This is a genomic window from Acidobacteriota bacterium (assembly GCA_016195325.1).
In the GTDB taxonomy this organism is placed as follows: domain Bacteria; phylum Acidobacteriota; class Polarisedimenticolia; order JACPZX01; family JACPZX01; genus JACPZX01.
Genome location: JACPZX010000092.1, coordinates 1 through 53,813, shown reverse-complemented (window position 1 = coordinate 53,813; position 53,813 = coordinate 1). Strand labels below are relative to the sequence as shown.

At 70.7% G+C, this 53,813-nt stretch carries 22 protein-coding genes, 1 tRNA gene and 5 pseudogenes; 15 read left to right on the top strand and 13 right to left on the bottom strand.

The window, feature by feature from the left end; genetic code table 11:
• Nucleotides 1-119 precede the first annotated feature (119 nt).
• The 6 genes from HY049_16550 to rph all read right to left on the bottom strand — a co-directional run bounded on the left by HY049_16550 (nt 120) and on the right by rph (nt 4,326).
• A complete protein-coding gene (locus HY049_16550; GenBank protein ID MBI3450507.1) occupies nt 120-1,361 on the bottom strand; it encodes a hypothetical protein in 1,242 nt (413 codons plus the stop codon).
• Nucleotides 1,362-1,399: 38 nt separating this feature from the next.
• A complete protein-coding gene (locus HY049_16545) occupies nt 1,400-1,741 on the bottom strand; it encodes a hypothetical protein (GenBank protein ID MBI3450506.1) in 342 nt (113 codons plus the stop codon).
• A gap of 445 nt (nt 1,742-2,186) precedes the next feature.
• Nucleotides 2,187-2,261, bottom strand: a tRNA-Asn gene (locus tag HY049_16540).
• An 83-nt stretch (nt 2,262-2,344) separates the two neighbouring features.
• Nucleotides 2,345-2,827, bottom strand: a complete 483-nt coding sequence (locus HY049_16535) for a DUF1579 family protein (protein MBI3450505.1) — start codon at nt 2,825-2,827, stop codon at nt 2,345-2,347.
• Between the two features lie 102 nt (nt 2,828-2,929).
• Entirely contained in the window at nt 2,930-3,544 is a 615-nt protein-coding gene (gene rdgB / locus HY049_16530; GenBank protein ID MBI3450504.1) for an RdgB/HAM1 family non-canonical purine NTP pyrophosphatase, read from the bottom strand.
• An 11-nt stretch (nt 3,545-3,555) separates the two neighbouring features.
• Nucleotides 3,556-4,326 carry a ribonuclease PH gene (gene rph, locus HY049_16525; GenBank protein MBI3450503.1) on the bottom strand — a complete coding sequence of 257 codons (771 nt, stop codon included), beginning with the start codon at nt 4,324-4,326 and terminating at the stop codon, nt 3,556-3,558.
• 132 nt (nt 4,327-4,458) lie between these two features.
• Here rph and HY049_16520 point away from each other — a divergent pair, with 132 nt between their 5' ends.
• Nucleotides 4,459-5,379, top strand: coding sequence for a pirin family protein (locus HY049_16520; protein ID MBI3450502.1), 921 nt, complete (start codon nt 4,459-4,461; stop codon nt 5,377-5,379).
• Between the two features lie 4 nt (nt 5,380-5,383).
• Here the strand turns inward: HY049_16520 and HY049_16515 are convergent, their stop codons facing one another.
• The 4 genes from HY049_16515 to HY049_16500 are packed head-to-tail and all read right to left on the bottom strand — an operon-like array spanning nt 5,384 to nt 10,581.
• Nucleotides 5,384-6,193 (bottom strand): GerMN domain-containing protein, encoded by an 810-nt coding sequence (locus tag HY049_16515; GenBank protein MBI3450501.1) that lies wholly within the window; start codon nt 6,191-6,193, stop codon nt 5,384-5,386.
• Entirely contained in the window at nt 6,190-7,047 is an 858-nt protein-coding gene (locus HY049_16510) for an N-acetylmuramoyl-L-alanine amidase (protein MBI3450500.1), read from the bottom strand. Before HY049_16510 ends, HY049_16515 begins: the two co-directional genes overlap by 4 nt.
• 19 nt (nt 7,048-7,066) lie before the next feature.
• Nucleotides 7,067-9,526, bottom strand: coding sequence for a protein kinase (locus HY049_16505; protein ID MBI3450499.1), 2,460 nt, complete (start codon nt 9,524-9,526; stop codon nt 7,067-7,069).
• The gene (locus HY049_16500; protein MBI3450498.1) at nt 9,523-10,581 is read right to left on the bottom strand and encodes a hypothetical protein; all 1,059 of its coding nucleotides are present in this window, start codon (nt 10,579-10,581) and stop codon (nt 9,523-9,525) included. The genes HY049_16505 and HY049_16500 overlap by 4 nt, the downstream gene beginning before the upstream one ends.
• 113 nt (nt 10,582-10,694) lie before the next feature.
• Between HY049_16500 and HY049_16495 the strand changes: the two genes are divergently transcribed.
• Nucleotides 10,695-11,816 (top strand): hypothetical protein, encoded by a 1,122-nt coding sequence (locus tag HY049_16495; protein MBI3450497.1) that lies wholly within the window; start codon nt 10,695-10,697, stop codon nt 11,814-11,816.
• Nucleotides 11,817-11,826: 10 nt separating this feature from the next.
• Nucleotides 11,827-12,315, top strand: a complete 489-nt coding sequence (locus HY049_16490; protein MBI3450496.1) for a hypothetical protein — start codon at nt 11,827-11,829, stop codon at nt 12,313-12,315.
• On the opposite strand, the gene HY049_16485 is transcribed toward HY049_16490, so the two are convergent.
• From HY049_16485 to metH, 3 genes are all read right to left on the bottom strand, one after another.
• Nucleotides 12,290-15,886 carry a hypothetical protein gene (locus HY049_16485; GenBank protein ID MBI3450495.1) on the bottom strand — a complete coding sequence of 1,199 codons (3,597 nt, stop codon included), beginning with the start codon at nt 15,884-15,886 and terminating at the stop codon, nt 12,290-12,292. The genes HY049_16490 and HY049_16485 overlap by 26 nt on opposite strands.
• A gap of 4 nt (nt 15,887-15,890) precedes the next feature.
• Nucleotides 15,891-16,781 carry an ABC transporter ATP-binding protein gene (locus HY049_16480; GenBank protein MBI3450494.1) on the bottom strand — a complete coding sequence of 297 codons (891 nt, stop codon included), beginning with the start codon at nt 16,779-16,781 and terminating at the stop codon, nt 15,891-15,893.
• 73 nt (nt 16,782-16,854) lie between these two features.
• The gene (gene metH, locus HY049_16475; protein MBI3450493.1) at nt 16,855-20,547 is read right to left on the bottom strand and encodes a methionine synthase; all 3,693 of its coding nucleotides are present in this window, start codon (nt 20,545-20,547) and stop codon (nt 16,855-16,857) included.
• A 327-nt stretch (nt 20,548-20,874) separates the two neighbouring features.
• Here metH and HY049_16470 point away from each other — a divergent pair.
• The 12 genes and pseudogenes from HY049_16470 to HY049_16415 form a co-directional block, all read left to right on the top strand.
• A pseudogene (locus HY049_16470) lies at nt 20,875-22,224 on the top strand (fatty acyl-AMP ligase).
• A 600-nt stretch (nt 22,225-22,824) separates the two neighbouring features.
• A pseudogene (locus HY049_16465) lies at nt 22,825-24,210 on the top strand (non-ribosomal peptide synthetase).
• A 72-nt stretch (nt 24,211-24,282) separates the two neighbouring features.
• Nucleotides 24,283-25,722 (top strand): annotated as a pseudogene (locus HY049_16460) (amino acid adenylation domain-containing protein).
• 228 nt (nt 25,723-25,950) lie between these two features.
• Nucleotides 25,951-26,928: pseudogene (locus tag HY049_16455) on the top strand (hypothetical protein).
• A gap of 1,476 nt (nt 26,929-28,404) precedes the next feature.
• Nucleotides 28,405-28,893: pseudogene (locus HY049_16450) on the top strand (AMP-binding protein).
• A complete protein-coding gene (locus HY049_16445; GenBank protein ID MBI3450492.1) occupies nt 28,874-30,361 on the top strand; it encodes a non-ribosomal peptide synthetase in 1,488 nt (495 codons plus the stop codon). Before HY049_16450 ends, HY049_16445 begins: the two are co-directional and overlap by 20 nt.
• Nucleotides 30,358-43,737: an amino acid adenylation domain-containing protein gene (locus HY049_16440; protein MBI3450491.1), complete on the top strand. Its 13,380-nt coding sequence runs from the start codon at nt 30,358-30,360 to the stop codon at nt 43,735-43,737. Before HY049_16445 ends, HY049_16440 begins: the two co-directional genes overlap by 4 nt.
• Nucleotides 43,738-43,750: 13 nt before the next feature.
• On the top strand, nt 43,751-48,262 hold the full coding sequence (locus HY049_16435; GenBank protein MBI3450490.1) for an SDR family NAD(P)-dependent oxidoreductase: 4,512 nt from the start codon (nt 43,751-43,753) through the stop codon (nt 48,260-48,262).
• Nucleotides 48,259-49,485 (top strand): LLM class flavin-dependent oxidoreductase, encoded by a 1,227-nt coding sequence (locus HY049_16430; protein MBI3450489.1) that lies wholly within the window; start codon nt 48,259-48,261, stop codon nt 49,483-49,485. Before HY049_16435 ends, HY049_16430 begins: the two co-directional genes overlap by 4 nt.
• 51 nt (nt 49,486-49,536) lie before the next feature.
• On the top strand, nt 49,537-50,226 hold the full coding sequence (locus HY049_16425) for an iron-containing redox enzyme family protein (protein ID MBI3450488.1): 690 nt from the start codon (nt 49,537-49,539) through the stop codon (nt 50,224-50,226).
• A gap of 2,124 nt (nt 50,227-52,350) precedes the next feature.
• Complete coding sequence (locus HY049_16420; GenBank protein MBI3450487.1) at nt 52,351-53,586, top strand: non-ribosomal peptide synthetase; 1,236 nt, start codon at nt 52,351-52,353, stop codon at nt 53,584-53,586.
• Nucleotides 53,583-53,813, top strand: a 231-nt coding sequence (locus HY049_16415; protein MBI3450486.1) for a condensation protein, incomplete at its 3' end; no start/stop codon positions are given. The genes HY049_16420 and HY049_16415, both read left to right, overlap by 4 nt.

Below are 53,813 nucleotides of genomic sequence, written 5' to 3'. Positions count from 1 at the left end.
GCCCTCAAGGGGCCGTCGCGCAGGAAGGAGGCCGACTCCAAGACCTGAATCGGGACCAGCGTCGCTTCGCTCCGATCACGATGCCGATCCCGGTGATCACGATGGACCGATCTCAGTGATCACGATGACCGAAATGCGCACAGGGGATCATCCTGGGCTGAAAGACGATCGAGCGCCTCCCGGAGCTTCTCGTAGTCTAAACCTGTGAGCGAGCAGAGACTCGCCTGGTCTCCCTTCCGGCGTTCGCTCCAGCGCCCCGCCAGAAGAGCGCGTCGAACAACTTGATCAACTGGAGGGCGGGCCCATGCGGGCGTGTGCAGCTCCTGCTTGTTCGCCAAAGTCCGGCGAAGCGGGATCAGGCTTGTCCTGGCGAGTCGGCCCGCTTCGTCAGCCGCCCTCTCCTCCATCCCGGCGGCGCGCAAGACTACCGCCGCCTCAGTGGAGTCGATGGGTGGAAGCTCGATGTCCTCTGAGGGTCCACCAATCACCGACGTTACGATGTGGTGCGGAGACCCAGAGGGGATTTCGCGAGCCATCTCCTCGCGGAGGGGCACCAGCACCAGGGGGTGCGGCTGCGTGATCAGCGTTCTCCAGGCGGCGAGGTCTTCAACAATCGCGACACGTGGGAGAACAAATGACGAACCGGAGGTCGGATCTCCGTGAACAGCGGCAGCGATGAAGGCGAGAACCTCCTCCCGACTTCCCCCTTGGATGGTCGTAACCTGGGGAGCCCCTCCGAGGCGGGATCGAAGCTTCGCCACGGCGTCCGCACGACCAGCCAGAATGAGCTCTGGGCTGAGGGCCGGAGTCGTGGACCTAGACCACGTTTCCCACCAGTACTCGGCAGATTGCATTCCGTGCGGGTGCAGGCCGAGATGCTCAGAAATCCAAGCGTGCGTGACTGGCGCCTGCTCAAGCCAAGCCTCGATGTCATCGACACCGAAGGCTCGCACCGCCTTCCATCGGCTCTCGCCGGCTCGCCTGGCGGCCCACTCCGCCCGCTTTGTCCAGGGCCGAAGCGAGACAGCAACGTAGGTACACTTGCTCGTCGCCGTTCCGTCCGGAGTGTGGATTCGCTTCTCATAGTCCCCATCGGCCTTCGACCCAGGTTCTCTGTCGACGGACACTTCCCACAGGGACAGCCCTTCAGGGAGGAACGGAGTTGCCTGGGTGGCCCGAACTGTCCCATCCCAGCCGCCTGTCCGGATGCCTTCGCCAGCAGGAAAGCCAATCTCCACAACCCCTGCACCGGTCTCAAGAATGAGGCGCCTAATCAGACGCGGAAGTTCGGCGCTGGCCCCGACGGTGTCAGCCCACCTCAGCAGTTGTTCCCGATCGGCGAAGCCCGGTCGAATCATCATCCCCCCCAGCTGCTAGACACCAATGCGTGCGCACTCTCTCAGAGCGCCGCGAAGACTGCGCTGACCTCCCGAAGGGGTGTTGAGTTCGAGAATGCGTGAACGAGGCTGCCCTGCGTGCTGCCCCGACGCATGTCGATAGCTCGGGTCTCATGATTGTACGAGAATGCGTACCTCTCGGCGCCGATTCTGGCCCAGAGCACGTTCTTCATCTCACCCTCCCGCTCAAAAACTTTGAGCGGTTCGTCGTCCATGCGCCAGAGGACTGCCCCGGCCAGCGCGAGCACGACATGACTCACATCGTCCGCGTGATCGGCGGCTCGCTTCATGACGCCTTGGATGTAGTTCCGCAGCACATCGACATCGGAGACCGTCTTGGGCATCGTGACCTCCTTGCGTGATTCCCGGGCCCATTGTTCGAGTCACTCGATCCTCGCGCCATGAGCTGGGCAATGCAACTCCTTACAGGTAGAGAGAGCCACCGGCCCAGTTCGTGTTCAGCGAAGTCCCTGCGAGATGGATCGCTGGCGGCCCCGCGGCTTCGGCGCCATGTTCCGGAAGCTCAGGATGTTAACAGCATGCCGCCAGGGCTGTTAACCCAAGCAGCCTCTTGGTCAACAGGAAGAGAGAGGCCGAGAGAGGATTCGGGGAATTCCCGGGCAGATGTACGACCTCGATCGGAGTTCTAGTTAACACCGAGAGAGTCGCCCCCGCGATCCCCGCGCCCCGCCAAACTCCCCGCCCCCCGCAAAGAAAAAAGCCCCGACCGCCTCTCGGCGATCGGGGCTTCTTCTATCTTCACCCCCATCAACTCGGGGGAACGATGACTGGCTCCTCAGGTAGGATTCGAACCTACAACCCTTCGGTTAACAGCCGAATGCTCTACCATTGAGCTACTGAGGAACGGATGGCGATGGACCGCCGGGAGCAGCGATTATGGGCACCCCGGGGCGACCCGTCAACCACGTCAACCGCGACGATCCCGACTAGGCCTTCACGTACGTGATCGACATCCCCTGCACCCACTTCCCGCCCTGATCCATGTGGATCGTGAAGGTGTACTCCTTCGGCGAAACCGGGTGCGTGACCATCTTCATCTTCATCTTGCCCTGGGGGGTCTCCGCCTCGGTCAGGTAGACCAGATCGCCGGCCTCGACGTGGCCGTGGCTCACCATCCCCGACGGCTTCATGCTGTCGAACCAGGTGTGGACGAACGTCTTCGAGTTGGCGTCGTACGTCTCGACCCCGTGACCCTCGAAGGAGCCCATCGCCCCCTTCGAGTGGTAGTCGTGGATGAGGGCGAGCTTGCCGAGCCCCCACTTAATCGACGACGTCCCCTCGCCGGTCCCGCCGGCCGGGTTCCAGGGAGACGGAGCGTGAGTTTCGCGGGTCTTCCATTCGCCGACCATGAAGTTGAGCTTGTCGTGCTCGGGGGTGCGCTGCGGCATCATGTCCTTCATATCGCTCATCGATCCTCCTCTCCCGGCAGGGCCGGGATGGCGCGAAGCGGGAAACAAGGTTCTGGGGTGCCGTCATTCTAGGATGTATTACGCGTGGCGGCGCTATCGTTTTCAGACGGCCAGAAGATTCGGGCGCACGCCGAGGAACTCCCGGAGCTTAGAGAGCGCCTGGCCGCGGTGGCTGACGGCTGACTTGGCGGCGGTCGGCATCTCGGCGAAGGTCTTCCCCGCGGGATCGTAATAAAAGACAGGATCGTACCCGAACCCGTTCGAGCCGCGCGGGGCGGGGAGGATGCGGCCGCGGACGAGCCCGTCGAAAGTGGCGACCACGCGCCCGCGATCCGCGAGGGCGAGGGCGCACTCGAACTGCGCGCCGCGGCGGGCCTCGGGAAGCCCCTCGAGCTCGACCAGCAGCCGCCGGCAGCGGCCGGCGTCGTCGAGCTTCGGGCCACCGTAGCGGGCCGAGCGCACCCCGGGTCCGCCGCCGAGGGCGTCCACGCACAGCCCCGAGTCGTCGGCGAGGGCGAGCCCCTGGAAGACGCGGCTCGACTCGACCGCCTTGAGGACGGCGTTGCCGCGGAAGGTGGACTCGTCCTCGGGGAGATCGGGAACCGAGGGAACGTCGCGAAGGGAGAGGAGCGTGAGGCCCGGAACATCGGCAAGCGCCAGGGAGACCTCGCGGAGCTTGGCGGCGTTCGTCGTCGCGACGAGGAGTGGCCTTCCCATCGTGGGGGAGATCAGCGGGTGTTGGGGGGGGCGGGCGGCGCGGCCCGCAGGAGGGGCGTCAGCGCGTCGCCGAGCGCCTCGCGCTGGACCGAGAAGAGGTGATCCGTTCCGGCGTCGGCGAAGGCGAGGAGGCGCGTGAGGTCGTCGCGGCTGAAGGGGGTCTTCTCGGCGGTCCCCTGCACCTCGACGTAGCGGCCGGAGTTCGTGCGGATGACGTTCATGTCGACGTCGGCCTTGCTGTCCTCGTCGTAGTTCAGGTCGAGGAGCGGCTCGCCGTTGAGGAGGCCGACGGAGACGGCGGCGACCATGCCGGTGAGTGGGGGGCGCGTGACGACGTATTTGTGGCGCACCCAGGCGAGGGCCTGCGCGAGGGCGACGTAGGCGCCGGTGATCGAGGCGCAGCGCGTGCCGCCGTCGGCCTGGATGACGTCGCAGTCGATCCATATCGTGCGCTCGCCGAAGGAGGTCATGTCCACGACGGCGCGGAGCGCGCGGCCGACGAGGCGCTGGATCTCGAGGGTGCGCCCCGACTGCTTGCCGCGCGTTGCCTCGCGCTGCGTGCGCTCGCGGGTGGCGCGCGGGATCATCGCGTACTCGGCGGTGACCCAACCCTGGCCCTTGTCCTTGAGGAACGGCGGGACCTTGTCCTCGACGCTCGCGGTGCAGATGACGTGCGTCTCCCCCGCGCGGATGAGGGCCGATCCTTCGGCGCTCTTGATGACGCCGGTGGTGATCGTCGCGGGGCGGAGCTGGTCGGGGGATCGTCCGTCGGGTCGGGGCATGCGGAGGAGACTACCACAGGGTGGGCTTGCCAAATCCCCTCCCCTTGCCAAATCGATGGCGCGCTCGCAGGGTTCGCGGCCTAGAATTCGGCCCACGGAAGCCAACCTTCAGGAGGCCCGACCATGAGCCCGATGCCCCCGACGAGCCCGAAGACGCGTGAAGCCGTCCAGATCGTGACCGCCCACCACCAGAGAGAGGGGGCCGGCTTCATCGTCCGTCGCCCCTTCCCGACTCTCGAGCTCGACCAGGCCGACCCGTTCCTTCTCATCGACGAGATGGGGCCGGCCGACTACAAGCCGGGCGAGGCGGTCGGGGCCCCCGATCACCCGCACCGCGGCTTCGAGACGGTGACGTACATGCTCGCCGGCGAGTTCGAGCACGAGGACTCGGCGGGGCATCACGGCTTCATCCGCCCGGGTGACGTGCAGTGGATGACGGCCGGCGGCGGCATCGTCCACTCCGAGATGCCTTCGAAGGAGATCCGCGAGAAGGGGGGGCGCGTCCACGGCTTCCAGGTCTGGGTGAACCTCCCGGCGAAGCTGAAGATGTCGCGGCCTCGCTACCAGGAGATCGCCGCGGCGGGGATCCCGACCGCGAAGTCGCCCGACGGCCTCGCGCGCGTGCGCGTCGTCGCCGGGGAGGCGCTCGGCGCGAAGGCGGTCATCGACACGCACATCCCCATCGTCTACCAGGACTGGTCTTTCGACGCGGGGGCCGACGTGACGGTGCCCCTTCCCAGGGAACTGCGCGCGATGGCGTACGTCTTCGGCGGATCGGTGCGGGTGGGCGATTCGGGGGCCGAGATCGGCGACGGTCAGCTCGCGGTCTTCGGCGAGGGAGAGAGTGTCAGGTTCCGCGGACAAGTCGGCGCCAACGGCGCCGACGCCAACAAGCCGGCGCGGATGCTCCTCCTCGCGGGGAGGCCGATCGGTGAGCCGGTGGCCCGCTACGGCCCCTTCGTCATGAACACGGAAGGAGAGATCCGGCAGGCGATCCGCGACTACCAGAGCGGGAAGATGGGCGAGATCACGAGGACGGCGGAGCTGCGCTGACGGCTCAGCTCCGGGTCCCGCCTCCTATCGGCGGGCCGTCGGTCTTCGGGGGCGGCTTGTCGTCGGGGGGCGGGGCCGGCGTCTCCGTCTCGGGGGCAGGGACGGCCCGGGCCGGTCGCGGCGCGTGCGTCGTGCCGGTGCCGACGAGGCTCATCTCGGGAAGGAGCGGGTGCGAGAGGTCGAGGTGCCCGCCGAGGTCGTCCACCTCGTCCCCTTCCACCAGCAGCTTCACCTTCTGGATCTCGCCGAAGTTCGACGAGAGGGTGTTGACGATCGCGTAGACCGCCTCGACAGCGTCCGAGGATCCGTGATCGAGGCCGTCTTTGAACTCGGCGCTGAGATCGACGTACGCGACGCCGTCGTTCGACAGGAAGAGCTCCCGCGTCTGCGTCCCCGGCGGGACTGAGGGAAGGAGTCCCGCCTCCGACCCTTCGAAGAGGGCCTGAAGGGTCTGCCGCGCGCGATCGTTCACGGTGGCGGTGCGGAAGATGCGGCGCTTCTCGGGGGCGAGCGCCTCGCCGTCGGCACGGAGGAAGTACAGCGTCACGTCCATCTGGTTCGCCCCGCCGGTGAAGACGGGGGTCTCGATCGAGGCGGGGCCGGCGGCGGCGGGGCCGCCCGAGGCGGCTGAGTTCGCGTCCCCTGGGAGGGGCGCGGCGGCCGAAGCGGCGCCTCCGGCCGGCATCGGGGTGACCGCCGATTCGGTCCCCGCGGCGGGCGGCGCCGTCTCCCCTCCCCCCGAACAGGCCGCACAAGCAAGGACCGAAACGCCGGCGAGAAGCGACGCCGCGGCGAGGGCTGCGATCCCCCTCAAGGGTTGGGACCGCCTTCCGTGGGGACGGCGCTCAGCGCCCTCTCGGTCTCGTCCTTGAAGCGGACGATCGCCGACTGGAGCGCGTCGGCGACCTTGTCCTTGAACTCGCTCGTGACGAGGAGCTTCTCCTCGGTGTCGTTCGACAGGAACGCGACCTCGACGAGGACGGCGGGCATCGTCGCCCCCATCAGCACGGTGAAGGGCGCCTGCTTCACGCCGCGGCTGTCCACCTTGAGCAGCCGGTTCATCTCGTCCTGCACCACGTCGGCGAGGCGGCTCGAGCTGACGATGTGCTCCGACTGCGCCATCCCCCAGAGGACGAGGTCGAGATCGTTCTGCGAAGCCTCCGCCGCGGCCGCCTCCGGGGCGTTGGGATCGGCCGGCTGGTTCGGGTTGCCGTCGGTTCCGGGGGGAACGGCCGGCGGCGCGTTCTCCGCGTGCGCGAGCGTCATCGCCTCCTCGTCGCTGGCCGTCAGGGCCAGGAAGTACGCCTCGGTGCCGTGCGCGGAGAGGCGCCGCGACGAGTTCATGTGGATGCTCACGAAGAGATCCGCCTTCGCGTGGTTGGCGATCGCGGTGCGCTCGCGGAGGGGGACGACGCGGTCGTCCTCGCGGGTGAGGAGGACGGTCGTGTTCGGCAGGCGCGCGAGGCGATCTCGAAGCCGCTGCGCGATGTCGAGGCAGAGATCCTTCTCGAGGACGCCGCTGCGACCGACGGCGCCGACCTCCTCCCCGCCGTGGCCGGGGTCGATGACGATCGTCCGGATGGTGCCGGGCTCGCGGGGCGCCGGCGAGGCGGCGACGGCGGCGAGGCCGAGCGCCAGCGTGCAGGCGAGGCGTGTCATCGGTTTCACGGCGCGGAGTATAGAACGGTCAAGGGTTCTCTTCGACGAAGGCTCGGAAGGCGTCACTCTTTCGCTTCGCGTCTTCTCGCAGCGCCGCGTACCCGGGCTGGGCGCGCAGCCCCCTCATGCGGATGTCGTTTTCGTACGCCGGATAACAGAAGAAGCCTCCGTCGATCGCCTTCTTCATCAGCTCGAGGGCACGCCCGTAGTCCCCGATCCAGGCGAAGTGTCCGGACTCGTTGAAGACCACCTCCGCGTCCGGGGAGAGCTGATTGAGGCGGGCCTCGTAGATCTTTCGCGCGGACGCGGTCTCTCCGTCGAGGACGAAAAGCGCCGCCCGGCTGTAGTCCGAGAGGGTCCCGTTCGGATCGGCGGCGATGACCTTCCTCGCGTACCCCCGCGCCTCGTCGGCGCGTCCCCGCGCGACATCTCTCTCCATCCGGTTGTAGTCGGCCCACGAGCTGTCGTCGAGGGCGAGAAAGGGGTCCATCCGATCGAACGCACCGGCATAGAGGAAGATCCGCGCACCGCTCCGGAACTGCTTGTTCTGCGGGTCGATGGCGATCGCTCTCTCGGCCTCCCGCATGGCCTCGGGGAGGAGCGCCGTGTAACGGAAGAGATACGACAACAGGAAGTGGGTCCAGGCGTCCGAGGGCTTGACGCTCAGCCGGCGCTTGAACGTCCGGTACGCCTCCTCATGCTGCCCGCTCTCGACGAGCTGGATCCCGGTCGAGTAGAGCGCTTCGGTCAGATCGGGGTTCAGCTCGAGCGCCTTCCGCCGGGTCTCCTGCGCCCTCGCGTAGTCGGCGGGGCTCCCTCCCGAGTAGAGCGCCAGGTCGTACTGCCGCAGCGAGAGCGCATTCCATGCCGGGGCGAAGAGGGAGTCCTTCTTGAGCGATTGCTCGAGAAAGTCGATGGCCCTCCTGTCCCCGTCGGCGGTCCCCGGCTCCCCGCCCGCGCGCAGGAAGAGATCGAACGCCTCCCGATCCTTCGGGACGTCGGCCCTGAGGTGCGACGCCTCGGCGGGCGACAGCGTGACCTTCATCCCGTCCACGAGGCGAGAGACGATCTCGTCCTGCACGCCGAGAAGGTTGTCGAGCTTCGCGTCGAAGAGGTCCTGCCACTGCACCCGCTCGCCGGCGAGGTCCACGAGCTGCACCGAGATGCGCAGCGTGCTCCCGTCGGCGATCATCGTCCCCATCAGGAGATGGTCCACGCCGAGATCGCTCCCCGCCTGCTTCGGGTCGGGGGCGGCGTCGCGGTACTTCTGGACGTACGCCGAGGGGCGCACGGTGACGGCGTCGAGGTACGTGAGCTTGGAGATCACCGCGTCGGCGAGGGCGAAGCCGAGGAAATCGATGCGCGCGTCCTTCCGCACGTTCTGGAGCGGGAGGACGGCGATCTTCATCTGCGGCGCCGCCGCCGCGGGCGATCCGGGAATGGCTTGACCTGCCGGCGACGGGCCGGGGGGCGGGAGATTCGGCGCGTCCTGGCGCTTCAGCCAGGAATTGACGGCGGCGGAGGCGACGAGAAGGCCCACCGCGATCGCGGCCTTCGGGAGCAATGCGCGTCCCCTTCCGGGTGATTCCTCCCGGGGCCGCGACGCGCCCTGCCCCTGCCCCGACGTCGACTGCCGCACCTTCCTCAGATCTGCGAGAACCTCCTTCGCGGTCTGGTAGCGCTCCTCGCGATCCTTCGCGAGCATCTTCGAGATCACCCACTCCATCGCCGAGGGGGCCGCGGGGACGAGCGTGCCGATCGGCTGCGGCTCCCGGTTGAGGAGCGAGTCGATCGTCTCGACGCTGGTCCGGCCGGCGAAGGGGTGCCTCCCCGCCACCATCTCGTAGAGCGTGACGCCGAACGAGAAGATGTCGCTCCGCGCGTCGACGTCGGCGCCGCGCGCCTGCTCGGGGGACATGTACGCCGTCGTCCCCATCACCGCGCCCGGGGCCGTCACGTTCTGATCGGCGGTGTTCATCTCGGTGAAGGGGGTGAGGGCGCCGCCGGCCTCGAGGGCGCGCGCGAGGCCGAAGTCGAGGAGGCGCGCGTGGCCGCCCGTGTCGAGCATCACGTTGTCGGGCTTGATGTCGCGGTGGACGATGCCGAGGCCGTGCGCGGCAGCGAGGGCGTCTGCCACCTCCATCGCGACGCCGAGCGCGCGATCGAACGGCATCGCCCCCATGCGGAGCGCCTCGCGGACGTTCGTGCCGTCCACGTGCTGCATGACGAGGTAGATCCCGCGCTCCGGGTCCTCCTCGACCTCGTAGATGTGGACGATGTTCGGGTGATCGACCGCGGCGGCGGCGCGCGCCTCCCTCAGGAAGCGCTTCCTGCGCTCGCCGTCCTTCAGGAGGTGGGGCGGGAGGATCTTGATCGCGACGCGGCGCTTCAACCGCGTGTCCTCCGCGAGATAGACCTCCCCCATCCCTCCGGCGCCGAGCTGCGAGAGGATCCTGTAGGGGCCGATCGCCTGGCCGGCCTCGATCACCGGCCCACGTGGATGAGGCGCGCGCGCGCCGCCGCTTCGAGCCCCGCGACCTTGAGCTTCCATCCCGGCGGGGCGCCGGAGCCCGCGGCGAGCGGCTCGAAGGAGACGTCGAGAGGGGTCAAGCCCAGCATGAGCGTGGCCTTCCCCGAAAGATCGGCCGCGGCGGCAGCGGCTCCCGACTCCGCGGCCGTGAGGTGCACCTCCCCCTCGAGGGCGTCGGCCGACTTCAGCGTTCCCCAGAGTGTGAGGCCCGCGCCCCCTTTCACGATTGGCCTGAGCGTGTCCGCGACCCCCGGAAGGAGGATGGCGATCGTGTCGAGCGCGGCGCCCGCGTATCCGGGCTTCGCCGTGAGGAAGATCGACGCGCTCTCGGGGCGGAGCGCGGCGAGAGCCTTCGCGCCCGCGCCGTCCGCGGCGGCCATGGAGTCGACGCCGCTTCGGACCGCGTCGCCGTCCCTCGCGAGGAGGGCGTTGGTGCCGACGAAGCTGACCCAGACCGGCACCTCCTCGCCGCGCGACTCCGCGTTGACCCGGAAGATGTCCTGGTCCCCGTGCAATTCCTTCTCGATCTTCTTCCCGCGCCAGGCGATGAAGCTGAACATGGCGTGCAGGATGCGAAGGGAGTTCCCCGCGGGCGAGAGGCTCAGGCCGAGCATCGGCGGGGCCGCCTCGCCCCCCGGGCCTTCCTGGCGCCGCATCACGAGGACCGCCGGGAGGAGCTTGTCGATCTCCGCGTCGGTCGCCTCGCGCCTCGGGATGTTTCCGAGGATCATCGTCATGGGCACCGGGACCTTCGCGCTCTCGGGGATCTGCGAGCTCCTCGCGGCGTTCAGGAAGACGCGGACGAACTCGCGCGCGCCGGGATCCTCGGATCGCAGGTGCACCTCGGCGTAGACCGCGGTGGCAGTGTCGTAGAGGCGGGGCCCCGCGAGCGGCACGCCGGGGGTCTTGACCCAGTGGACGAAGAGGGAGAAGGCCACGACCACGAGGACGACGAGGGCGCCGGAGCACCCCAGGCATCCGAAGAGGAACTTCTGGCCGCGCGAGTAGGACATTCCGACCTCCGGCCGCGAATCTTACCACCGGGGATCCCCTTGACAACCCTCGCCGTTTCGGCGTATTAGTCCCCCCGTATCCGACCCTCACGAAACGCGACACGGAGGCGCGCATGCGGCCGCATCGAGCTTGGATCACGGCGGCGGGGCTCGCGCTCGCCCTCGGGCTCCTGTCGCGCGCCCCGGGGGTCGCGGCGGCGCCGGCGACAACGTCGGCCGCCGATCCCGCGGTGAAGCCCGCGGTGGAGAAGGAAGCGAAGTTCCTCTCCAAGACCTACGTCGTCGATCGCAAGTACAAATCGATGCTCGGCCCCCAGAGCACGCAGGTCATCCACCTCGAGGATTCGCCCGCCACGGAGCTGCTCTGGGTCACGGGGTTCAAGGCGGTGATGGTCGGTCCCGACGGCGAGACCCCCGCGTCGCAGGAGTTCATGTGCCACAGCAACCTCGATCTGAACATGACCCAGCACCGGAGGATCTTCGACATCACCCGTGAGTCGCCCAACCGGATGTTCACCCTCTCGCAGGGGCAGCAGGAGATCCGGTTCCCCGACGGGTTCGGCGTGCCCATCCTCTCGAGCGAGCCGTTCATGCTCACGACGCAGGTCCTCAACCACAACGTCGAGGGGCAGACCTTCGAGATCCGGCACAAGGTGACGGTCGATTTCGTGAGGGACAGAGATCTCAAAGCGCCGATGAAACCGCTCTTCCAGGTGTCGGCGAACGGCCTCGTCCTGATCGAGGGGAAGGACGGCCATTTCAACCTCCCGCCGGGCGACGACAAGGCGCACGGACCCGGGTGCCTTCCTGGGACGGGGGCGAACGACAAGAGCCGCGTCTTCACCGACGATTTCGGCCGGAAGTTCGCCGGCCACTGGCTCGTGAAGCCGGGGCGCGAGGTGAACCACACCAACACGACGAAGTTCATGAGGCTGCCGTACGACACGACCCTCCACTACATCGCGGTCCACATGCACCCGTTCGCCGAGAGTTTGGAGCTGCGCGACCTCACCACCGATAAGAGCCTCTACTTCAGCAAGGTCGAGCCGACCCACGGGAAGATCGGCATCGACCACGTCGATCACTTCTCGAGCGCCGAGGGGATCCCGCTCTACAAGGATCACGAGTACGAGCTGGTGAGCGTTTACAACAACACGACGAACGCCGACCAGGACTCGATGGCCGTCATGTACATGTACGTCCTCGACAAGGAGTTCAGGCCGCCCCACCTGTGAGAGGCTCAAAATGAATGGCACTCGCGGCGCCGCCCTGGCGGCGATCTTTTTCCTCCAGCTCCTCCACGGCGCCTCGCCCGCTTTCGCCGAGGGGGCACCCGACTTCTGCGCGTCTCTCAAGGAGATGGTCGCCGCCGGTGCGAACGGCTTCGACTCGGTCAAGGGGGAGGCCTCGGCGAAGGGGGACAGGTGGAAGGTCGCTCCCGGGCTTCCCGGCGCGAGCGAGTGCGTCCTCACGAGGCCCAAGGACGGCGCGAAGCTCGCGTGCACGATGGCGTGGGATTCCGATCGCGCGGTCGTCGACCCGCGCTACGCCGAGGCGAAGAAGAAGGTCGAAGGCTGCCTCACGGGGTGGACGGCGACCGACGACGCCAGCACCCTCGATCCGCTGGCCACCGTGTTCACGGGCGACGACGCCGGGGTGAAGGTCGCCGTGCGCCTGACCAACGCGGGAACCGCCTTCAACGTCTCGGTCAGCCTGAAGGCGAAATCGAAGTGATGTTGTTGTCCGGATTGCGGTCGATCAGCTTGTTGAAGGGATCGATCCCCGCCTTCTTCGGCTCGGAATCGACGACGACCTCGAAGGTCTGAGCCGCCCTGTCCACGAGCCTCTTCTCGAGGAAGAGGACCTTCCCCTCGGGGGGCGCGTCCTTCGACTTCTCGCCGAAGACCCCCACGTCGACCCAGTCGTCGAGGCTCGCGGGCTTCTCGATCCCCGCGCCGTCGGCGTGGAACTTCGCGGAGGTGACGTCGATCTTCACGACGTACTTGCCGTCGTCGCGCTTCGTCCAGGTCGCGCTCGTCGCGCGGTTCTCGTAGAGCGTGATGCTCTTGAAGAGATCCTCGAGCATCGGGAGCTTGTCCTCGGGGACCGCCCGCCGAACGTAGTCGAGGAACTCGCGCGAGTACGTGTAGGGCGGCTCCTGGAACGCGACGGCCTTCACGTACTCGCCGAGCGCGCGGTTGAGCGGCTCCTCGCCGACGGCGTCGCGCAGCGCGTACATGACGACGCTTCCCTTCCGGTAGTGGATGTACGGCTGGTTCTCGACGGTGTAGAGGGGCAGCTCCTCGATCCGCTCGCCTCCGCGGCTCCGGAGGTAGTTGTCCATCTCGTACTTGAGGAAGCGGCGCATCTTGTCGCGCCCGTACTCGTGCTCCATCACCATGAGCGCCGAGTACTGGGACATCGTCTCGGAGAGGAGCGTCGCCCCCTGGACGTTTCCGCCCATCACCTGGTGCGCCCACCACTGGTGCGCGACCTCGTGGGCCGTCACGTAGAAGACGTAGTCGATGGCGTCGGGGCGGTCGGCGACCCTCGCGATGAAGCCGATGCTCTCCGAGAATGGGATCGTGTTGGGGAACGACTGCGCGAAGGTCGCGTAGCGGGGGAACTCGACGATCCGGACCTGCTTGTGCTGGTACGGCCCGAAGTTCGTCGTGTAGTAGTCGAGGGACTTCTTCACCCCCTCGATCATCCGGTCGACGTTGTAGGGGTGCCCCGCGTGGTAGTCGATCTCGATCGCCACGTCCTTCCAGCGGTCACGCTTCACGGCGTAGCGGGCCGACAGGTACGCGAAGAAGTCGAAGATCGGCGAGTCCATCGAGTAGCGGAAGTAGTGGCGGCCGTTTTCGGTCCACTCCTTCTCGAGGTAGCCGGGGGCGATCGCCGTCTGATCGGCGCTCGTGCTCACCGTCGTCGCGAAGTGGACCCAGTCGGCCTCGTTCGAGATGTAATTGTCGTTGCGGGCCTCTACGTTGTCGAGCTTCGGCAGTCGCTCGATGGGAGGGAGGCCGCGCTTCCGGCGCTCGTTGGGATCGTTCAGCTCGAAGAAGCGCGAGTAGCCGAGGTGCGGGAAGTACGCGGCGCTGTCGAAGAAGGTGCCGTTGGCGACGACGAGGGTGTTCGAGTTGTCGTTGACGAAGCCGGGGTTCCGCACGGCGAGCTCGAACGTCACGCGCGTCTCGGCGCCCGGGGCGAGCGGGTGATCGAGCTTGAAGATGCGGTACCCGAGGTCGGCGTCCTCGGTCTCGATCTTTCCGCCGTCCACGCCGAGCTTCCGGATGACGACGTCGGGGTTCAAGTAGAGGTGCACCGTCTCGAGGGGGCTCGCCGTCTTGTTCCGGAGGAGGTAGCTCCCGCGGATGTCCACGGCGCGCTCTTCCGGCCGGATGTCCACGTCGGCGCTGACGTCCACGACGCGCGGCCCCCGGAGCGACTCGTACTTCTTGTACTTCTTCTCGAACTCGGCCTGCCGGTCGAAGCCGGTGGCCGCCGGACGGTAGTGGTTCACGACGTTCGTGTTGTAGAAGATGACGCCGCCCGCCAGGGCTGCCCCCGCCACGGCCGCCGAGAGGGCCGCCTTCGCCGTGGCGGTGAGCCGGCCGCGCGCGAGCTTCATCCTCGCGGCCCACGCCGACTCCGATCCCCTCACCCAGAACAGATGCGCCAGGGCGACGAGCGCGGCACAGACGAGAGCCCAGTAGAGCGTGTACGAGGCGAGGGGCCTCGCGAAGTGGCCGTAGCCGTTCATGTCGGAGTAGGGGGCCGCCGGCATCGAGGGGAACCGGTACAGATGGTGCTCGAAGCGCATCGCCGGAAGGATCTGCCCCGCGATGTACACGAGGATCGACACGAGCCAGCCGACGAACTTGTTGTTGACCGTCACCTGCACGAAGAGGCAGAGGGCGGCGATGAAGAGGAAGCCCGGCGCGGAGACGAGGAAGAGCCCCTTCAGGTAGAGGGGGATCTCGAAGTTCGTGTACCCGCGGAAGGCCTGGATCCCGATCCCCGTCAACATCGCGACAACGTGCAGGACGACGACGAGGGCGGCGAGCGCGACCCCCTTCGACGCCCACATCACCCACGACGGCACCGGGAGGGCGTCGAACATGTCGGACATCTTCACGGTCCTCTCGCGCCACACGAGATCCCCGCTGTAGAAGATGAGGATGAGGAAGGCGAAGAGCCCGAACGATCCCGCGATGACGCGGAGCATCATGTTCGTGACGGGGTAGACGGCGGTGCCGTAGATGTCGTCGAGCTGCGACGAGCTGGCGATCAGATTGATGACGCCGAAGAGAGCCATCACGATGAACGGCAGCCCCTTCACCGCGCCCGCCATCTCGAGGCGTGCCTGGTGCAGGAACTGCCGAAACGCCGTCGCGCCGCCGAAGGTCGGGGAGACGGGCGCCAGAGGCGCCGCCGCGCGCGGCTCGGGAGTCGTCTCGACGGGATCGACGAGGCGCCGGCGGCCGCGGATCTTGCGCGCCGCCGCGGTCTCGAGCCTGAAGCGCATCGATGTGAAGGCAAGGACGACCGCCGCGACGCCGATCCAGATGAGCCGGTTCCACAGGAGCGGACCGACGAGCGACAGCGACATCGTGTTCTTCTCGGCGACGGTCCAGTAGCGGGCGACGAGCTCGAACGGGCCCCCGCCGAAGGGATCGAACATCGAGGCGAGGACCTGGTTGTCCATGTCGTTCAGGAACTGCCCCGCAATCCCGTAGCCGACGAAGAAGACGACGACGCCGACGTACGTCCACAGGAGGCTGCGCGTGAGGACCGCCAGCGAGAAGAAGATAGCGCCGGTGAGGAAGAGGTTCGGAAGGACGAAGATCAGGATCGCCTTCACGTACGGCATGAGCATGAAGGCCCCGACCCGCTCCGGCTCGATCCACGGCATCTTCGCGCCCAGGGCGATCGCGAGGACGACCCCGCCGAAGACCAGCATCGCGAGGAGGAGGGCACCGAAGAACCGGCCGAAGAGGTAGTCGCGCTTCTTGAGCGGCAGCGAGAAGAAGATCGCGTCGGCCTGGCTCTCGATGTCGCGGTGGACGCTGTTCGCCACGAAGGCGGTCGAGAGGAACGTGCCGATCGCCGTCATCACCAGGATGATCTGGTAGATCACGAAGGGGGCGTTCCGGTGCACGCTTCCGATCGAACCGCCGATCACGACGACGTCGGTGGTGATCGCGCCGAAGGTCAGGAGGAAGAAGAGCGTGGTGGCGATCCAGAAGAGCGGCTGGCGGAGCTGGTAGCGGAACTCGAACGCGAGAATGCGCAGCAGCATGGCGTCAGGCCGCCTTCTGGCCGGACGCCCGGAGCGTCGAGAAGTAGACGTCCTCGAGGTTCGGCGGCGTCTCGTCGAACGTGGCGTCCGGCCGGGCGTCGGCGACGACGTGGATGGCCGTCCTCCCGCCGACGAGGCGCGTCGAGATGACCTGGAGATCGCGCTCGTACTTCTCGAGCTGGGCGCGATCGATGACCTTCTTCCAGATCTTCCCGCGCAGCTCGTCGATGGTCGCCACGGGATCGCCCGACCTCAGGACTCTGCCGCCGCCGATGATCGCCATGCGGCTGCACAGGTCGCTCACGTCGTCCACGATGTGCGTCGAGAGGATGACGATGACGTTCTCGCCGATCTCGCTCAGCATGTTGTTGAAGCGGAGCCTCTCGGCCGGATCGAGCCCCGCCGTCGGCTCGTCGACGATGATGAGCTTCGGGTCGCCCAACAGCGCCTGCGCGATGCCGAACCGCTGCTTCATCCCCCCCGAGTAGGTGCCGAGCTTCCGCTTCCTCACGTCCCAGAGATTGGTGCGGTGGAGCAGCGCCTCGACCGTCGCCTTCCGCTTCCCGGGCTCGACCAGCCCCTTCAGCACGGCGAAGTGGCTGAGCATCTCGAGGGCGGAGACCTTCGGGTAGACGCCGAATTCCTGCGGGAGATAGCCGAGGGCCCGCCTCACGTCGTCCTTCTGCTTCAGCACGTCGAGGGATCCGAGGCGGATGCTCCCCGAGTCGGGCTCCTGGAGCGTGGCGATGGTGCGCATCAGGGTGGACTTCCCGGCGCCGTTGGGGCCGAGGAGCCCGAACATCCCCGAGGGGATCTTCAGCGAGACGTTCTGGAGCGCGCGGACGCCGTTCGCGTACGTCTTGGAGATGCCGTCGATGACGAGCTCGGATGACATGATGCCTCCCGCGGGGTTCGAAGGGACCTGTGACGCGGGGATAATACTGAGCGCGCTTCGAAAAGGTTTCGCCTCAGCCCCGGTTCGAGGCGGGATCATAGCCGAGGTTGGGGCCGAGCCAGCGCTCGATCTCGGTCAGGGGGAGCCCGCGGCGCCGCGCGTAGTCTCTCGCCTGGTCGCGCCCGATGCGGCCGACGCCGAAGTACCGGGACTCGGGGTGGGAGAAGTAGAGGCCGCTCACGCTGGCGGCGGGGGTCATGGCGAAGCTCTCCGTGAGCGCGATCCCCGCCCCCTCCGCGTCGAGAAGGTCGAAGAGCTCGCGCTTCTGGGCGTGATCGGGGCAGGCCGGGTAGCCGAAGGCGGGGCGTATCCCCCGGTACTTCTCATCGATCAGCTCCTCGTTCGAGAGGCGCTCGGCCACCCCGTACCCCCAATCCCTCCTCGCCTGTCGGTGGAGCCGCTCCGCGAACGCCTCGGCGAGGCGATCGGCGAGGGACTTCACCATGATCGCCCGGTAGTCGTCGTGATCGCGCTCGTAGCGGGCGGCGAGCTCTGCGGCTCCTATCCCCGCCGTGACCGCGAAGGCCCCGACGAAGTCCGGCCGGCCGCTCCCCTTCGGCGCGACGAAGTCGGCGAGGGATCGATACGGGCTCCTCTCGTCCTGCGACGCCTGCTGCCGGAGCATCGGGAACCTCACGAGCTCGCGGCCGGGGTCGTCCGCGCGCGCGAGGACGACGTCGTCCCCCTCGGCGTGCGCCGGCCAGAAGCCGTAGACCGCACGGGCCCGGAGCAGCTTCTTCCTCACGATCTCGTCGAGGAGGCGCCGGCCGTTGTCGTAGAGGTCGCGCGCGGCGGCACCGACGACCGGATCGTCGAGAAGCCTCGGGAAGCGCCCGCGGATCTCCCACGCGGTGAAGAAAAACGTCCAGTCGATGAAGTCCACGAGCTCCGAGAGAGGCTGGTCGTCGAGGAGACGGGGCCCCAGGAAGGCGGGGGACGGTGGCTCGACTTTCGCCCAGTCGATGCGCGGGGCGCGCGAGCGCGCCTCCTCGATCGGGAGAAGAGGCTTTTCCTGCTTCCCGACGTGGAGCGCGCGCAGCGTCTCCTGCTCCTTGCGGTTGCGCGCGTCGAGGGCCGCTCGCTGCGGCGGATCGAGGAGCGCCGCCACGACGCCGACGGCCCGCGAGGCGTCCTGCACGTGAACGACCTCCGAGGGGTACTGGGGGGCGATCTTCACGGCGGTGTGCTGGCGGCTCGTCGTCGCGCCGCCGATCAGGAGCGGGATCGTCATCCCGCGTCGCGTCATCTCGCGGGCGACCCCCACCATCTCGTCGAGCGACGGCGTGATGAGCCCCGAGACGCCGACGAGGTCGGCCCTCTCCTTCTCCGCGGCGTCGAGGATGCGGTCCGCGGAGACCATCACCCCCAGGTCGATCACCTGGTAGCCGTTGCAGCCGAGGACGACGCCCACGATGTTCTTGCCGATGTCGTGGACGTCCCCCTTCACGGTGGCCATCACGAGGCGCCCGGCCGAGCCCCCCTCGCGCGTCGAGGCGTCCATGAAGGGCTCGAGGTAGGCCACCGCCTTCTTCATCGCGCGCGCGCTCTTCACCACCTGGGGGAGGAACATCTTCCCGGCGCCGAACAGGTCGCCGACGACCTTCATCCCGTCCATGAGCGGCCCCTCGATGACGTCGAGCGGGCGGCCGAGCTTGAGGCGCGCCTCCTCGGCGTCCACCTCGATGAAGTCGACGACGCCGTGGACGAGCGCGTGCGAGAGGCGCGACTCGACGCTCCCCTCGCGCCACGCGAGATCCGTCTCGCGCTTCCTGCCGCGACCCTTCACCCTCTCCGCGAACTCGACCATCCGGTCCGTCGCGTCGGGGCGGCGGTTGAAGAGGATGTCCTCGACGTGCTCGAGGAGATCCTTCGGGATGTCCTCGTACAGGCCGAGCTGGCCGGCGTTGACGATCCCCATGTCCATCCCGGCGCGCGAGGCGTGGTAGAGGAACGCGGCGTGGATCGCCTCGCGCACGAGATCGTTCCCGCGGAACGAGAACGAGAGGTTCGAGACGCCCCCCGAGATGTGCACGCCGGGGCAGCGCTCCTTGATGATGCGCGCGGCCTCGATGAAGTTCAGGGCGAAGGCGGAGTGCTCCTCGATGCCGGTCGCGATCGCGAGGATGTTCGGGTCGAAGACGATGTCCTCGGGGGGGAAGTCGAGCGTTTCGGTGAGGAGCCGGTAGGCCCGCTCGCAGATCGCGACCTTCCGCTCCACGGTCTCGGCCTGCCCCTTCTCGTCGAAGGCCATCACGACGACGCCGGCGCCGTACCGGCGCACGAGCCGCGCCTTCGCGAGGAAGTCGGCCTCCCCCTCCTTGAGGGAGATCGAGTTGACGATCCCCTTCCCCTGGATGCACTTCAGCCCCGCCTCGATCACCGACCACTTCGAGCTGTCCACGACGATCGGGAGGCGCGAGATCTCGGGCTCCGCGGCGACCAGGTTGAGGAAGATCGTCATCGCCCGCTCGGAGTCGAGCATCCCCTCGTCCATGTTCACGTCGAGGAGGTTCGCCCCGCCCCGCACCTGGTCGAGCGCGACTTCGAGGGCCGCCGCGTAGTTCCCCTCCTTGACGAGGTTCCGGAAGCGCGTCGAGCCGGTCACGTTCGTCCGCTCGCCGATCATGATGAAGTTCGAGTCGGGGCGGATTTCGAGCGTCTCGAGGCCGGCGAAGTGCGAGTGGACCGGCCCCGGCGCCGGCATCGCGCGCGGCCTGAGCCCCTCGACGGCCGCCGCGATCGCGCGGATGTGCGCCGGCGTCGTGCCGCAGCACCCACCGACGATGTTGACGAGGCCGCTTCCCGCGAACTCCCCGAGGAGCGCCGACGTCGTCTCGGGCTGCTCGTCGTAGCCGCCGAAGGCGTTCGGGAGTCCGGCGTTCGGGTGGCTGGTGACGTAGATCGGCGCGAGGCGCGACAGCTCGGCGACGTACGGGCGCATCTCGCGCGCGCCGAGAGAGCAGTTCACCCCCACCGAGAAGGGGCGGGCGTGCGCGATCGAGTGCCAGAAGGCGTCGACGGTCTGCCCCGAGAGGGTCCGGCCGCTCTTGTCGGTGATCGTCACCGAGATCATGATCGGCACGCGCTCCTTGCGCTTCTCGAAGGCCTCGTCGATGCCGACGAGGGCGGCCTTCGCGTTCAGCGTGTCGAAGATCGTCTCGACCAGCAGCAGATCGACGCCCCCTTCGATGAGGCCGCGCGCCTGCTCGGCGTACGCGTCCTTGAGGGCGGCGAAAGTGATGTTCCGGAACCCGGGGTCGTTGACGTCGGGGCCCACGGTCAGGGTCTTCGGGGTCGGGCCCATCGAGCCGGCGACGAAGCGCGGCCTGTCGGGGGTCTTCTCGCTGAAGCGATCCGCCGCCTTCCGCGCGATGCGCGCCGCCGCGATGTTGAACTCGAGGACGTGCGCCTGCAGGCCGTAGTCGGCCTGCGCCACCGCGGTGGCGCCGAAGGTGTTCGTCTCGATGATGTCGGCCCCCGCCTCGAGGAACCGATCGTGGATCGCCTCGATCACGTCCGGCCGCGTGACGTTGAGCGTCTCGTTGTCGCCCTTGAGATCGAGAGTTGAGGCGGCGAACCGCTCTCCGCGGAAGTCGGCCTCCGTCAGGCCGAACCCCTGGATCATCGTCCCCATCGCCCCGTCCAGGACGAGGATGCGCCGCGCGAGAAGGGGGGCGAGTCTGGAACGAACGTCAGGGCGGCTCATGGTGAATTCACAGTATGGCGCAAGAGACGCGCGGTTTCCCCTGACCCGCGCGAGGGCGCGCGTCGCCCGAAAGGGGGCTCGAAGCCGCAAGTCATTCCTTTGGGACAAGTTGCGAGGACGGCGATTCGCGGTGTACCATGGCCGGACAATCCAGCTCGCCGATGACGCGTGCGCGCGGTCCCCGATCGCCGCAACCCGTTCTTCCCCGGCCTCTTCCCGGGCGCGGAAGGGCGCGGCGCCCGCGTCTCCGCGCGGCGGAACGAACCATGAGGCTCATCTGGAACCGGCGTGAGATCTCCGGCTGAACGCGCGACAGAGGATCCGGCGATGGCGCGCGCTCGCACCATCGTCGATGTCCTGAAGCTGCGCGCAGAGCGGCACGCCAGCCGAACGGCCTTCACCTTCCTTCCGGAATCCGGCGACCCGGCGGCGATCACCTTCGCGGATCTCGACGATCGCGCCCGCGCGATCGCGGGAAGGCTCCTCGACGCGAAGCTCCGGGGGGAGCGCGCCCTTCTCCTCTACCCCGCGGGTCTCGAGTTCGTCGAGGCCTTCTTCGGCTGCCTCTACGCCGGCGTGATCGCGGTGCCGGCCTACCCGCTCCGGGCGAACCGCACGCTCGATCGCGTCGTGGCCATGACGCGGGACTCGGGGGCCGTCGCCGCGCTCTCCCCCGCTGCGGCGATGCCTCGCGCCCGCGAGATCGCCGCGCGATCCCCCGCTCTCGCCCGCCTCCGCTTCGTCGCCACCGGCGAGCCCGGCGCCCGGCCGCCGGCACGCGACGTCGCCGCGGCCGGCGACGCCCTCGCGTACCTCCAGTACACCTCCGGCTCCACGTCCGAGCCGAAGGGGGTGATGGTCGGCCACGCCAGCCTCCTCGCGAACTCCGAGGCGATAAGGCGCGGGTTCGGGCATTCCGAGCGGAGCCGCGCGCTCTCGTGGCTGCCGCACTTCCACGACATGGGGCTGATCGACGGGATAGTGCAGCCAGTCTACTCGGGCTTCCCAGCGCTCCTCATGTCGCCGCAGCGCTTCCTGCAGGACCCTGCGGCGTGGCTCGAGGCGATCTCGCGCCACTCCGTGACGCACAGCGGCGGCCCCAACTTCGCGTACGACCTGTGCTCGCGGCGCGTCGATCCCGACCCCACCCGAATCGATCTCTCGTCCTGGGAGGTCGCCTACAACGGAGCCGAGCCGGTCCGCGCGGAGACGCTCGAGAGGTTCGCGGCGCGCTTCGCCGCGTGCGGTTTCCGCAGCCGGTCGTTCTACCCCGCGTACGGCCTCGCCGAGGCGACGCTCAAGGTCTCCGGAGCGACGCGCGGCGAGGGGGCGACGATCGTGCGGCTGAACCGCGCCGCCCTCGAGGCCGGACGCGCCGAGGACGACGCCGCGGGGGTGCCTCTGGTCGGCGCGGGGAGGCCGGCCGACGGGACGCGCGTCGTCGTCGTCGATCCGGATCGCGGAACACCGCGCGCCGACGGCGAGATCGGCGAGATCTGGGTTACCGGACCCGGTGTCGCGATGGGGTACTGGTTTCGGGCGGAGGAGACCGAGGCCAACTTCGGAGCGCGCCTCCCGGGGGAGGCGTCCCGCTATCTCCGCACGGGCGATCTGGGCTTCACGCGCGGCGGGGAGATCTTCGTCACCGGCAGGCGGAAGGATCTGATCATCATCCGAGGCCGGAACCTCTACCCGCAAGACGTCGAGCGCACCGCCGGGTCCGCCGCCCCGGGCCTTCGCGCGGGGGCGGGGGCCGCCTTCGGCGTCGAGAGGGACGGCGAGGAGCGACTGGTCGTCGTGCAGGAGATCGAACGGCGAGCCGCCGAGGACCCCGCGGAGACGATCGCCGCGATCCGCGCCGCGATCGTCGAAGCGCACGAGGTCGACCCCGACGCGGTGCTCCTCCTCGCCGCGGGGACGGTCCCGAAGACGACGAGCGGCAAGATCCAGCGCGCCGCCTGCCGCTCGGCGTACGTGGCCGGAAAGCTCTCGCCGGTCGGGTCGTGGCGCGCCCCGGAACCTGCGCCCGGGCCGGCCTCGGAGCCCGTCACGAACGACGCGCGCGCGTGGATCGCCTCCCGCCTCGCGGCGAAGCTCGGCGTCGCCGCCTCGTCGATCGACCTCGCGCTTTGCGCCGCGCGCCTCGGCCTCGACTCCCTCCGCTCCCTCGAAATCGTCCACGAGATCGGCGCGCGCTACGGCGTCGAGATCACGGCCGCGGATCTGATCGCGGCGCCGTCAATCGAAAGCCTCCTCTCGCGCCTCGTGCCGGAGGCGATGGAGTCCTCCGTCCCCGCTTCTCCCGCCGACGGCCACCCGGAGGAGTCCCCGCTCACCGCCGGCCAGAGCGCCCTCGCTTTCCTGCACGGGCTGGCCCCGGCCGCCGGGGCCTACACGATCGCCTCGGCCCTCAGCCTCGAGGGATCCCTCGACGCCGGTGCGCTCGATCGCGCCGTCCGGGCGCTCGTCGCCCGCCACGCCTCGCTGCGCGCGCGAATCCTTCTCTCTGGAGGCCCCCCCCGGCAGCGCTTCGACGTCCCCTTCGAGGCGATCTACGCGACGCGCGACGCGCCGGGAGGCGAGGTGCCGGACCCGTCCGCGCTCGCGGACGAGGCGGGGCGGCCGTTCGATCTCGAGGCGGGGCCCCTCGTCCGGATCACGCTCCTCAGGGGCGGCGCGGGGGCCACGCTCCTCATCGCCGCGCACCACACCGTCGCCGATCTCTGGTCCCTCTCGGTCGTCCTCCAGGATCTCCGCGCGCTGTACGCGGCGCAGACCGGCTCGGGGCCTGCGCCGGCGGGAGCTCCGCCGCATCCGGCCGAGCTGGCCGCGTGGCAGGAGCGCTTCCTCTCGGGCGAAGCCGGAGCGCGCCAGCGCGAGGCCGCCCGGTCACGGCTCGAGGGCGAGATTCAGGCGCTCGATCTCCCCGCGGATCGTCCGCGACCGCCGGCCCAAACCTTCCGCGGCGGCGCGATCACGCGACGACTCGATCCCGCCCTGGCGGCTTCCTTGCGGGAACTTGCGCGCTTGCGGGGCGTCACCCTCTTCACGCTTCTCGTCAGCGCGTATCAGGCGTGGCTCCACCGCATGACCGGCCAGCGCGAGATCGCGGTGGGCACGCCGGTATCGGGGCGGACCCTCCCCCGATTCGCCGGGCTCGTCGCGTATATGGTCAACCCGGTCGTCCTCCGAGCGGACTTTGCGGGCGACCTGGCGTTCGAGGATCTGCTCCAGTCGACGCACCGCGAGGTTCTCCGCGCGCTGTCGAGCCAGGACTACCCTTTCGCCTCGCTCGTACGCGACCTCGCGCCGGAACGGGACGCGCGCCGCTCCCCTTTCTTCGACACGATGTTCGACCTTCACGCCACCGGGGAGACGGTGCGGGGCGATCTCGGGGTCGCGGGCGAAGCTCGCATCGATTTCGCCCCCGGCGTGGCCGCGCGCCCGATCGGCATGGAGCGGCGGTCGGCGCAGTTCGATCTTTCGGTCACGGTCACCGACGAGAGCCAGACGCTCGCGATCGAGATGGAGTACGCCTCGGATCTCTTCGACGCGGCGACCGTCGACGCCTTCCTCTCGCGCTTCGTGACGCTCCTCGCCGCGGTCGCCGACGACCCCGTCGCCCGCGTCTCGCGCCTCCCTCTCCTCACACGCCGCGAGCGCGGGGAGGCGCTCCGCGACGCGAACGCGATCCCGGCGCGGATCCCTGCCGAGCCGGTCCACCGCCTTTTCGAAATGCAGGCGGCCGCACGCCCCGAAGCTCCGGCGGTCCATGACGGCGGGACGACCACGAGCTACGGAGATCTGAACGCGCGGGCGAACCGGCTGGCGCGGCGGCTCCGGAAGGCCGGCGTCGGGCCCGAGGTGCGCGCGGCGATTTGCCTGCCGAAGTCGACGGATGTGATCGTCGCGCTCCTCGCCGTCCTGAAGGCGGGCGGCGCGTACGTGCCGATCGAACCGTCCCTTCCGGCCGCGCGCCGCAGGTTCATGATCGAGGACTCGCGCGCGCGAATCGTCGTGGCGCGCGGCGATCTCGAGATCGACCTCCCCGGAGGAGTGACGCGCGTGGACCCGGCGGCGGGAGGAGACTCGCCAGGGGCCGAAAACCCCGAATATCCCGTCGACGCCGGGTGCCTCGCCTACCTTATATATACGTCCGGGACGACAGGGGTCCCGAAGGGGGTCGGCGTCACGCACGCGAACCTCCACTCGGTCTTTCTCGCGTGGCGGCGCGCTTACGGACTGCGATCGGGGCTCACCCACCTCCAGATGGCGGCCCCGGGCTTCGATGTCTTCAGTGGCGACGTCGTCCGCGCCCTCGCATCGGGGGGATCCCTCGTCCTGTGCGATCGCGAGACGCTCCTCGATCCCCCGGCGCTCGCCGGTCTCATCCGGCGCCACGGCGTCGGGTTCGCCGAGTTCGTCCCCGCGACGCTGCGCGAGCTGGCGGCGCACGTCGTGCGATCCGGACAGCGGCTCGAGCCGCTCCGCCTCGTCGTCGTCGGCTCCGACGTCTGGTCGACGGTCGACGCCGCGCACTTCCGCCGCGCGCTCGATCCCCGCGCGCGCCTCGTGAACTCGTACGGCGTGACCGAGGCAACGATCGACAGCACCCTGGACGACGCGGCGGATTCGGACCCGCTGCGCGCGGTCCCCGCGATCGGCCGGCCGCTCGCGAACAGCTCGGTCTACATCCTCGACGCCGGGCTCGAGCCGGCCCCCACCGGGGTTCGCGGTGAGCTGTACCTCGGGGGCCCCGCCGTCTCGCGCGGGTACGTGGGACGCCCCGACCTCACCGCCGACCGATTTGTCCCCGATCCCCACGGAGAGCCGGGGGCGCGCATGTACCGCACGGGCGATCACGCCGTGCGCCTCGGGGACGGCCTCCTCGAGTTCCTCGGGCGCGCGGACGCGCAGGTGAAGATCCGGGGCTTCCGCGTGGAGACGGCGGAGATCGAGGCGGCGCTCTCGGAGCACCCGACGGTCTCGAGCTGCGCCGTCCTCGCTCGCGAGGACGGCGGCGTCCGCCGTCTCGTCGCGTACGTCGTCACCGGGCGGCGCGAGGAAGCCTCCATCGACGCGCTCCGCGCGCACCTGTCGGGGAGGCTCCCCGAGTACATGGTTCCGGCGGCATTCGTCGTCCTCGAGGCGATGCCCCTCTCGGCGAACGCCAAAGTCGATCGCCGCGCGCTGCCGCCTCCCGCGTGGGAGATCGAGGCGCCGACCGACGGCGAGCGTCCGCTCACCGAGGTCGAAGAACGGCTTGCCGCGATCTGGCGCCGCGTCCTCGGCGCCCCGCGCGTGGGACCGCTCGACGATTTTTTCCGGCTCGGTGGCGATTCGATCCTGACGATCCAGATCGTCGCGCTCGCCCGCGAGGCGGGGATCGCGATCACCCCACGCATGATCTTCGACGCCCCGACCGTCGCCGCACTCGCCGCCGCGGCGTCCACGGACTCCGCTCCGGTCGACACGACGGAACGCACCGGTGCTTCGGCGCTGCTTCCGATGCAGCGCTGGTTCTTCGAACAGCGGTTCGCCCGCCTGTCCCACTGGAACATGACGATCGCGCTCGAAGCGCGCGGGGATCTCGACACCGAGGCGACCGTGCGCGCCGCGCGGGCTCTCGTCGATCACCACGAGGCACTCCGCTCGCGCTTCGCCCGCGAGGGATCGGCGTGGCGCCAGGTGATCGACGCTCCGAGGGCCCGGAAGGCGGAGGTCATCGAGGGAGAGGCCGCCGACGCGCTCGCCGCCCGTCTCAACGAGAGCCTCGACATCGAGGCCGGGCCGGTTGTCCGGTTCGGCATCGCTCGCGACGGCGGGCGGACTTCGCTGATCGTGGCGGCCCACCATCTCGTGATCGACGGCGTCTCGCTCAGGATTCTCGCGGACGACTTCGAGCGCGCGTACGGTCAGGCGGTGGAGGGAAATCCGATATCCCTTCCGCCGCGCACCTCGCCCGCGGGCGTGTACGCCGGCGCGATGCGTGACCCCAGGCCGGAACACCCCCTCGAGGCGGCGCCTCACCTGCTGCCCCTGCGCGGCGATGCCGCCGACGCGACCGAGGCGACGACCGTCGCCTCGTCGACACGGCTCGACGAACCCTCCACTCGCGCCCTGCTCGAGGCCGCCGCCGCGTCGGGGGAGCGCGTCGAGGACCTCCTCCTCGCCGCCGTCGCGGCCGCCCTCACCGAGGCGACGGGGTCGCGCTCCCTCGCGATCGAAATCGAGGGACACGGCCGCGACCTCGTCCCCGACGTCGATCTCTCGCGCACCGTCGGCTGGTTCACCGCGACGCGCGCCGTCGAGGTGGAAATGCCGGCCAGTGGCGACCCGCAGGCGGCGCTCGCCGCGGTGCGGCGCGCCACCCGGGGGACCGGCGCGGCGGCTGCGGCGCCGAGCGTCAGCTTCAACTATCTCGGCCGGTTCGACGCCGCCCCCGATCCGGACTCGCTCTTCGTCGCGGTGGCGGAGCCGGCGGCGCCGGCGCGATCCCCGCTCTCGCGCCGCACGCACGCGATCGAGATCGACGCGAGCGTGGCGGGAGGTCGCCTCACAATCCGATGGGCCCACGGAAGCCGACAGCTCGATCCCGCGTTCGTCGCGGCCCTCGCGGCGCGATGCCGCCACTTTCTCGATCGCCTCGTCGAGGCCGCCGCCGATCCCGGGATCGAGGAGAGGCTCGCGCTCACCCCGATGCAGGAGGGGATGCTCTTCCACCACCTCAAGGACGGCGCGCGCGATCCGTACGTCGCGCAGATCGCGCTCGAGCTCGAGGGAAAGATCGATCCCGGCGCCCTCGCCCGGGCGTGGCAGCGCGCGGTGGACGTCCACCCGGGCCTCCGCGCCGAGTTCGACTGGAAGGGGGAGACGCCGATCCAGGTCGTGAGACGGGGCGTGACGCTCCCCGTCGCGATCCACGACGAGAGCGAGACGTCCCTCCCCGACCTGATGGGGCGGGCCCGCGCCGCCGGGTTCGACGTCGCGCGCGCGCCGCTCGCCCGCGTGGACCTCTTGAAGACCGCGAAGGGGATCGCCGCCGTCTTCACGCACCACCATCTCCTCTTCGACGGCTGGTCGCTGCCGATCGTGCTCGAGACGGTCTTCGCGGCGTACGAGGGAGGCGCGGCGCCGCTTCATGACCCGGGGCGCGAGACGGCCGCACGGCGGGAGTACGCGCGCCGGGTCGAGACGCGCGACGCGCGCGCGGCGAGGGACTTCTTCGAGACCTACCTCGCCGGCGTTACCGAGACGACACCCGCCCCCGACCTGGGCGCCTCACGGACGGCCGCGTCGGGGGTCCTTCATGCCGGCGGCCCACCGCGCGCCGTCGAGCGCGCGCGGGCGCTCGGCCTCACGCCCAACACCGTCGTGCAGGCGGCCTGGGCGATGGTCCTCGCGGAGGCGATAGGCCGGAGAGACGTCGTTTTCGGCGCGACGTCGTCCGGACGCCCGCCTCAGATCGACGGGATCGGATCGGCGGTCGGCCTCTTCATCAGCACGCTCCCCGTCCGCGCGACGATCGACGGGTCGGCCCGAGCGCGGGACTTCATGCACGCGCTCCAGCGCGACGGCGCCGCGCTTCGCCAGCACGACCTGATCTCGCTCGCGGAGGTGCAGCGTTTCTCAAGAGTCGCGCCGCCCTCACCCATCTTCGACACGCTCCTCGTGTTCGAGAACTACCCGGTGGATGTCGCGGCGCTCAGGAGGCGCGCCGGCTTCCGCGTGACGGGCATCCACCTCCACGAGGAGACGAACTACCCCCTTTCGATCGTCGCCTCGTACGAGGAAGGGCTCTCCTTCCGGGCGATCTGGGACGGCAACCGCTGTGACGAGGCCTCGGCGCGCGCGGCGATTGAGCGACTGAACGCGACGATCGAGGAGCTGCTCTCCCGCCCCGACGCGCGCCTCGGGGAGCTCGCCACGATCCCCGCCGCCGAGCGCCGTCTCGTCGTCGAGACGTGGAACGACACGTCACGCGACTACGCGCGAGACGCGACGATCGCGGAGATCTTCGGACGCGTTGCCCGCGAGCGCCCGGACGAGACGGCCCTCGTCTTCGAGGGGGGCGCATGGTCGTACGCCGATCTCGACCGGCGCTCCTCGGGGATCGCGCGCGCCCTTCGCGCGCACGGCGTCGGCGCGGACTCCCGCGTCGCCGTGGCGATGGAGCGCTCTCCCGACTTCATCGCCGCGGTGCTCGGCATCCTCCGCGCGGGCGGCGCGTACGTGCCGCTCGATCCCGACTCGCCGCTGGCGCGCACGGCCCACATGCTCCAACAGGGCTCCGTCTCGCTCGTCGTCACCGACGGCGCGGCGCCGGTTGCGGAGGTCCCCCGCGAAGACATACGAGACTCTCGTCCGCGAGGCGGCGCTCGCCGCCCGCCCGGGAAGCGGCCCCGCCGCCGGCGCCGAAAACGTCGCCTACGTCATGTTCACCTCCGGATCCACGGGCGCCCCGAAAGGGATCGAGGTCACGAACCGGAACGTCCTCCGGCTCATCCTCGCCACGGACTATTTCCGCTTCGGCCCCGGCGAGACGATCCTCCAGATCGCGCGGACCGGGTTCGACCCCTCGACCCTCGAGATCTGGGGAGCTCTCCTGACGGGCGGGCGCCTCGCGATCGCGCCTCCCGGACCGCTCAGCGCCTCGGCCATCGCCGGCCTCATCCGCCGTTTCGACGTCACGACGATCGTGTTCACGGCCGGCCTCTTCCACGTCGTCGTCGATGAGGAGATGGACGCCCTCGCCGGCGTGCGCCAGGTGCTGGTGGGTGGAGACGTGCTCTCGCCCGCCCACGTCGCCCGACTGCTCGCCGCGGGATGCCCGCGCGTCGTGAACGCCTACGGACCGACCGAGGCGACGACCCTTGTCTGCTGCGCGGTCCTCGCCGAGGGCGACACCGCGGGGGCGCGCCTGCCCATCGGCGCACCGATCGCGAATTCGACCGCCTACGTCGTCGGCGACCGGGGCCACCCCGCGCCCATCGGCGCGCCGGGGGAGCTCTGGCTCGGCGGCGACGGCGTCGCGCGCGGTTATGCGGGACGCCCCGATCTGACGGCGGAGAGGTTCGTCCCCGATCCGCACGGTCCGCCGGGCGGGCGCCTCTACCGGACCGGCGACGGGGCGCGCTGGCTTGCCGACGGACGGCTCGATTTCCTCGGCAGGCGCGACGGCCAGCTCAAGGTGCGCGGCTTCCGCGTGGAGATCGGCGAGATCGAGTCGGCCCTCGCCGCACTTCCTGAGATCGCGGCCGCGGTGGCCGTCGTGCGGAGAAGAGGCGGGGAGGCGGAGGTCGTCGCGTACGTCGTCCCGCGGCGCGGTGAGGACCGCGATGCGGGGGCCGTGCGCGCTCAGCTTGCCACGCGACTTCCCCGATACATGATCCCGGCGAGCGTCGTCTTCCTCGACGCCTTTCCGCTGAACGAGAACGGGAAGATCGATCGACGCGCTCTCCCGGCGGCGCCCATGGCGACGCCCGCTCCCGCCACCCGGGCGATGGATCCGATCGAGATCGCCGTCGCCGATCTCTGGAGGATGGTGCTCGGCCTCGATCGCGTCGGCCCCGACGACGACTTCTTCGAAGTCGGGGGACATTCGCTGCACGCGACCCGCCTTATCGCCGCGATCCGCCGTTCGTTCCGGGTCGATCTGCCCATGGCCGCGCTCTTCGAGGCGACGACGATCGCGGGGCTGGCCCGAACCCTCGTCGCGCACGAGCCGCGGCCGGGACACGTCGGAAAGGCGGCCCGCGCGCTGGCGAAGCTCCGGACGATGACGGACGGCGCGACGGCCGCGAGGGAGCCATGAGCGAGCGGGACCGACAGACCCTCGACGCCCTTCTCGACTCCCTCCTCGACGCCGAGGGGGTCGAGAAAACCGCCGCTGCCTCCTCGATCCCGCGGCGCGGCGCCCGGCGCGCACCTCTCTCGCCTTCGCAGCGCCAGCTCTGGTTCCTCAAGGAGCTGGAGCCGGAAGCCCACCCGTACACGCTCGTTGGAGCGGTCCTCCTCCGGGGGCCGCTCGACGCCGGCGCGATCGAAGCGGCGATCGCCGGCGTCGTGGATCGGCACGAGGCCCTCCGAACGGTGCTCGAGTCCCTCGCCGGCGAGCCGGTCCAGGTGATCCGCGCCGCGATGCGGATTCCCCTCGAGCGGGCGAGCGGCGACGCCTCGCGGCCCGAGGAGGAAGCGGCCCGCGTGGCGGCGGAGATCGCGCGGCGCCCGTGGGACCTCTCCCGCGGCCCCCTCCTCCGATCGGCCCTCGTGGATCTCGGCCCCGGCGTCCAAGCCCTCGCCCTCGCGATGCACCACATCGTCGCCGACGGCTGGTCGATCGGCGTCCTCCTCCGCGAGGTCGCGGCCTTCTACGATGCGCGGCGGAATGGCCGGCCCCCCAACCTCGACCCGCTCCCCATCCAGTACGCGGATCTCGCCGCGTGGCAGATCGAGCGCCTCGCGTCGGGGAAGATCGCGCCCCAGATTGAGTACTGGAGGCACGCCCTCGGCGCGGCCGTCGCGCCTCTCGACCTCCCTTCGGACAGGCCGCGCGTCGCCGTGCCGAGACGCCGCGGCGGGGCGATCCGATTCGTCGTCGAGGGAGACCTGGCGGAGGGGCTCGTCCGCGCCGCCCGGGTCGGCGGCGCCACCCCGTACGCCGCGTGGCTCGCGTGCTTCGAGGCGGTCATCGGCCGCTTCGCCGAACGGACGGTCTTCACCGTCGGCACGCCGATCGCCGGGCGAGGCGAACCCGAGACGGCGAACCTCATCGGCATCCTCGTGAACCCTCTGCCGGTGCGCGCCGATCTCTCCGGCGATCCGACCCTCCGGGAGATGGTGACGCGCGCGCGCGACGCCTCGCGGGCGGTCCTCTCGAACGCCGACGCGCCCTTCGACATGGTTGTCGAGGCGGTGCGGGCTCCGCGTCTCCAATCGATCAACCCGCTCTTCCAGGTGATGTTCGCATACCAGGAGGAGCCTCCCCCCCTGATCGCTCTCACGGGGATCGACGCGGCGATGGTGGACGTCGATGACGGGTCGGCGAAATACGATCTGACGCTGGCGGTCGATCGCCATGGGGATCGCTTTGAAGGGGCGGTCGAGTACGACGCCGGTCTCTTCGATCAAGGGACGGCGGCCCGCCTCGTGGAGCAGATCCGTCGCGTCGCCGGGGCGCTGGTCGCGGGCGGGCGGACTCGTCTTTCCCGACTCGAACTCCTCGGCGAGGGGGAGCGCCGTGCCGTCGTCACGGATGCGAACGCAACCGATCGCCCCTTCGACCGCTCCGCGACCGTCGTGTCGCTCTTCGAGGCGCAGGTGAGGCGGACCCCGGAAGCCGTGGCGGTCGTCGGGCGGGACGGTCGCGCGACGTACGCCGAGCTCGAGGCGCGGGCCGGGCGGCTCGCGGGCGCGCTGCGCGCCGAAGGAGTGGGCCCCGAGTCGTCCGTCGGAGTCTGCCTGGGCCGGCACATCGACATGATCGCCGCGCTCCTCGCCGTCCTGAAGGCCGGAGGGGCGTGCCTGCCGCTCGATCCCTCGCTTTCATCCGAGCGTCTCGCGTTCATGATCGAGGACTCGCGGTGCCGGTTGGTCCTCGCCGAGACGGCGCACGCGGCGGCTCTCCCCGCGACGAAGGCGCGCACGATTCTCGTCGATCGACTCGACCCGGGGAGCCAGCTCCGATCCGGCGAGCGCGCCGCCGCCGCCCACCTGTCGCACGTGTTGTACACGCCGGGATCGACGGGGCTGCCGAAGGGCGTCGCGATCGAGAACCGGAGCGTGACGGCGCTCCTCGCGTGGGCCGCCTCTGCCTTCACGCCGGATCAGCGCGCGGGCGTTCTGGCGTCGACCTCGATCTCCTCCCACCTCTCGGTCCTCGAGATCTTCCTCCCTCTCGTGACCGGAGGGAAGGTGATTCTGGCGGAGGGCGCCCTCGATCTCCCGTCGCATCCCGCGGCCGCCGAGGTCACGCTCGTGAGCACGGTGCCGCCCGTCCTCGCCGAGCTCCTCCGCGCCGACCCCTTTCCACCTTCGGTGCGAACGGTCTGCGTCGCCGGGGAGGCTCTCCCCGCCTCGCTCGTCGAGCGCGCGTACGCGGAGCCCGGAGTCCGCGACATGTACAACCTCTACGGGCAGACCGAGCACACGACGGTCTCGACCTTCGCGCTCGTGCCGCGTGGCGACGCGCGCTCCCGTTCAATCGGCCGGCCCATCGACAACGTCCGCGCCTACGTCCTCGACGGAGCGCTCGAGCCCGTGCCGATCGGTTACCGCGGCGAGATCTGCATCTCGGGCGAGGGGCTCGCGCGCGGCTACGTCGCACGGCCCGACCTGACGGCCGATCGCTTCGTCCCCGACCCGTTCGCGGCGATGCCCGGCGCGAGGATGTACCGGACCGGCGATCTCGGGCAGCGCCGCCCGGATGGATCGATCGAGTTCCTCGGCCGCGTGGACGAGCAGATCAAGGTGCGCGGACTGCGGGTCGAGACGACGGTCATCGAGGATGCGCTCCGGAGCCACCCTTCCGTCGTCGAGGCGGCGGTCGTCGCGCGCGGGGAGGGGTCCGAGGGCCGGCTCGCCGCGTTCGTCGTGACGAAAACGCCGCGACCGACGCCCACGGATCTGAAGAGGCATCTCGAGGCGACGCCTTCCGCCACCCTCGTCCCGTCGAGCTTCGTCGCGATCGACGCGCTCCCGCTCCTCGCGCCGGCCGGGAAGGTGGATCGCGCCGCCCTCGCGGCGCGCGGCGAGCTGGCGGCCGCGCAGGAGCGGCTCTTCTCCCTCGCCCGGCGGGACCCCGACGGCGGCGCCCGAAGCCTCGCGGGAGCCATTCGCCTCGAGGGATCGCTGGATGCGGCCGTCCTCGCGGAAAGCCTCCGCGAGCTCGTGCGCCGCGACGAGACGCTTCGCGTGCGACTCGAGGACGGCCCCGACGGACCGGGCCGAATCCTCGTGAAGGCCGAGGATATCGTTCTCGCGCTCGACGATCTCGAGACGTGGCCCGCGGCCGGTCGGGAGCACGAGGCGGCACGCCGCGCCCGCGAAGAGGCGCAGCGACCGTTCGATTTCGCGAAGGGACCGCTGTTCCGGGCGCGCCTGCTCCGCCTGTCGGCGCACGATCATGTTCTCGTCGTCGCCGTCCACCGTGTGGCCTCGGTCGGGTGGTCGATCGGGCTCCTCTTTTCCGAACTCTTGGCCGTCCACGCGGCGCTCGAAGCGGGCGCACGGCGCGCCGACGGGGCTGGCTGGAGCCGCCGGCTGGACGCGGAGAAGCTCGAGCACGCGCTCGCCTGGTGGCGCGAGGAGCTCTCGGACCTCCCGGAGCTCTCGCTCCCGACCGATCGGCCGCGCTCCGTCAAAGCCGGGGAGGCGGACGCGTCGTTCCGCGTGCGCATCGAGAAGGATCTCGCCGAAAGGATGGCGCACCTCGCGCACGCCGAGGGGGCGACGACCCACGCGGCGCTCCTCGCCGCCTTCGCCGCCGTTCTCTCGAGGTGGTCAGGCCAGCGGGACTTCGGCATCGCGACGTCGGCCGGCGTCCCCGCGCGCGAGGGGCCGGACCGTCTCGTCGATCTCTTCGCGGAGCCCCTCGTCGTGAGGGCGCGGCTCGAGGGGAGGCGCGTTCCCTACCGTAATCTCATGCGAGCGATGAGGGAGTCCGCGATTGCAGCGGCCGCGCACCGGGACGTCCCCTTCGACCGCATCGTCGACGCGGTTCGTCCCGATCTCGCCCTCTCGCGCGCCCCGCTCGCGCGGGCGATGCTGACCCTGACGGGCGAAACTGAGGCGGCGCTCGATCTCGCCGGCATCAGGCTCACCCCGTTCCGCGCCGGGATGCCGAACGCGGAGTTCGACCTCACGCTCTCCCTCGCCGCCGCGGACGACGCCTTCGATGGATCCGTCCGCTACAGCCCGGAGCTGTTCGACGAGGCGACGATCCGCCGGCTGTGGGATCACTTCACGCGCCTGCTCGTGGCGGTCGGCGACGACCCCGCGGCCAACGTCAACACCGTCCGCCTTCTGGACGACGAGGAGACCGGGCGGGCCCTCGATTCCTGGAGCGGCCGCGCCGCCATCCGGGAGTCGGCGCGACCGATCCACGAGAGGTTTCTCGCGCGCGCCGCTGCGGCGCCTGAATCGATCGCGGCGGTCCTGGGTGAGCGGCGCGTGACGTACGGAGCGCTCGCCGATCGATCGGGGCGTCTGGCCGCGCGATTGATCGAGGCGGGGGTGAAGCCCGAGGAACGGGTCGGAATCGTCGCGCCGAGATCCCCGGAGCTCTTGACGGCGATGATGGCGGTGTGGCGCGCGGGAGGGGCCTACGTCCCGATCGATCCCGACCATCCGCGCGACCGCGCCGATTATTGCCTGGCCGACTCGGGAGCTCGCGTCGTCCTGGCCACGGTGGATCTCGCCTCCCAGGCCTCGGGGGGAGACAGGCGCGTGATCCTTCTCGACGACGAGGGCTCCTTCACTTCGAACCCCATCGATCGATCGCCGGACTTCGGCCCCGACGCGCTCGCCTACGTCATCTACACCTCGGGGACGACGGGACGACCGAAGGGGTCGATGATCCCGCACGGGGCCGTCGCGTCGGCGTACGAGGCGTGGGCGCGTCTCTACGGCCTCGAGAGCCTCCGCATCCACCTCCAGATGGCGGGAGTCGCCTTCGACGTCTGCACCGGGGACGTGATCCGCGCCCTCGGCTCGGGCGGCACGCTCGTCATCTGCGAGCGCGAGCGGCTTCTCGATCCGGCCCGGCTCTTCGAGCTCGCGCGCCGGGAGCGCGTCGAGTTCGCCGAGTTCGTCCCCGCGGTCCTTCGCTCTCTCGCCTCGCACACGCGCGGACGCGCGGAGAAGCTCGACTCGTTCCGGATCGCCGTCGTCGGTTCGGACGTGTGGACGGGGGCGGAAATCGACGAGTTCCGCGCGATCTTCGGACCCCACACGCGGCTCGCCAACTCCTACGGCGTCACTGAGGCGACGATCGACTCCACTTGCTGGTTCCTCGAGAAGGGCGGGGAGGCCCCCGGCGCGCCGCCGATCGGTTTCCCGCTGACGCACACGACGGTCTGGGTCCTCGACGAAGGGCTCGGGCCCGTCCCTCCGGGCATCACCGGAGATATCTACCTCGGCGGACCTGCCGTCGGACGCGGGTACCTCGATCGCCCGGATCTGACCGCCGACCGTTTCGTGCCCGATCCCTTCGACCGCCCGGGCTCGCGCCTCTACCGCACGGGCGATCGGGCCCGCTACCTCGCCGACGGTCGCATCGCCTTCGCGGGTCGCGCGGACGATCAGCTCAAGATCCGGGGCCAGAGGGTCGAGCCGGCGGAGATCGAGTCGGCGATCGCCGCCCTGCCGCAAGTCGGGGCCTGTGCCGTCGTCGCGAAGCGCGATCCGCAGGGGATTCCCCGCCTCGCCGCGTACCTCGTGATGCGCGACGGCGCCCCGCCCGACGTCGCGGAGATCCGGCGACGGCTCAGGGACTCCCTCCCCGAGGTGATGATCCCGCAGGCCTTCACCACGCTCGACGCGATGCCTCTCACCCCCAACGGGAAGGTCGACCGGCGGCGTCTCCCCGAGCCCGACTGGATCGCCGAGTCGTCGTACGAGGCGCCGCGGACCGGGATCGAAACGGCGATCGCCGGCGCGTACGCGGAGGTGCTGGGGATAGGAACGGTGGGCGCCACCGACGATTTCTTCGGCCTGGGCGGCCACTCCCTCCTCGCGACGCGCGTCGTCTCGCGGCTGCGCGCCTCCCTCGGGGTCGAGCTGCCTCTCCGGGCGATCTTCGAGGCCCCGATCGTCCGCGATCTCGCGTCGCGCGCCGAGAGGCTCGCCGGGTCACGCGTCCCGCCGCCCGTGCGGCGGGCGCCGCCGGCCGATCGCCCCCGTCTCTCGTACTCGCAACGCCGTCTCTGGTTCCTCGACCGCCTCGAGCCGGGGATGCCCTGGTACAACCTTCCCTCCTCGATCGCCCTCCGCGGCGACCTCGACGCGTCCGCCCTCGAGCGCTCGCTGGCCGAGGTCGTCCGCCGCCACGAGGCGCTCCGGACGCGATACGTCGAGGGACCCGACGGCCCCGAGCAGATCGTCGACTCCTCCTTCACCTTCTCGCTGCCTCTGGACGACCTCTCGAATCTCACAGAGGCGGATCGCGCGGCCGAGTGCGCACGCCTGACGCGCGAGAACGCGTGCGCCCCCTTCGACCTCGCCCAGGGGCCGCTGATCCGCGCCCGGTTGCTCCGCCTCGAGCCGGGGGATTACCGGCTTCTCGTGACGATGCACCACATCTCGGCCGACGGGTGGTCGTCCGGGGTCCTCGTCCGCGAGCTGGGGGCGCTCTATGAGTCCTTTGCGCGAGGCGACGCATCCCCGCTCCCCGACCTCGAGGTCCAGTACGCCGACTGGGCGGCGTGGCAGCGCGCCTGGCTCGAGGGGGGCGAGATGGACCGCCAGCTGGCGTTCTGGCGCCGCGAGCTCGAAGGGATCGAGACGCTGACGCTCGCCGCGGATCGCCCGAGGCCCGCGCGACCGACCTATGCCGGAGCGGCGTTCAGCGTGCGTCTCGGCCGGCCTCTCACGGATCGCCTGGTTCGGCTGGTGCGCGAGGAGGGGGCGACGCTCCACATCGCCCTTCTCGCCGCGTACGCCCAGACGCTCGGCCGCATGTCGGGGCAGAGAAACTTCGCGATCGGCGTCCCGGTCGCGAACCGGCGCGCCGCCGAGGTGGAAGGCCTCATTGGATTCTTCGTGAACACCCTTCCCGTACGCGCCCGGCTGGGAGGCGGTGTCTCGACGTTCCGCGACTTGCTGCGGACGATGCGCGACGCGGCTCTCGGGTCTTATGCGAACCAGGATGTCCCGCTCGAGCGCATCGTCGAGGCGATCCAGCCGGACCGCTACCTCGGCCACAACCCCGTCATCCAGACTCTTTTCGCCCTCCAGAACGCGGTCGCCGGCGACATCCGTCTCGAGAACCTCGAGTGCAGGTATGACGAGCCGCCCACCGGAATCTCGCGATTCGACGTGGAGCTCTTCTTCGACGAGACGGAGGACGGGCTCGAGGGGACGCTGAATTACGCCACGGAGATTCTCGACCGCGAGACGATGGACCGCTTCTTCGAGAACTTCGAGGCGCTCCTCGAGACGGGATCGGCCGAGCCGGATCGTCCCCTCGCCGATCTGCCGTCCCTCGCGCCGCGACAGCTCCGACAGGTGATGGTGGACTGGAACGCAAAGCCCATCCCCTACCCCGATCCGCCGATCGTGCACTCTCTCTTCGAGCGCGAGGCCGCCCGGCGACCGGACGCCGTCGCCGTCCGCTTCGGTGAGGCGCGGCTCAGCTACGGCGAGCTGAACGCCCGCGCGAACCGCCTCTCGCGCTTCCTCGCGGATCAAGGGCTTCGCCCCGGCGACCTGGTCGCCGTCTGCGTGGAGCGGTCGTTCGACATGCTCGTCGCGCTGCTCGGCGTGATGAAGGCGGGGGCGGCGTACGTCCCCGTCGACCCCGAGTACCCGGCCGAAAGAATCGCGCTGATCGTCGAGGACGCGGGGGCCGGGCTCGTCCTGACGCAGGCGCGCCTCGCCGCGCGGCTTCCCGGCGGGACGGCGCGCGCGATCCTTCTCGATCGCGACTGGAGGGAGATCGAGAGGGAGGATCCCGCGAATCCCCTCCTCCCCATCCCCCAGGAGGCCCTCGTCTACTGCGTCTACACGTCGGGATCGACCGGCCGGCCGAAGGGGGTCGCGATGACGCACCGCGCCATCTCGAACCTCCTGTCGTGGCAGCGCCGGGACTCCTCGACTGGCGGCGCGCCGCGCACGCTCCAGTTCGCGTCGCTGTCGTTCGACGTCTCGTTCCAGGAGATCTTCTCGACCCTCACTTCGGGGGGCGAGATCGTCCTCGTGACGGACGACGAGAGGCGGGACACGTCGCGCCTCGTGCGGATCCTGGAGGAGCAGCAGGTCGAGCGGCTCTTCGTCCCATTCGTCGCGCTCAATCAGATCGCCGAGACGGCGGTGACCGAGGGGGTCTACCCGTCGCGGCTGCGCGAGATCGACACCGCCGGCGAGCAGCTCAAGATCACCCCGGCGATGCGCGGGCTCTTCTCGCGCCTGCCGGCGTGCCGGCTCGTCAATCACTACGGCCCGAGCGAGACGCATCTCGTGTCGACGTTCGCGCTGGCCGGCCCGGCCGGCGCGTGGCCGGAGCTTCCGCCGATTGGACGGCCCATCGCCAACGCGCCGGTCTACCTCCTCGATGGCGAGGGGCGGCTCGTCCCGATGGGCGTGCCCGGCGAGCTGCACGTCGGCGGCGCGGGACTCGCGCGCGGCTATCACGCGCGGGCCGATCTGACCGCCGATCGATTCGTCCCCGATCCCTTCGGCGAAGCGCCGGGGGGACGCCTGTACCGGACGGGAGACCTCGCGCGCTTCCGCAGGGACGGAGAGCTCGAGTTCCTCGGCCGCATCGATCTCCAGATCAAGGTGCGCGGCTACCGCGTGGAGCCCGGCGAGATCGAGGCCGTGATCCTGCGGCATCCGGCGGTCGCGCAGGCCGCGGTCGCCGCGCACGATCACCGCGGCGGGAAGCGCCTTGCCGCCTACGTGGTCGCGCGGCCGGGATCGCGCGTCGAGGCGGGCGAGATTCGCGCCCACATCGCGGAGAGGCTGCCGCAGTTCATGGTCCCCGCGGCCATCGTCGTCGTGAACGGGTCCCTCCCCACGTCGCCGAACGGCAAGGTCGATCGGGCGGCGCTCCCCGAGCCCGACTGGATCGCCGAGGCGGGGTACGTCGCGCCCCGTTCGCCGGAGGAGGAGATCGTCTGCGGCGTCTTCGCGGAGGTCCTCGACCTTCCGCGGGCCGGCGCCGACGACGATTTCTTCGATCTCGGGGGCCATTCGCTGCTCGCGACGCAGGTCGTCTCGCGCGTCCGGCGCGCGTTCGGCGTGGAGATCCCTCTGCGGGTCCTCTTCGAATCGCCGACCCCGGCGGGGCTTGCCGCCGCGGCCGCCGCCGCGCTCCGCCGCGGCGCCCTCGCCCCGCCCCCGATCACGCGCGCCGACGAGCGCGCGCGGCGGCCCCTCTCGTTCGCGCAGCGCCGCCTGTGGTTCCTCGACCGCCTGGAGCCCAACGGCGCGGCGTACAACCTTCCCTCCGCGGTCCGCCTCGCGGGCAACCTCGACATCGGGGCTCTCTCGCGGACCCTCACGGAGATCGTGCGGCGCCACGAGGCGCTCCGCACCCGGTTCGTGGAGGGAGAGGACGGCCCCGAGCAGATCGTCGAGCCTCCGGAGACCGTCACGCTGCGGGCCGAGCCGATCGGCGGAACCGGCGCCGGTCAGGAGGCGGAGATGCTCCGTCTTCTGCGCGAGGAAGCCCGACGACCCTTCGATCTGGCGCGGGGGCCGATGCTGCGATGGCGCCTTCTGCGCCTGGCGCCGGAGGACCACGTGCTCCTCCTCGTCGCCCATCACATCTCGTCGGACGGCTGGTCGATGCTCGTCCTCGTGCGCGAGCTCGGAGCGCTCTACCGGGCCTTCGTCTCCGGCGCGCCGTCGGCCCTCCCCGAGCCGTCCGTCCAGTACGCCGACTGGGCGGCGTGGCAGCGCGCGTGGCTCCGCGGCGACGAGGTTTCGCGGCAGATCGAGTACTGGCGGGAGGAGCTTCGCGGAGCGCCGAACGCCCTCGATCTGGCGACCGATCGCGAGCGCCCCGCCGTCGCCACCTGGAGCGGCGCGACGCTCCACATCGAGCTTCCGGCCGATCTGCGGTTGCGCCTCGAGCGGCTCGCGCGCTCGGAGGGGGCGACGCTGCACATGGCCCTCCTCGCCGGCTACGCCTTCACGATGATGCGGCACAGCGGTCAGAGCGAGGTCGTCGTCGGAACCCCGATCGCAAACCGGCGATCCGCCGAGGCGGAGGACCTCGTCGGGTTCTTCGTCAACGCGCTCGCGATCCGCGTCCGCGGCGAGGGCGCCGCGACGTGGCGCGAGCTGATCGCGCGCGTGCGCGAGGCGAGCCTCGGAGCGTACGCGAACCAGGACATCCCGTTCGAGCGCGTCGTCGAGGAGCTCCAGCCCCGGCGCGCGCTGAACCGGGCGCCCCTGTTCCAGACGGCTTTCGCGCTCCAGAACGTGCGCGCGCCGAAGACCGATCTGCCGGGATTGTCCGCGACCTTCCTCGAGATCGACACGGGCACGGCGAAGTTCGACGTGTCGATGACCCTCAGCGAGACGGGCGATCGTCTCGAGGGAGGCCTCGAGTACAACACCGACCTCTTCGATCGCGAAACAGTCGAGGGGATCGCGACGACCTTCCGCGCCGCACTGGAGGCGGCGGCCGCCGATCCTTCCTCGCGGATCGACGCCTTCGCCGGCGGCGCGGCGCCGGAGGAAGCGCGCTCGATAGAAGCCCTCGCGGGCGCGCCGGCGGCGGGGGACGTTCCGTCGCTGCTCCACGAGATCTTCGAGCGGCAGGCCGAGCGGACTCCCGGCGCACCGGCCCTTGCCGGTCTCTCGGGTTCACTCACCTACGCCGAGGTCGACGCCGCCGCGAACCGACTGGCGAACCACCTGCGCGCGATGGGCGCCGCCCCTGACGACCGCGTCGCCGTCGTCCTCGAGCGCTCGCCGCACGCGCTGATCGCCTTCCTCGCGATCCTCAAGGCCGGCGCCGCCTACGCGCCCTTCGACCCCGCCGAGCCCGAAGAGAGACTGCGCTTTCTGGTCGAGGATTCCGGCGCGACGATCGTCGTCACCGATGAGGCGTCGGTCGAAGCCCTCCGCGGGACGGCGGCCTCGCTGGTCGCGCTCGATCGCGATGAAGCGACGATCGCGAGCGCCTCCGCCGCGCCCCCGCGCGTCACGGTACGGCCCGGAAACCTCGCTTACGTCGTCTTCACGTCGGGGTCGACCGGAAGGCCGAAGGGCGTCGGCGTCGAGCACCGCCAGATCACGGCGTACGTGCGGGCGGCGGTGCAGAGGCTCGGCATCGAGCCGGGGTGGCGCTTCGCCGTCGTCTCGACGATGTCCGCCGATCTCGGCAACACCGCGATCTACGCCGCGCTCGCGACCGGCGGCTGCCTTCACATGATCCCGCGCGAGATCGCCTTCGACGCCAGCGCGATCGAGGAGTACTTCGACGCGCACGCAATCGACGTCCTGAAGATCGTCCCCTCCCACATGCAGGCCCTGATGGGCGGAGCGCACCCGGAGCGCGCGATCCCGGCGAGGCTCCTCGTTCTCGGCGGTGAATCGACGCCGGGATCGAGGCTGTCGCTCTTCGAAGAGCTCCGTCCGGGCTGCCGCGTCGCGAATCACTATGGCCCGACGGAGACGACGGTCGGGGCGATCGCCGGCCTCGTCGACGGAGCCGACGGCGCGCGGGGCGCGCTTCCTCTCGGGCGGCCGCTCGCGCACGCGCGCGCCCTCGTCCTCGACACCGCGCTCCACCCCGCGCCGCGCGGCGTGCCGGGGGAGATCTACCTCGGCGGCTCCTGCGTCGCGCGCGGCTACCTCGACCGCCCCGACCTCACCGCCGATCGGTTCGTCCCCGATCCCTTCTCGAGCGACCCGGGGGCGCGCATGTACCGGACCGGGGATCGCGGGCGCTGGCTCCACGACGGCCGCGTCGAGTTCCTCGGGCGCGGCGACGCGCAGGTGAAGGTGCGCGGCTACCGGGTCGAGACGGGGGAGATCGCCTCGGCGATCGCGAGCCACCCCGAGGTCCGCGAGGCGGCGGTCGTCGCGCGGCCGGACCCGATCGCGGGGGCGAAGCTCGCGGCGTACGTCGTCCCCGAGCCGAGCCGCGCGCGCTCCGTCCTCGGCCAGCCGCGCCGGAAGCTCCCGAGCGGCGTCGCCGTCGCGGAGCTGAACCGGAACGAGACCGATTACATCCACCGCGAGATCTTCGAGACGCGCGCCTACGTCCGGCACGGTGTGGATCTGCGGGACGGCGACACGATCTTCGACGTCGGCGCGAACATCGGGCTCTTCTCCGTCTTCGCGAGCCTGGCCTGCGTGACCCCGCGCCTCTTCGTCTTCGAGCCGAACCCGCACCTCGCGCCGATCCTTCGCGCGAACGCCGCGGTCTACGCCCCCGAGGCGCGGATCTTCGACGTCGGCCTGGCCGAGAGCGAGCGCGCCGCGAGCTTCACGTTCTTCCCCGGGTTCTCGCTCCTCTCGGGGCTCCACGCCGACGCCGGAACCGAGAAGGAGGTCGTCCGATCGTTCCTGGAGAACCAGGGGCGCGCGGGAGCCATCGGAGCGCAGGCGCTCGCCGGCGCCGCCGACGCGCTTCTCGACGAGCGCTTCGCCGGGCGCGTGCTCGAGGTCCGGCTCCGCACTCTCTCGAGCGTGATCGACGAGCACGCCGTGGAGCGGATTCACCTGCTCAAGATCAACGTCGAGAAAGCCGAGCTCGAGGTGCTCCGCGGAATTCGCGAGGAGCACTGGGGGCGAATCGATCAGGCGGTCGTCGAGGTGGACGTCGCCGCGAGCCGCGCGCCCATCGTCGCCCTCTTCGAGGCGCACGCGTTCGACGTCCACGTCGAGCAGGACCCGCTCCTCGAGCGCACGGACCTCTGTTACGTCCACGCGATCCGCCGGGGATCCGGGCGCCGCCTCGTCCCGGGAGCGCCGCCGTCGGTCGAGGTCCGGGCGTCGGGAGAGCCGTTCCTCACCGCCGAGGAGCTGCGCGCTCACGCGGGAAGGACCCTTCCCGGCTACATGATCCCCGCGGCCTGGGTCTTCCTCGAGGCGCTCCCGCTCACCGCGAACGGCAAGCTCGATCGCGCACGCCTGCCGCAGCCTGTGGCCGAGGGGGGGGCTTACGTTGCACCGCGCGGGGAGATCGAGCGCGTCGTCGCGGAGATCTGGTCGGGGGCGCTGGGGGTGGAGCGCGTGGGAGCGCACGACAACTTCTTCGATCTCGGAGGGCACTCGCTCCTCCTGGCGCGGGTCCACGCCAGGCTCAGGGAGAGCCTCCGCGCCGAGATCACCATCGTCGACATGTTCCGTTTCCCCACGGTCGCCTCTCTCGCCGCGCGCCTCGCGGGGGACGTGCGCGACGCGGCCCCGGCGATGGAGGGGGCGGAGCGCGATCGCGGAGCCCGGCGGCGGGACGCCGTCAGGGCCCGCGCCGGACGCCGGCCGCGGGCGACGCCGGGGACCGACGCATGAGCGGGAGACTTCGATGAGCCAGGAATCACGCGACGATCTCGAGATCGCGATCGTCGGCATGGCCGGACGCTTTCCGGGGGCGGACTCCGTCGACGCCTTCTGGCGGAACCTCCGCGCGGGGGTCGAGTCGATCCGCGATCTGACGGACGAGGAGCTGCGCGCGGCGGGGGCCACCGACGCGGAGCTCGCCTCGAAAGACTTCGTGCGACGCGCCGCCGATCTCGCGGGCGCCGATCTGTTCGACGCCGCGCTGTTCGGCCTCACGCCTCGCGAGGCCGGGCTCATGGACCCGCAGATCCGGATACTTCTCGAGGACGCGTGGATCGCGCTGGAGGATGCCGGCCGTCTCGGCGACCGTCCGGACCTCCGCGTGGGGGTCTTCGCCGGCGCGAGCCCGAACAGTTACATCCTGAACAACATCTACTTGAACCTGAAGGCGGCCGAGGCGGTCGGCGCCTTCCAGACGTCGATCGTCAACGGGCGCGACTACCTCGCGACGCACGTCTCGTACCGCCTCGACCTGCGCGGCCCGAGCCTCCTCATCCAGACCGCGTGCTCGACGAGCCTCGTCGCGATCCACGTCGCGTGCCAGAGCCTCCTGAACCACGAGTGCGACGTGGCGCTCGCCGGAGGGGTCTCGGTCACCGTGCCGCAGACCTCGGGCTACTTCTTCGAGGAGGGGGGGATCGCCTCCCCCGACGGCCGCTGCCGCGCCTTCGACGCATCGGCGGCCGGGTGCGTGAAGGGGAATGGCTCCGCCCTCGTCGTGCTGCGCCGACTCGGCGACGCGATCCGGGACCGCGACTCGATCCGCGCCGTCATCAAGGGGTCGGCGATCAACAACGACGGCGCGCTCAAGGTCGGATTCACGGCTCCCGGCGACGAGGGGCAGGCGTCGGTGATCGCCGAGGCCCTCGCCGCCGCCGGTGTCGACCCCTCCACGATCGGCTACGTCGAGACGCACGGGACGGGGACGACGCTCGGCGACCCGGTCGAGGTGGCGGCCCTCGCGCGCGCCTTCGGCCGCACCTCCCCCGGTCACCGGTGCGCGATCGGGTCGGTGAAGACGAACGTCGGACATCTCGACGCCGCGGCCGGGGTCGCGGGCCTCGTGAAGGCGGCGCTCGCCCTCTCGCACGGCGAGATCCCGCCGAGCCTCCACTTCGAGCGCCCCAATCCGAAGATCGCCTTCGCGGGAACTCCCTTCCACGTGAACGCGGCGCTGACCCGATGGGAGGCCAACGGATCGCCGCGGCGCGCCGGGGTCAGCTCCTTCGGCATCGGCGGGACCAACGCGCACGTCGTCCTCGAGGAGGCGCCTCCCACGCTCCCGCGCCCCGCGCGCCGCGCGGCGCAGCTCCTGGTGCTGTCGGCCGCGAGCGAGCCGGCGCTCGCCGCCGCCGCGGAGAGGCTCGCCGCCGTCCTCGCGGGAGACGGCGCCCCCGATCTGGCCGACACCGCCTACACCCTCCAGGTCGGCCGGAAGCGCCTCCCGTGGCGGCGCGCCCTCGTCGCGTCGAGCGCGAGCGAGGCCGCGGCGGCGCTTCGCCGCCCGTCGGCGGCGCGCGACGATCGCCGCGACGCCGAGGTCGCGTTCGTCTTCCCGGGCCAGGGGTCGCAGCACGCCGGCATGGCGCGCGAGCTCCACCGCGGCGAGCCCGTCTTCCGCGACGTCCTCGATCGCTGCGCGCGGATTCTCGAGCCGATCCTGAAGCTGGATCCGAGGAAGGTCGTGTTCGCAGAGGGAGCCGCGGCGAACGACCGCCTCAGGGAGACCGCGATCGCCCAGCCGGCGCTCTTCGCCGTCGAGTACGCCCTCGCGAGGCTCTGGATGTCATGGGGGGTGAGGCCGTCCGCGTGCGCGGGGCACAGTATCGGCGAGTACGTCGCGGCCTGCCTCGCCGGCGTGATGACCGAGGACGACGCCCTGAGGCTCGTCGCCGAGAGAGGCCGCCTCATGGGGGCGATGCCGAAGGGGGCGATGCTGGCGACCCCGCTCTCGGAGGCCGACCTCGCCGCCCGCCTCGCCGCGCACCCCGGCCTTTCCATCGCGGCGATCAACGGCGCGACCTCGTGCGTCGCGTCGGGGCCCGAAGGGGAGATCGCGAAGCTCGAGATGGATCTGGCGGCCGGCGGCGTGGCCTGCAAGAGGCTCCGGACCTCTCACGCGTTCCACTCCGCGATGATGGATCCGATCGTCGGCGCGTTCGAGGAGCGCGTCCGCTCGGTGCGCCTCTCGCCCCCCTCGATGCGGTTCCTCTCCAACGTCACCGGCACGTGGATCACCGCCGACCAGGCGCAGGATCCCGCCTACTGGTCGGCCCACCTGCGCCGCGCCGTCCGGTTCTCTCAGAACCTCGCGGCGCTGGCCGAGGAACCCTCGAGGATCATCCTCGAGGTCGGCCCGGGAACGGCGCTCACGTCGCTCGCCCGCCGGCACGTGGGTCCGGAGGCGACGGTCATCGCGTCGCTCCGTCACGCGACGGACGGGGGGAACGACCAGCTCGCCCTCCTCGAGGCGGCGGGGGCGCTCTGGTGCGCCGGCGCCGCCATCGACTGGGAGGCCTTCCACGCCGGATTCGAGAGGCGGCGCATCCCGCTCCCGGCCTATCCGTTCGAGAGGAAGCGTCACTGGATCGATCCCGTGAAGGGGGGGGCGCGCGGCGAGGCGATCGTCGGGAAGAACCCCGACATGGCCCGGTGGTTCCACGTCCCCGGATGGAGACGATCGCTGCCGCCCGCGCCCGCCGAGCCCGACGGCGCGCCGTGGCTCGTCCTCGACGACGGCTCCGATCTCGGGACGAAGCTCGTGCTCCGCGCCCGCGAGCGCGGGGTCGACGTCACGACGGTGCGCGCCGGGACTCGGTTCGCGCGCCTCCGGGAAGGGGCGTTCGAGATCGATCCGGGGCGCCGCGAGCACTACGACGAGCTCCTCAAGGAGATCCGGGCTGGGGTTCTCCCCTCGCGCGTCGTCCACCTGTGGTGCGCCGAAGGCGCGCCGCTCGATCCGGGCGCGGCTCGCGATCTCGGGTTCTTCTCCCTGCTCCACCTCGCGCAGGCGATGGGGATCTCGGGGGCGACCGGGGATCTCCGCGTCGCCGCCATCGCGCGCGCCCTCTTCGACGTGGCGGGCGACGCGGTCGTCCGCCCCGAGCGGGCCGCCCTCCTCGGGATCTGCCGGGTCGCCCCCCAGGAGTACGCCGGCGCGATCTTCCGCCTCGTCGACCCCGGCGACGCGGCCGATCACGACGCCGCGGCGTCGATCGAGGCCGAGCTCGCCTCCTCCGACCGCGAGCCGGTCGTCGCATGGCGCGGCGGCCACCGGTGGATCCCCGCGTACGAGCCCGTGAGGATCGGCGCTCTCACCCCGGACGCCGCGACGGCCGCGGCCCGGGGGGCCTTCCTCTTCACGGGGGGGACCGGGGCGATCGAGATGGCCCTCGCGCGGCGCCTCGCCTCCACAGGTGCGAGGAGCTTCACCTTTCTCGGATGCGATGCCTCCGCCGAGGAGTCGGTCCGGGATTTCAGGAAGGCCGGGCTCGACGTCCTCTGCTCCCACGCCCGTCTCGACGATGCCGCCGCCGTCGCCGCGGCGCTCGGTGCGGCGCGCGCGCGGACGTCGTCTCTCACGGCCGCCTTCCACACCGCCGGGCCCATCGGCGGCGGGATGATCCAGCTCAAGACGCGCGAGGCGGCGGAGCGCGTCCTCGCCCCGCGCCTCGAGGGCGCCCCGGCCCTCGCGCGCCACATGCAGGAAGGGGAGACGCTCGTCCTCTTCTCGTCGGCGATCTCCGCGACGGGCGTCTTCGGCCAGTCGGACTACTGCGCGGCGAGCTGCTTCCTCGACGCCTTCGCGCAGTCGCGGCGCGGGGCCGCCGGCCCGCGCGTGGTGGCGATCGACTGGGGGACGGCCGCGTGGGATCGCTGGGAGGCGGCGACCTCTCCGGCGCTCCTCGCGCAGCTCCGCGACATCCAGAGCTCAATCGGCATCTCGATCGACGAGGGAGTCGAGGCGACGCTGCGGGCGCTGAGCCTGGACCAGCCTCAGATCGTCGTCACGACGCAGGATCTCGCCGAGATGGTGCGCGAGGCCGGCTCCGCGACGTTGACCGAGTTCCTCGAGGGCCTGGGGCCCGAGTCCTCGGGCGGCGCGGCGCGGGACGGCCGCCCCCTCGTCGAGCCGGCGGGGGAAACGGAGCGCCGGGTCGCGACGGTCTGGAGCGCGCTTCTCGGCGTCTCGCCAATCGGGCGCGACGACAACTTCTTCGATCTCGGCGGCAACTCGCTCCTCGCGATCCAGCTCGCCTCGCAGCTCCGCAAGGCGTTCGACGTCGAGCTGACGATCGCGAGCCTCTTCGAATCCGGCGACCTCAAGAGCCTCGCCGGGGCGGTCGACGCCGCCCTCGACGAGCGCCGGCAAGCCGGCGAGGTCGCCGCCCTCCTCGCGGAGATCGAGCGGATGTCGGAGGAGCAAGTGCGGGATCATCTCGCGCGGGACGCCGGCGCGGAGGAGAACCGGAGATGAGCGTGGACGACCGCCTCGACCGGCTGACCCCCGAGCAGCGTCGCCTCCTGGAGCTGCGCCTTCGCGAGCGCGGGCTCGGCCCCGCGCGCCCCTCCCCGAGACAGCCGGGCGCCGCGGCCCCCTCGAGCGTCGACGAGGATCCCGGGGCCTGGAGCTCGCGGCCTCCTGAGCGGCCCGTCCGCTTCAGCATCTACTTCTTCTCCGACGACGGCTCGCGCGCCTCGGGCTCGAAGTACCGCCTCACGCTCGAGAGCGCCCGGTTCGCCGACGAGCACGGGTTCGAGGCGGTCTGGACGCCCGAGAGGCACTTTCAGCCGTTCGGCGGGCTCTATCCGAATCCGTCGGTCCTCGGCGCGGCGCTCGCCGCGGTGACGAAGCGCGTCGGCATCCGCGCCGGGAGCGTGGCCCTCCCGCTCCACAACCCGGTGCGCGTCGCCGAGGAGTGGTCGGTCGTCGACAACCTCTCCGGCGGGCGCGTCGGGATCTCGTTCGCCTCGGGGTGGCACCCGGACGACTTCGTCCTCTACCCGAGCCCGTACGACGATCGCAAGGAGGTGATGTTCCGGGGGATCGAGATCATCCGCCGCCTCTGGAAGGGAGAGACGATCCTCCTCGAGGGGGCGGGAGGCCGCGCCGTCGAGGTGCGCACGCTCCCGAGGCCGATCCAGCCGATGTTCCCGATGTGGATCACGACCGCCGGCAGCCCGGCGACGTGGGAGCGGGCCGGCTCCACCGGCGCCAACGTGCTCGCCGCGCTGGTGGGATACGAGCCCGCCGACCTGACGCGGCTCGTCCTCGGCTACCGGCGCGCGCGCGCCGCCGCGGGACACGATCCGGCCGCGGGGATCGTCACGCTCGTCGCGCACGCGTTCGTCGGTGAGGACGACGCCGTGGTGCGCGAGCTGGTGCGCGAGCCGATGACGAGCTACCTCAAGACGTACATGAAGCAGTTCCAGGGGATATCGCTGGCCTCGACGGCCGACGCCGATCGCGACGCGCGCGACGTCGCCGCGCTCGCGTTCGAGCGCTACTTCGAGACGAGCACCCTCCTGGGAACGCAGAACAAGTGCTCGCGCGTCGTGGACGCCGCCTCCGCGTGCGGCGTGGACGAGATCGCGTGCCTGATCGACTTCGGGCTGGACACGGACACGGTGCTCGCATCGCTGCCCCGGCTGGCCGAGCTTCGCGAGCACTACGCCCCGGCTCATGCCGGCGGGCGCTGACCGGAACGCGCGAAACACCCGCGGAGGGCGGGTGGGAGAGGAGACGAGGAGATGCTGGCGAAAGAGCTGTTGAACACGCTGAAGGAGGACGGGCTCCGCAGGAGGCTCATCGCGCACCCGTTCTTCGAGAAGATCGGATCGTCGGATCTGAGCCGCGGGCAGGTGGGGACCTTCCTCGGGCAGTGGTGGCACCCGCTGCACTACTTCCCGGTCTTCCTGTCGCGCCTCATCTCGGTGGCGCCGCCGATCGAGATGAAGACCGCGATCGGGAAGATCCTCTATCAGGAGCTCGGTGAGGGAGATCCGCGCCGCGCGCACGAGGTGGTCTACGTCGAGACGATGACGCCCCTCGGCTTCGCGGTCTCGGAGATCCGAGGCGCCGCGCCGCTCCCCGCGACCGCGCGCCTGGTGGCGGGCTACTCGGAGGCGTCGAAGGATCTCCTGTCGGGGCTCGGTTTCCTCTACGGGACCGAGGTCGCGGACCTGGCGATGGTCTCCGGGATCGGCACGGCGGTGCGCAGGGTCACCGGAGCGAAGCGGCTCGAGTGGGTGGACATCCACGTGCAGCAGGAGCCCGAGCACGTCGTCCGCGCCAACGACACGCTCACCGTCGAGATCCCCGACGTGGAGAAGATGGCCGTCCTCGCGGGGGCCCAGTCGATGTGGCAACACTGGATCGCCTTCTTCGACGAGCTGGAGCGAGAGGTCTTCGCGCACCAGGGCGCCCACTCCGTCTCGTGAGCGCGTCTTGAGCCAGATCGACGAGCGCCTGAGGGCGCTCACTCCGGCCCAGCGCGCGCTCTTCGAGGCGCGGCTGAAGGAGAAGGGGCTCTCGCCCCCGAGGTCGAGATCCGTCCAGCCGATCCCGGGGAGGGAGACGCTCCCGTACTTCGAGACCTCCCTCGATCAGGAGCGCCTCTGGTTCATCGATCAGATGGATCCGGGGAATCCCGCCTACAACATCCACGCGGCCAACCGCCTCTACGGCCCGATCGACGCGACGCTCATGCAACGCGCGGTCAACGTCTCCATCGCGCGACACGAAGTGCTCCGGACGACATTCCGCGTCGTGGACGGAAGGCCGGTGCAGGTGGTCGCCCCGGTCCTGGAGATCGATCTCCCGGTCGTCGATCTGGGGCCTGTCCCTCCCGCGGAGCGGGAGACGGTGGCCCTCTCCGCGGCGGTCGCGGCCGCCTCCGAGCGGTTCGACCTCGCGCGCGGTCCGCTGGTGCGCGTGAAGCTGGGAAGGCTCGCCGAGGACGAGCATGTCCTCATGGTCTCCATGCACCATGCCGTCACCGATCGCTTCTCGTTCGACGTCTTCGAGAGCGAGGTCTCGCGCGTCTACGTCGCCCTCCGCGACGGAGGCTCGGTGGACCTCCCGCCTCTCCCGATTCAGTTCGCCGACTTCGCCGCGTGGCAGCGGGAGGAGCTCTCGGGGGATCGCCTCGAGCGCCACGTCGCGTACTGGCGCGAGGCGATGGCCGGGGCGCCCCTCGTCCTCGAGATCCCGGGGGACAGGCCGCGGCCGGGGGTGCAGACGTTCAACGGAGGGCGCGTCTACACGATGTACCCCGATGCCGTCCTCACCGCCCTCAAGGAGCTCTCGCGCCGGACCAACGCGACGATGTTCATGACGGTCCTCGCGGCGCTCGACGTCCTCTGCTACAAGCACACCGGCCAGCGCGACCTGGTCATCGGGTCGGCGATCGCGGACAGAAGCCGCCCCGAGACGGAGAACGTCATCGGGTACTTCCTGAACATGCTCCTCCTCCGCGCGACGATCGATCCGAAGCTCACGTTTCGCCAGCTCCTGGTCCGGACGCGCGAGCGGGCGCTCGGCGCGTACGCCCACCAGGACGTTCCCTTCGCGACGCTGGTCGCCGAGCTGAAGCCGAGGCAGGATCCGAGCCGCAATCCTCTCATGCAGGTCTCGTACATCTACCTCGACTTCCCGGAGCTCGAGACCTCCGCCTACGTGGGGCTCTCCGCGGGATCGATCGACGTGGACAACGGAGCGGCGCGGTTCGACATGACCCTCGCGTGCACCGAGTTCCCGGGAACCGGCATCCACGGCTACCTGGAGTACAACACCGACATCTACGACGGCGCGAGGGTGCAGCGCATGCTGAGCCAGCTCGGCCGGATCCTGGAGTTCGCCGCCTTCACCCCCGATCGTCCCATCGCCGAGCTCGACATGCTCGAGCCCGACGAGCGCGCGCGCACCACCGTCGCCTTCAACGACACCGCGAGGCCCTGTGAGCCCGCGTGCCTGCACGAGCTGGTCGAGCGCGCCGCCGCGGCGCGCCCGGAATCCGCGGCCTTCGTGATCGACGGGGTGACGACCTCGATCGCGCGGCTCAACGCCGACGCCGACCTCCTCGCCCACCGCCTCCGCGCTCTCGGGGCCGGCCCCGGATCCCTCGTCGGCGTCGCCGCCGGACGATCGGTCGCCCAGGCTGCCGCGCTCCTCGCGGTGATGAAGGCCGGCGCCGCGTACGTGCCGCTCGATCTCGCGCTGCCGGCGAGCCGGGTCGAGTCGATGCTGGGCGACGCGCGCCCCGTCGCGATCCTCGTCGAGAGGCGGCTCCGTGCGTCCCTTCCCTCGGGGGCCGCGGCGATCGTCGACATCGACGGGGCGCCGGACGCGCTGCGGGAGGCGAGCCCTCTGGCGGCCGCGAGGCGCGCGCACCCGGACGATCTCGCCTACGTCATGTTCACCTCGGGCTCGACCGGCGCGCCGAAGGGGGTGATGGTCTCCCACCGCGCGATCGTGAACCGGATCCTCTGGTCGCAGGAGAGGTACCCGATCCTCCCCGGCGACCGCGTCCTCCACGGCGCGTCGTTCGGCTTCGACATCGCGGCGTGGGAGCTCTTCGGCCCGCTCCTCGCGGGGCGGCGGTCGTCGTCCCGCGCGAGGGGGAGCACAAGGACCCGGCGGCGCTCGCGCGCCTTCTCCGCGACGAGCGGATCACGGTGGCGCACTTCGTGCCGTCGCTCCTGCGCCCGATCCTCGACGAGCCGCCGACGGCCCGGTGCGCGGATCTGCGCGCGGTCTTCTGCGGCGGCGAGGGGATGCCGCGCGACGTCCACGACCGCTTCTTCGAGACGCTCCCCGGCCGCGTCCTCTCCCATTTCTACGGCCCGACCGAGGCGGCGATCAGCTGCCTCTACCACGACTGCGATCCTTCGATCCCCCCCGGCGCCGTTCCGATCGGGACCCCCGTCTCGAACATGCGGGTCTACCTCCTCGACGAGACACTGCACCCGGTCCCCGAGGGGGTCGCGGGAGAGATCTTCATCGGCGGCTCCGGCCTCGCGCGCGGATACCTCGCGCGCCCCGATCTGACGGCGGATCGATTCGTCCCGGATCCCGTCTCCGGCGACCCCGGCGCCCGGCTCTACCGGAGCGGGGACCTCGCGAGGATGCGGCGCGGCGCGATCGAGTTCATGGGGCGCACCGACCATCAGGTGAAGATCCGCGGGTACCGCATCGAGCTGGCGGAGGTCGAGACGGCTCTCACGCGCATGCCCGGAATCGCGCAGGCCGTCGCCGCCGCGATCGACGACGACCCGGATCGACGGCTCGTCGCCTGGGTCGTCGCGAACGGCGAACCCCCGAACGAGACGGACATGCGCGCCCACCTGAGAGGCTCGCTCCCCGAGCCGATGATCCCCTCGGCCTTCGTCGTCCTCCCGCGGCTGCCGCTGGGCCCGAACGGAAAGGTCGACCGGAAGGCGCTGCCGGAGCCCGGGGCGGCGCCGGCCGCCGCCGCGTACGTGGCCCCGCGCACCCCCGCCGAGGAGGTGATCGCCGGGATCTGCGCGAGCCTCCTGAAGCGCGAGAAGGTCGGCGTCGACCACAGCTTCTTCGAGCTCGGCGGCGACTCCCTCCTCGCGACGCGCGTCGTGGCGCGCATGCGCGCCGCGTTCGAGATCGACTTCCCGCTGCGCCGCCTCTTCACGGGCCCCACAGTCCGCGAGCTCGCGGCGGCGGTGGAGGAGATCCTCGTCGAGAAGCTCGCGGCGATGGACGAAGCGGAGGCGGCCAGGCGTCTCGAGGGGCGCGCGGCGCCCGGGAAGGGCGCGGAGGCGCGATGAGCGACGCGGCGCGGGGCGCGGCCGGGCTCTCCCCGTCGAAGCGGGCCCTGCTCGAGTCGATGCTGCGCGGGAAGCGCCCGGGTGAGGCCCCCGCGATCACGATCCCGCGGCGCGGCGATCGATCGACCGCTCCGCTCTCGTTCGCGCAGGCGCGGCTCTGGTTCGTGCACCAGATCGTCCCCGCGAGCCCGGCGTACAACGTCCCGGCGGCGCTGCGGTTGCGCGGG

Excerpts from the sequence above, each read along its gene's own strand:
- HY049_16550 (MBI3450507.1), bottom strand. The coding sequence starts at position 1,361 with ATGATGATTCGACCGGGCTTCGCCGATCGGGAACAACTGCTGAGGTGG.
- HY049_16545 (MBI3450506.1), bottom strand. The coding sequence starts at position 1,741 with ATGCCCAAGACGGTCTCCGATGTCGATGTGCTGCGGAACTACATCCAA.
- HY049_16535 (MBI3450505.1), bottom strand. The coding sequence starts at position 2,827 with ATGAGCGATATGAAGGACATGATGCCGCAGCGCACCCCCGAGCACGAC.
- rdgB (MBI3450504.1), bottom strand. The coding sequence starts at position 3,544 with ATGGGAAGGCCACTCCTCGTCGCGACGACGAACGCCGCCAAGCTCCGC.
- rph (MBI3450503.1), bottom strand. The coding sequence starts at position 4,326 with ATGCCCCGACCCGACGGACGATCCCCCGACCAGCTCCGCCCCGCGACG.
- HY049_16520 (MBI3450502.1), top strand. The coding sequence starts at position 4,459 with ATGCCCCCGACGAGCCCGAAGACGCGTGAAGCCGTCCAGATCGTGACC.
- HY049_16500 (MBI3450498.1), bottom strand. The coding sequence starts at position 10,581 with ATGTCCTACTCGCGCGGCCAGAAGTTCCTCTTCGGATGCCTGGGGTGC.
- HY049_16495 (MBI3450497.1), top strand. The coding sequence starts at position 10,695 with ATGCGGCCGCATCGAGCTTGGATCACGGCGGCGGGGCTCGCGCTCGCC.
- HY049_16490 (MBI3450496.1), top strand. The coding sequence starts at position 11,827 with ATGAATGGCACTCGCGGCGCCGCCCTGGCGGCGATCTTTTTCCTCCAG.
- HY049_16485 (MBI3450495.1), bottom strand. The coding sequence starts at position 15,886 with ATGCTGCTGCGCATTCTCGCGTTCGAGTTCCGCTACCAGCTCCGCCAG.
- HY049_16480 (MBI3450494.1), bottom strand. The coding sequence starts at position 16,781 with ATGTCATCCGAGCTCGTCATCGACGGCATCTCCAAGACGTACGCGAAC.
- metH (MBI3450493.1), bottom strand. The coding sequence starts at position 20,547 with ATGAGCCGCCCTGACGTTCGTTCCAGACTCGCCCCCCTTCTCGCGCGG.
- HY049_16440 (MBI3450491.1), top strand. The coding sequence starts at position 30,358 with ATGAGCGAGCGGGACCGACAGACCCTCGACGCCCTTCTCGACTCCCTC.
- HY049_16435 (MBI3450490.1), top strand. The coding sequence starts at position 43,751 with ATGAGCCAGGAATCACGCGACGATCTCGAGATCGCGATCGTCGGCATG.
- HY049_16430 (MBI3450489.1), top strand. The coding sequence starts at position 48,259 with ATGAGCGTGGACGACCGCCTCGACCGGCTGACCCCCGAGCAGCGTCGC.
- HY049_16425 (MBI3450488.1), top strand. The coding sequence starts at position 49,537 with ATGCTGGCGAAAGAGCTGTTGAACACGCTGAAGGAGGACGGGCTCCGC.